Source organism: Sphingomonas sp. CFBP 13720, from assembly GCF_014842075.1.
In the GTDB taxonomy this organism is placed as follows: domain Bacteria; phylum Pseudomonadota; class Alphaproteobacteria; order Sphingomonadales; family Sphingomonadaceae; genus Sphingomonas.
Genome location: NZ_JACYVA010000008.1, coordinates 57,672 through 115,342 on the forward strand (window position 1 = coordinate 57,672; position 57,671 = coordinate 115,342).

Sequence of the window (57,671 nt, forward strand, 5' to 3'; positions counted from 1 at the left end):
CCGCCGTCCGCGATGGCGGTGCCGGCGGCGGTACGTGATCGAAGAACCCGTCATTTTCGTCGAACATGACGAGCAGGACCGTCTTTGCCCAGACGCGGGGATCGGCGGTCAGGGCATCGAGCACGTCGGCGGTATAGGCCGCCCCCTGTGCCGGGCTGGATGGGCCGGGATGTTCGGAGCCTTTCGCGGTGGCGATGACGTACGAAACCTGCGGGAGCGTTCCTGCGCGGACATCGGCCCGCAGCGCATCCAGCCCGCGTGTGGTCAGCGCACGGTCGCGCAACGCTACGCCATCGCCCGCTTCCCCGCCGCCGCGTCTGCCATGCGCCGAGCGGAAGACGTCGAAACCGACCAATGGATTGTCGGTAAAATTGTCCGCCATGTCCTGATAGATGCGCCAGTCGATCCCGACCGCCTGCAAACGCTCGACCACCGTCGTCCACCGATACGGTTCGGGGTCGCCGCCGTCGTCGGGAAAGCTGTCGTGCGAATTGCCGATCGCCGGGCCGCCATGCGTGCCGGCAGGATCGTTGGTCCCCGTCCACAGGAACAGGCGATTGGTGTTGGTGCCGGTCTGCACCGAACAATGATAGGCGTCGCAGATGGTGAAGGCTTCCGCCAGCGCGAACTGGAACGGAAGATCCTCGCGTCGGTAATGCCCCATGGCACGCTGGCTTTTCGCCTCCGGCCAATGTGCCATTCGACCGTCGTCCCAGCCGCGTTGCGCATCGGGCCAGCTATGCGGTGTGCCCTCCATCCGCATCAGATCGAAATTGGCGCGGGTGGAAAGGTGGAACGGAAGCACCGTGCGTGCGCCGCCTGGCGCGGTGCGGTCCTGCTGACACCAGACGGGCGCGATCCCGGTCCCGTCCGCCGCCGGCACTGGAATGGGCAGCCGGTCCGCGAAGCCGCGAACGCCACGCAGCGAGCCGAAATAATGATCGAACCCGCGATTTTCCTGCATCAGGATGACGACATGCTCGACATCCATGATCGATCCCGTCTTCACATCGGGTGCGATCAATGCCGCCCGCGCGATCGACGCGGGCAGCGCGGACAAGGTCGCCGCCGTCAGGCCGGAAGCCAGCAGTGTACGACGCGAGACGTCGGTCATCCGGATGTTCCCACAGACGATCGGGCACGATCGGACGCTACGCCCGGATCGTGCCCCGTGTCAGCCAATCGATATCGTCAGAAGTCGAGCGACAGCGAAGCCGTCACCGTGCGCGGCGTCCCGAGAAACGCCGATCCGCCATCCGATCCGGCAAGATAGCGCTGATCGGTAAGGTTGGTCGCCTGTACGGTCAGCGATACTCCGCGCAACTGCTCGCTCACCGCGTCGAGGTCGACCCCGACATATCCGCTGACGAGCGTAAAGCTCGCGGCCTTCGCCGTCCCCTCGGTATCGATGTTGCGATCGCCGACGAATTTGGTGGCGACGCCGGCCTTGAACATCGACGTCCTATAGTCTGCGGATGCGACCCACATCGTGCGCGGCGAGTTGATGACCTGCTGGCCCGGCGTCACGCCGACGTCGGCATCCTGCGCCGCGTTACCCGTGCCGATATAGGTCGAGTGGTTGTAGGTGTAGCTGCCCGACAAGGTCAGCGGCGGCAGGATGCGATAGGCCAGGGCCGCTTCGATCCCGCGACTCTTGACGCCGCCCACGTTCAGATAAACGCTGTCCTGCTGTTCCAGATAGTCGATCCCGGTGACGAGGTTCGACGAGATGGACACGATCTGGTTCTTGAACTTGATGTCATAGCCGGTCAGCGACGCCTGGATGCGACCGGTGCTGTAGCGCGCGCCGATCTCGATATTGTTGGCGGTTTCGGGGCGCAGGTTGCGGATCGTCTCGGCGGGCTGGCCCAGCGGGCCGTTGCCGATCGCCGCGAAGTTCTGCGAATAGCCGGCGAACAGCTCCATGCCTTCGATCGGTGCCTGATAGGTCAAACCGGCATTGATCAACGGATCGGAATGCGACTGGATCGACGTCGCGCTGCGGTCGCCGAGCAATTCGGTGCGGCTCTGGTCGAGGAAGAACTGCTTGATGCCGAACCGCGCGGTCAATGGCCCATAGGTCAACGCGTCTTCGGCGTAATACATGACCTCGTCCAGCCCGTAGTCGGTGCTGAACTGCACGTAATAGGGCGTGCCATCGAATGCCGGACCAACCCGTGCGTTCGTGATCTTGTGCCAGTCGCGCAGCTGGTTGGCGCGGCTGTGTTCGAACCAGAAGCCGACGCGGAACTGGTTCTGTACGACGCCGAAATCATGCTGCCAGTCCAGATCGCTCGTAAAACCGAAGCGGTCATTCTCGTAATGCGTATGCCGGTAGGACATGATCGGCGTGGCGTCGGACGCGTAGCAGGCGGGCGAAGATTCGGCCGGCACGCCACCCGCCCCGGCACAGCCGGCGACCAGCGTCGCCGCCGCACCGGTGGGCGTGACGAAATAGATCCGGCCGAGCGCAGCGCTCCCCCGCACCGTGGCACCGCCGACATATTCGCTTTCGGGATTGCCGGCACCGTCGTTTCGGGCGTCGACCAGATAGGGCGGCGCAAAGTCGCCACGGCCGCGCATCCGGTGATAATATGCCGCCGCCTGAAGCTTGACCTCGCCAAGCCCGGTCCGCGCCTTCAGATAGCCGAACAGGTTCCTGCGCAGCGCGCGGGAGGTCGAGCGATAGCCCTGATCGACATAGGGCAAACCGGTCCATGTGTCGGTATAGGCGTCGTGGTTCGGATCGTTCGCGAACTGTGCGGGGGACACGGACCCGAATTCGGCTTCGTTGGCGTCGTCATAGGATGCGAAGGCCGTCAGATCGACGGCACCCGCGCGTCCGATCAGTTTGGCATCGATGTGATCGCGTCGGGTCTCGCCCGATCCGCCGATCCAGTCGCGTACCCGCGACGTGGAGGCGCTGACATAGGCGCGCATGTCAGGCGCGAATTGACCGGTATCGCCGCGCACGTAGAATTTGCGGGCGCTGAAATCGCCGGCCGCTCCCGTGAAGCGGAGCCGGCTGGTCGACGCGGGATCGGACGTCACATAGTCCAGCGTGGCGCCGAGCGCTTCGTTGGACCGCGACGAAATATCGGCAGTTCCCTGCGACACGTTCACCGTCTTGAGATCGAGCACGTCCAGATAGCGATTGGCGCGCGATCCCCCGCCATAGCCCGACCCGCCGTTGGGCAAGCCGTCGATCGTCGAGCCGATCTGCTGCCCACCGCCCCCGCCGCTGTTGAACCCACGGATACTGATCGAGGTCGCCCAATCGGACGAGCCGAAGGCGTCGCCTTCCGCGACGAAGACGCCCGGCAATTCGTTGATGACGTCGTTTACGCTGGCGAGCGCGGACTGGCGTTCGATCATCGCCGCGGTGACGCGGGTGTTGGCAAACGCGGTCGACTGACCCGTCACGACGATATCGTCGGCCTGCACGTCGCCCGTCTGCGGCGCTGACGATTCCGCCGTCACCGGCGCTGCTACGTTCGTCGGTCCGGTTTGTGCGTGCGCGTGCGTTGCTGCCACGATCGCCAGGATCGCAGCCCCCATCAATTCGGTCTTCATGTGATCTCCCTGGAGCCGTAATCCCTTTCGGGGCCGGCCTCTTTGCCGCAACGCCTCTGGCGATGCCGTGTGACGTGGATGTGACGTTATGGCCGGTTCTTTTGGGACTTCTTTGGCCTGTCCGACGATCGTGCGCAGTCGTCACGGGGCGTACCGAAGTGCAGTCGGATCGTACCGCCCGTCCCATCGCGCTGCTGGAGGCGCGGGGATCGTGCAGCATTGCGATTCATGCGGGAGGTAACACCCGTTCAGCGCTGTTTCCAGGCACGACGACTTCGACGGTATCCCCGACCAACAATCCTCTGCTAGTGGATCAAGGCTTATATTTCAATCGTTTCGCCCCACGACAAGGCATCGTCAGTGGGGTCATTGCGGTGCGTACTTGAGCGGTGACGTCGAGATACGGTCGGTGCGATCCGACGACGCCTTCGCCTGGTTCCGCGCTGCCAGCAGTTCGTTCTGCGCGTCGATCAGGTCTTCGCGAAACCCGGCAGAGGCATGCGCGGCCGAGACGACCGCAGCCGCCGCCAGCAGCCCGCCCTGCACGGCGCTGGCCGAATGCGATCCGCAGATGCGCCGGCTGTCGGCATAGTCGCGACCCCGCGCGAGGATGGCGGTGGCGCGGTCGGGCAGCAATTCGGCCATCAGCAGCGCGAAGGCCATGCCGCTGGCGGTGTGGCCCGAGGGATAGTCGCCATTGGCCGCCAATGCTTCGGTGCGCGGTTCGCAGATGGGCAAGGTGTTGCCGACGAACGGCCGTCGCGATTGCCAGTGCCGTTTCGCCGCCGACACCGCCGCCGACCGATCTGCCCCGAAGCGCGCGAGCAGCCGCGCGAGTCCCGGCAGGCGGTCGAGGTCGATGGCGAAGCCGATCGCTTCGCGGAACCGCGCCGGCAGGTCGTCGGACACGTCCGCCTGCGCCTGTCGCCACCGTGCGGTGCCCGCCAGCGTGCGCGTGGTCGCGAAGTCCCCGGCATCGGCCTGCGCCGCAGATGTGCCGGGCGCGGGCGGTCCCGGCAGGATTCGGGTCAGGTCGGGCCGGCTCGCGGCGTCCAGATAGCCGCCGACGCGCTCCTGCGGCACGGACCCGCACCGCCACGCCGACCGCACTGGGTTGCACGACGCGGCGGCCCCGCCCGGCAGCAGGACGCGATACGGACCGAAGCGGCGATCGGGCCATGGATAGTCGGTCGAGACATACTGGGCACCGCTGGCCAGCGCCGCATCGCGACGGCTGGTGTCGTTCGCCCGTGCCTCCCGCGTGCCGTCGTCGGCGCGGGTGCGTACGAGGAACCCGGCGCGCACCGCTGCCGCGATCCGCGTACGCTGCGCGACCGGATCGTTGAGCGTCAGATAGGCCGCAGCTGGCGACGCCTCGTCGGTGTTGACGAACATCGCGCGGCCTTCGAGCGAGTGGCGCGTTCCACGATAGAGCGCGACCTTCGCCGGTCCCTCGTCCAGCGCGAAGATCACCCGTCCGCGCGCGCGATCGAGCGTCGGCCAGCCGCCGGCCAGCACGGCCTCGCGCAACGTCGGGGCGCGGCCCTGCACGCTGTCGGGCGTGACGATCCGGTCGGTCGGGAACACGCTGCGGATTTCCGCATCGATCCCGTCGAAACCGGCCGCGTCGAAGCGGCGCGGCGCTGGCGCGAGCGGGGTCGCATCGTCCTTGGCGTTGACGAGGATCAGGATCGGCACATGATCCGGGTGCGCGTCCGACCACGCCCGCACCGTGCGCAGGCACGCCACGAACGTCACGCAGGATGATCGCCGGTCGATCCCGGGCATGTGCATCACCTTCAACCCCGGCGCGGTCATCGCGGGGTCGTCGCCCGCCTGCGCGTACAGGCTGCCCGCGTCGTCGCGATATACGTCCAGCTCGATCTGGCGCATCCCCGCATCAAGCTGTTCCGCGATCGGGCGATGCGCATAGTCGAGCGCGACGGCGCGCGGATCGGCAGCGATCAGCCGAGCCATGTCGTCGGGCGGGACCGCCTGTTTATAGCTGTTGTGCGTTCCCACCGCGACGATATCGTTCAGTCGTACGCGCTCCTGCGCCGGCGCGGCGGCCGAAGCCGCCAGCGCCGTTGCCGTCAGCGCTATTCGTGCGCCGATATTCACATCCGCCACCGCACGCCCGCCAGCAGCTGGCGGCCACTTTGTGCATAGCTGCTCACCCGGTCCGAGCTGTCGACGAACTGGTCTTCCGCCTGGTTGGTGAGGTTCACGCCCTCCAGCGTCACGGTCAAGCGCGGCGTGACGTTCCAGAACAGCGAGGCGTCGACATAGGTCGCGGCGTTGACCCCGGCAATGTCGTTGCCGTTCGCACCCGGCACGGCGGTCAGATAGCGCGACCGGTAATTGCCCGACACGCGCCCGCCATAGACCGGCGTCTCATAGTACAGCGTGGCGTTGGCCGAATGGCGCGACAGGCCGATCAGCGGCTTGCGGACGCTGGTCGTCGCGTTCAGCGCGTAATCGGTGTCGGAGCTGGTCAGGGTATAGTTCGCCATCCCGCCAAAATGACGCAGCGCGCCGGGCAGGAAGGTGAACGCCTGTTGCGCGATCACTTCCAGTCCCTTCAGGCTGGTGCCCTTGCCGTTGACCGGCTGGGTGAACAGGAAAAGACTGTCGGGCTGGGCGACGCTCTGGTTACCCAGGAACGCGATCGGATAGCCCGATGCGGCATAGGTCTGTTCGGTAGTCTGGTTGGTGATGAAGCTGCCGATCTGTTTGTAGAACGGTCCGATCGCGAAGAACCCGTCGCGCGACGGATAGAATTCCAGCGCGAGGTCGAGCGAGTCCGCCCGGAACGGCTCAAGGTCCGGGTTGCCGACCGACACGGTGCGGGTGTTGACCTGTACCTGTCCGCCCGGCGTCAGCGACGTCAGCGTCGGCCGGGTGATGTTGCGGTTGGCGCTGGCGCGCACCTGTACCTTTGGCGACAGTTCGACGACCATGTTCGCGGAGGGCAGCCAGTCGGTATATTCCCGCTCGAACGTCACCGCCTGCGCGACGCCGCCGACGATCACCGCGCCGGTCGCGGTCGTTCGCGTCCGGGCTACACGCACGCCAGCATCGGCGCGCACCGTCAGCCCGGCGATCTGCCCGGTCAGGTCGAGCTGGGCATAGCCGGCCAGCACCTCTTCCTTCACGCGCCGGTCGTTTTCGCGGTTGCGGGTGAGGGCGGTGTTGGTGGGATCGATCAGCGGCAATGCCTTGTCGAAGTCGATGTACAGCCATTCGCTGGGGCTTCCTTCGGGCAGGTCGAGCGCCTTGCCGAAGGTGTAGGGCGAGGTCGTGTGGACCAGATCGGCGACCCCGCGCCCGCGCACGCTGGTCACGTCCTGTCCGTAATCGGCGGTGTCGAAGACGTAGCGGGTGAAGCTGCCGCCGCCCTTCATCGTGACGGCGTCGTTTGCCCGCCAGGTGAGGTTCAGCTTGCCGATGCGATAGTCGTTGTCGACGACGTTGACGCGGGGGCGGTACAGGTCGAGCTGCATCGCCGACGGGTCGGTCAGCGAGAAGCCGTAGCCCATCACCGGCACGCGGTCGTTCGCGCGATAGTCGTAGCTGAAATCGCGGTTGTTGGTCAGCAATTGCAGGGTGCGCGTGTCGACCCGGTAATCCGAACCCTCCATGCCGGCGAGCATGTCGATCGTCAGCCGGTCGGTCGGCTTCCACGTCGTCGTCAGCGCGATCTGGTGGAACTTGGTGTCGTTCAGGTCGCGGCGATTGTCGGCACGGTTGTCGACATTCCCGAACTCGCCCGCGACGATGTCGTTACCCTCGACCACGATGTTTTTGATCGTCGTCTGGGGCAGGCCGTTCGCGTCGGTCCGGCTGAACGACTGGGAATCGAGGAAATATTCCAGCCGGCTCGATTTGAGGTGCGCGTACAGCAGGTCGAGGTCGACGTGCAGCGCGTCGCTGGGCCGGAACTGGAACGCGCCGGTCAAGCCAAGCCGCTTCTGGTCGTGGTCGAAGATGAAATAGCGCGGCGTGCGTGGGTAGAACAGGCGATCGGGACCGGTGCCGTTCAGCCGGGCGCGGGTGGCCGGGTCGACCGTGCTCGCGACGTTGGCGAGGTTCCAGCCGCCGCTGGCCCAGCGCAGCGTCTGGTGGCCGTCCTCGATCACCTGCCGGCGCGAATAGGCAGCCGAGATCAGCCCGCCCCATACGCCGTCATCGGTCGTCTTGGACACCACCAGCGCGGCGCGCGGGCCGACATCGTCGGTGCGCGTCGCCCAGAATGCCTGCCCCGATGCGACGACGTGGAAGCCGGGATTGTCGAACGGGCGCAACGTGTGCAGATCGACCGTCGCGGCGATGCCGCCTTCGTCCAGCGAGGGCGAGCGGGCCTTGACCACGTCGATGCGGCTGAACAGCTCGGATGCGAAGATGTTGAAGTCGAACGACCGCGACCGGTTCACCGCGCCGCGCTGGTCGGTGGTGCCGGTCGTCGCCAGCGCCTCCATGCCGTTCAGGCGGACGCGGGTGAAGTCGGCGTTCAGGCCGCGCACCGCGATCTGCCGTCCTTCGCCCGCGTCGCGGGTGATCTGCACGCCGGGAATGCGCTGGATGCTTTCCGCAACGTTGGTGTCGGGAAAGGCGGCGATGTCCTTGGCGAAGATGCTGTCGGTCAGGCCGATCGCGTCGCGACGTGCGACAGCGGCGCTTTCAAGGCTTTTGCGCAGACCGGTAACGACGATCTCGCCGGGCGCTTCCTCGACAGGCAGATCCTGCGCGACGACCGCCGGAGCAACGGCAGCGACCGGCGTGGGGCGCGTCGGCGCCTCGGGCGTTGCGACGCCGGGTTTCAGAACGATCAGCCCGCCGTGCAGCCGCGCGGTCAGACCGGTGCCGCGCAGCATCGTCGCCAATGCGGTGCGCGCCGCGATCCGTCCTGACACCGCTGTGGACCGTCGTCCCGCCACGTCCTTCGGTGCGACGATCACCTGAAGTCCGGTCGCACGCGAAAAGGCGGACAGGCCCTGTCGCAGGTCGCCCGCCGGGATAGCAAAGGCGGCCGGCGCGTGCCACGCCGCGACGGTCTGCGCCGTCGCCGCCGGTGCGGGTATCGCTACGGTTGCAAGCAACGCTGCAACTGCGGTCTTCGTGATGTTCGAACTACGCATGTCTGTTTCCCCTTCGGAGCCTTCTGCGGCTTCCCCAAGGAACAAGACGGATAATATCCATGGACCGGACAAATAAATTATAAGAAATATAGGAGACAGATATGTTTCAGATTGGTGACAAGCGTAGCGTGTCATCGTGAATTATCACGGAGAATCCGTAGGACATACCTAGTGACCCCAACAATGATCGTGGATCGTCGGTGCGGAACCGGCCGCTGATCGACATCTCAGAGAGAGCAGGGGGCGGCGGCAGGATCCGCCGCCCCGGTCCGCGGTTCAGGATAGCGACCAGATCGCCCAGTCGCAGTCCGTCGGTGTCGATCCATTCGCCCGAGCGCCCTGCCATGTCGAACCGTGCGGGCCTGCCGACATGTCCCGCGACGACCTGGGCTGCCCAGCCGGCCGGGATGCGTTCGCTGCGAGCGTCGCGCTGCGCCGACAATCGTACTGCGCCGCGATGGACCTCGATCGCCATCCGTCCCGGGGTCCGGTCGACGCGAAACGCGGTGCCCAGCACCCGCACGTCACCGTCGCCCGCACGGACGGTGAAGGGACGCGCCGGGTCGTGCGTCACGTCGAACATTGCCGCGCCGTCCGCCAGCATCACCGCCCGCGCGCCGGCGCCATATCGCACCGACAGACGGGTAGCACCCTCCAGCCGTACTTTCGTGCCATCCGGCAGTCGGATGGTGCGCGTCTCACCCCGCCCGGTCTGTAGATTTGCGACCCTGTCCGGGGACGCTGGCGGCGATGCGCTGAACATTCCGATCGTCAGCAGTATCGCCGCAGCGCTTCCCGCGCCGCTTGTGACGACCCGGCGGCGGCGTGATCGCAAATTACGCACCGCTTCGTCGGACAGCCGTCCCTGCGTCCGCCAGCCCGCCAGTGCTTCCGCCAGTGCGGGATCGGTATCCAGCGGTGTATCGCGCCGATGGGTCATGCCGGATCGCCGATCCATAATCCGCGTCGTTCGAGCGCGCGGCGCAGGTCCGCGATCGCACGTGATACATGCTTTTCAATCGCCGCCGTCGAGAGTTCGAGATCGCGCGAGATCGTCGCGGCGGCATCGCCATCGAGCCGCCGACGCAGGAACACCTCGCGCCGCAGAGGCGGCATCGCCTCGATCGCGGCGGCGAGCACGGCGACGCGCTGGCGGTAGATCATCGTTTCCAGCGCGCAGGGCTGCAGGCACATCAGGTCTTCGGACGCATCGGTCAGGTCGGGCGCGGATCGATGTCGCCGGAACCGGCCCCGGATGAGATTGCGCGCGATCGCGAAGCAGAACGCGGAGACGTCTTCGACGGTCTTCTGGCCTCGATAGGCATAGAGCCGGACGAAGGTTTCCTGGACCAGGTCGTCGCTGTCGGCATGATCGCGGATCGACCCCAGGACGAAGCGATGCAACGCGCCGTGCAGCGCGGATTCGCTCCGTCGGGCGCGATCCGCCAACATTTCGCCCCTACCTGCACCCGTCGACGCCACGATCATGATTCCGCCCATCCCGGCCGGTGCGTTAGGGAGGCTTCGTGAAGCTGGCGTGACATCCGGGGGGACGAGGACGGCGCGTAGACGCATCGTACCGGACGCCAATGCGATGACGCGAACTGGATCGTTCCATGGCACGCGGTCCAGATGTACAATGATTTCAATGCCGTCTTTGGCCTTTGAGGTACGATCTTAACGACGTTCAGATGTTGAAGCCGAATTCCACGGTCTTTCGAAACGGGGCAGTTACCATTGTGATCGAGCCGCTTTCTTCCGGTTGCAAGGTCGCGACTGCAATGTTTCGTGCGAATCCAATGCAGAGGTCCGGTCTGGTCCCCCGTACGTGGTGGGTAAGGCTCAACTCACCCGATGCTTTGCCCGCCAAGTAAAACGACCCAACAGTCTCGTCCGTACAGTTGGGCTTTACTATTCGTTAATCAATATTTCGGTATTGGCCAAGTTACCGGGCGACGGGCGGTTTCCGCCTGTTGTCGTTACATATATTCGGCGAGGCGGGATGCGTATGCAGCATCAGCAATCAAGACACAGCGTTCGTCCGGACTGGTCCGATTCCAATATGCGTTCGATATCCGTGCGCGAGAGCGACGACGAACGGGATCTGGCCGTCCATCGGAGCGGTGTTCTGAAACGCATCCGCGATCCCGAACTGGCGTCGGTCGTCGCGTTCACCGCCGCGCAGTATCGAAGCTCGTTGGCCGGCCTGTCGATCATCATGGGTCGGCGACAGATACTGCTCGGCGCGGTGGGCACCGATATCCAGGAGACGTCGATCGAAGACTCCTTCTGTGCGGTTACCATTCAGCGCCCCGGCGAACCCCTGATCGTTCCCGACGCGACGGCGGACGGACGATTCGCCGATTTTCGTACGGTTACCGGCCAGCCCTATGTGCGGTTCTATGCCGGTGTTTCGATCGTCGATCGCAACGGCTACGCGCTGGGTGCGTTGTGCATCGCCGATCCCACGCCGCGCACGGACCCGTTCGATCCGACCGTGCTGCTGATCCGTGCCCGGGAGATCGAACGGCTGGTGCGGTCCTGAAATGATCGGGTGATCCGCTCCCGCCGGCGGGCAGCGGATATCGACGCCGAACCCGGCTACCCCACCCGGTACAGGCCCGCGCCATGAGCAGGTATGCGCCGGGCGAGGCGGCCGGACGCCGGCTCGACCGGTTTTCCCGCCCATAGGTCGCGAACCGACTGCGCGCCGCTCAATCCCAGTTCGCGCAACGGGATCGCGATCTCCGCCTCGGCCTTGGCGGTATTGAACAGCGCGACGTAGCGGCCTGATCCCTGCTCCGGGCGCGCCGACCAGATGCGGGTGTCGTCCGCGATGAAATGGGGGCGGTTGTCGCTGCTCGACTGATTGACCGCCAGCACGTCCCGATTGGTCAGCAACGCCAGCGTCGGCGCGTCCAGATAACGGAGGTCGCCGCCCATGATGAGCGGCGACCGCGCGATCGACCACAATGTCATCAACGTCCGCTGTTCGTCCGGCGTGAACAGCGTGTCGCGCTTTCCCAGCGCGAGGCGGCCGAGCGGCAGCATGTCGGCATCCGGCCACGCGCCGGGGCGACGCCACCGGTTCCAGTTTTCCAGCCGGGTGAACTGTGCCTCCAGCATCGGCCATTCGTCCCAGAAATCGTCGCTGATCCGCCACATCTGCGCGAAACGAGCGACATGTTCCGCGCGTGAAACCGGGGTTTCGCCGGGCGAGAGGCTGAGCAGCATCGGCCGCCCGGTTGCGCCGATCGCGCCGTGTGCGGCCTCGATTTCGGGCGCATGGGCATCATAGGGGCGGCTCATGTCGTCCATCTTGACGAAATCGACGCCCCATCCGGCGTACAGCCGGAACACGCTGTCATAATAGGCCTGCGCGCCGGGCCGGGTCATGTCGACGCCGTACATGTCCGGGTTCCACGGACAGATGCTGCGCGTGTCCGCGATATCGGCGGCGCGATGGGACGTGCCGAATATGGGCAGGTTGCGCCGGACCGCCAGTCGCGGAATCCCGCGCATCAGGTGGATACCGAACTTCAGACCCAGTTGGTGGACGCTGGCGGCGAGCGGCGCGAAGCCGCGTCCGCCCGCGCTCGACGGGAAACGGTTCGGCGCGGGGAGCAGCCGACCATAGCCGTCCATCGTCGGCACCGGATCGCTGCTGTAGGTGTAGCTGGACGCGCCCGGCTCATACCACTGGATATCAACCGTGAAGATGTCGTAGCCGAACGGCAGCAGCTTTTCGGCCATGATAGCGGCGGTTTCACGCGCCTGCGGCTCGGTGATGGTGGTGGCGAAGCTGTTCCAGCTGTTCCACCCCATCGGCGGCGTCGGCGCGAGCGGCGCGCGCGACTGTGCGGCGGCGATCCGTGGGCCGGAGAGAAGCGCGGTTCCCGCAGCGGTGCCGGCAATCATCAGATCGCGTCGGTTCAACGACATTGCTTGTCTCCATCGGCCCGGTCGTGCACCGGCGGTGCGTCGCCAGCATGCACCACCGGCGACCCAACGTCGATCACGACTTCAGTCGGACCATGACCACGCCGTGCGGCGCGACCGTCGCCTCGTACCGGCCCGCGCGCTTGCCCAGATCCTTGTGCGCCCACAGATCGCGCACCTGCATGCGCACCGATCGCGGCAGTCCAAGCATGGTCCAGTCGGCACCGATCGTCGCGGGGGCATCGCCGCGATTGAACAGCAGCACCGCGCGGCCGCCGTCGGACAGCGGCTTCGACCACACTTCGCGGTCGCCATCCTTCCACACGCGATGGCCCTGCATGCCCGCCGGGTCCTGATCGACCGCGATCACATCGGTGTTGAGCAGGATCGCGCGGGTCGCCGCATCCATGTTGGCGACGTCGTTGCCCGCGATCAGCGGCGCGGCCATCATCGCCCACAGCGAAAAGTGCGATCGGTATTCGGTATCGGTCAGCCCGCCATTGCCGACTTCCAGCATGTCCGGGTCGTTCCAGTGGCCGGGTCCGGCATAGGGCCACAACGGCTCGTTCATGTCGGCGATCGACACCACGCCCCAACTATAGTTGTATTTGCCCTGCCACTTGTCGGTGATGTCGCCGGTCGTGCGCCACATGTTGCCGATCTTCGATGCCCACAGCCACGGCTTCGAATTGCCCCATTCGCACATCGAGAACAGGATATCGCGGCCCGACGCCCGCAGCGCGTCCGACATCAGCGCATAGGCTTCCTCTGCATTGCGGACGCCGGTCGAGCACCAGTCATATTTGAGATAGTCGACGCCCCAGCGCGCATATTGCAGCGCGTCCTGATATTCGTATCCCTGACTTCCCGGACGGCCGCCGCACGTCTTGGTGCCGGCATCGGAATAGATGCCGAACTTCAGCCCCTTGGCATGAACGTAATCCGACAGCGCTTTCAGGCCGCCGGGAAACCGCGTCTTGTCCTCTGTGATGAAGCCGTTGGCGTCGCGGCTGCCATGCCAGCAATCGTCGACGACGACATAGCGATAGCCCGCGTCCTTCATCCCGTTCGTCGCGATGGCGTCGGCGGTCGCGCGGACGGTGGCTTCGTCCACCTTGCAGGCGAACTTGTTCCAGCTGTTCCAGCCCATCGGCGGCGTCTGCGCCAGTCCGTTGGCGGTACGTCGCGGGTCCTTCGATGGTGCCAGCGTATTCGGATCGGGATCGAGGACTTCCTGCGCCGACACGGGAAGCGCCGCGTGCAGCAGTACGATGGCGGGCAGCATCCGAAGCAACGATTTTTTCGACACGTCTGAACCTCTCCGTTCCGGTGTACATCGCGTCTGCATCATTCCGGTACGTTGCACCAGCAGCCAACTGTCGAATTGTCCGATGATTGCGACGGTGTGCGGCAGCCATGCAAACGGGGTCGTTAAGCGACGCACGCGGCACCCTCCGATCTGACATTTTCACGTTCCCGGGCGTCGACGATGTTCGGCATGCTGCTGACCGGCCACGCTTTCCCGTAAAATTGATCGTGCAACCGCATTGCAGCATCGGCCGCGATCTTCCATCTTCCGTCCATGACGAGTGACCCGGAGCCGACGAACGACGCATCCCGGCAGGCGAGACAGCCGCGGCAGAGCGTGTTCCTGAACGCGACTCTCGAACGGTTCGGCGGTGGCGCCGCGACCAAGCATCGCGTGCGCGACCTGTCCGTCGGGGGAATGCGGATCGATCAGGCGGTCGGCTTGCAGGCGGGAGCGACCGTGGTGGTGACCGTCGGAAACCTGCAGGCCGTCGGCGCGACGGTCGCGTGGGTGCGGGACGGATGGGCCGGCCTCAAGTTCGCCGTGCCGATCGACCCGGATCAGGCACGCAGCAAGGCCGCGGTTGCGCCGAAGGTCGCCGATCCCATCCCGAAACCGGCGTCCGGCATCGTCCCGACCGCCGGATGGATCAGGGATCTCAACAGCCCGTATCGCGGCAAGCCCTGACGATCACCTACGATCGAACGGGATCGCCAGCCTGCCGTCCGATCGGCGCGGCGCGGTGCGTTCGCTGCATCCGATCGACATTCACGGATATCGGCCCTGCCGTGCCGCTGCCCCGAACCTGTCCCGAAGACCAGCGAAGCGATCGGCATTCGGACGATGCCCGGAAGCCAGCGATTGCGGGCACAGGTTCTGGCTATCATTATGCAACCGGAAGGCCGGTGCCGCCGAGCGTTGATGGACCGTCAGTTTCTTGGCCCCTGCGAAGCGGGCTTGCCGTCCTGTTCCAGCGCGGTCTGGGCGAGGGTCTGCAATTCGGCCGTCAGTTCCTTCCACCGGCTGGCCGCGATAAAATCCCCGGCGCTGCGGACCTTCAGATCGGCGATGCGGCGCAATGCGTCGTGTTGGGTAGTGGCACCTTTGCGCAGGCTGACCACTTCGTCCTTCAGATGATCGATGACGAGCCGCAGCGCCTGAAGGCTCCCGACCGTGGTCTCCGTCAGCAACGCCGCTTCCTTGCCATCGGTCGCCTGCTCAAGGGCCGCAAGGGCGTTCGACGCCGACTTCATCAGCAGGTCGGGTCCGGCGTTCACGGCTGTCACGGTGGCATCTCCAAAGCTTGTCTTCGCCATGCGTAGCGGGAAGCGGTTAAGGCCGGGTTCCCGGGGTCACGTCACGACGATTGTGGGCGGACGACGCGCCGGGTGGGGCAAGACGGTGGGGTGAGCCTTGGCGGTACGGGGCGCCTCGTACGGTTCGCTGTCACTCTTACCTTCGCGCCGTGGAGGCCGCCTCACCGTGCGAATGTCCGCAAGTGTTAGAGCGCGGTCCGACCGCTTTCGGAACCTCACCATCGTAAAGCGGACGCTGGGTATGCGCGCGAGACGCATCAGAGTGTTGCATCGCCGATGGCCCGATTCTCCGCCATTTTTTGACCAATGCAAAAACTGTGAATTTTGTATCATGCTTGGGTCGAGCAGCTAGCTGACATTCAGAACTTCGCAATTAGCATCTGTCAAAACTGGCGCGATGGTTGAATCAAAGGCGCTCCCTCTGGGTCTACTATTGGGTCTAGCAGGCCCAATATGCCTCATCTCAGCCGGCTTGGTCATGACGGGATGCGACAGCGGCGCTGGGGGCGCAGCTCCTTCCGAAGGCGTGCAGCGCTTCCTGGTGGGGCCACAGCCGCAGGACATGAAGGGTCAAGACCTGCGCTTCCGGCTGCTGGTCCCGCGCGCTTACCTGCCGCCGAAATACTGGCCCGACGCGAGGTCCGAAGCGGCCACGTCGATGGTGCCGTTCATCGCCCATCTGGCTGATTTCTCGGCAGCTGGAGATCTATCTCCGGCTTCGCCGGGCATGGTAGTTGGTACTGTCGGCTGGGCCCCGGAAGGGTATGTCCGGAGCCGGGTTGATGGTAGTTCGCTGAACACGTGGTCTCGCTATTCCAAGGCGGGCGGCACGCGCTTTGGTCTCGAGATGAGGACGCCGCCGGAGCACCGCTATGTGCCCACCGAGCTCTACGTATCGCTGGAGCCGGGTCAGCAGGTAGCGATCGAATGTGCGTATCTACCTGCCGATCGACCACAATATTGCCAAGCGTCCAGCCAACGGCCCGGCAAGCCGCTCGTCAAATTATGGTTTCGCGAGGACGATCTTCCCGGCTGGCGGGCAATGACTAAGCGCGCGCACCAACTTGTCGCGATATGGGCCGCTGTCGAGCCTTGATTTGCGACCTCGGATATGAGTGTCGCGGCAATGGCCATAACGACGGTTTGTCACTGCATGCCAAGTCCGCAATCGGAGGTTCGGGCCGGTCTGGCGGACGCACCGTTTGACGCAAAATTTTTGATTCTTGCACCAAGAACGGCAGGTTTCAGGATATGCGGGACCCTTCTGGAATGATCGGCTTTGGCCGATCTACGACGTTTGTCGCGCTTACCCCGGCTAGGGTACGATGATATCCCCCGACGACAGGGTAAACCGTCACGCGGGGGAAAAGTGAATGGCCGGTTTCGTACGGCGCGCGGCGCGGAGGCTGTTGTATACGGGATCGACCGTTGCGTTGTTCGCCGCGGCGTCGGCGAACGCGCAGACGGCTCCGTCTGCCGATGCCCCCAGTGCACGCGAGGCGGAACTGGAAGCGCGGCTGAAGCTGCTGGAACAGGCTGTCGGCGATCTGCGCGCCGAACTGGCCGAACGTCGCGCCGCCGCGACCGGTCCGGCACCTGCGATCGCTACACAGCCGCCGGTTTCGAGCGCCACAGGTCCCGTTGCGACCGCTGCCCCATCGACGCAGGCGGTCAATCCGCAGGCAGCGAGCGGCGGCGTGGCGGGGCGGGCGACCGCGAACAGCGTGGCGACCGGCACCGCATCGGCCGCACCGTCGGATGGGTTCCGCATGGGCAATACGACGGTGAAGCTTGGCGGCTTCGTCCGGCTGAACGTCATCGGCAGCCGCTACAGCGACGGCGAGGTCGCGGTCGGTGGGCTGGGCAAGGAGTTCTTCCTTTCGCAACAGATCCCGGTCGGCGGCGGTTTTTCCAGCGAGGATCTGTTGTTCTCCGCGCGGCAGACGCGGCTGGTGTTCAGCACCGCTACGCCGGTCAACGGCATCGAGGCGAAGACGCTGATCGAGTTCGATTTCGCGCTGGCTGCCGCCCCGGTCGGCGCACAACGGGCCACCAACCCCTATGTCCCGACGTTCCGTCGCGGGTTCATCGAATATGGTAATCTGCTGGTCGGGCAGGAATGGTCGACGTTCCAGAACCTTGCGGTGCTGCCCGAAACGACCGATTTCGCCGGTCCGCTGGACGGGACGGTGTTCAACCGTCAGGCGCTGATCCGCTATACGGTTCCGCTGCGCCCCGGGCTGACGCTGCAGGTCGCCGCGGAAAACCCCGAGACGCAGACCGCGCTGCCGACCAATGCCGCGCTGGTCGATACCGACGACGACCGGTTGCCGGACGTCGTCGCGCGGATCAACTGGAAGTCGGGGCTGGGCGATTTCGTGCTGGCGAGTATCGCGCGCGAACTGCGCACGGATACGCTGGGCACCGGCGACACCGCGTTCGGGTGGGGCGTGTCGGGTTCGGGCAAGATCCCGTTCGGCAAGCGCCACGATCTGCGGTTCATGGCGACCTACGGGCAGGGGATCGGACGGTATCTGGGGCTAGGCTATGTCCCCGACGCGATTTTCGGCGGACCTGGCGGCCAGCTCGAACGGATCGATAATTTCGCCGGCTTCGCCGCGCTGAAGATCGGCTGGACCGACCGCGTACGCTCGACCTTCATGGGCAGCTATCAGTCGGCCGACTATCCGGAAAACGTCCTGGTCACCGGGCTGGCCAATGCCAAATCCTATGGCGGTGCAGCCAACCTGTTCTGGTCGCCAGCCAAGAGCTTCGACATCGGCATGGAATATCGTCACGCGGTTCGCGAACTGCTGTCCGGCGACAGCGGCGCGCTCGACCGCTTCGAACTCGCATTCAAATATGGTTTCTGATTTCTAGGGGAGAGCGGCGCGATGGCGACGACACATGGCAAGACGTCCGATCAGGACGCGACATTTCAAAGCGACAAGAAGGTCATCATCGCCTCGTCGCTCGGCACCGTGTTCGAATGGTATGATTTCTATCTCTACGGACTGCTGGCGACCTATATATCGGCGCAATTCTTTTCAGGCGTGAACGAGACGACCGGGTTCATCCTTGCGCTCGGCGCGTTCGCGGCGGGCTTTGCAGTGCGGCCGTTCGGCGCGCTGGTGTTCGGCCGGATCGGCGATCTGGTCGGGCGGAAGAACACCTTCCTCGTCACGATGGGGATCATGGGTCTGTCGACCTTCGCGGTCGGGTTGTTGCCGTCCTATACCTCGATCGGCGTCGCCGCGCCGCTGATGCTGGTGTTCCTCCGCCTGCTCCAGGGGCTGGCGCTGGGCGGCGAATATGGCGGTGCCGCGACCTATGTCGCCGAACACGCGCCGCAGAACCGACGCGGCCTGTATACCAGCTTCATTCAGACCACGGCGACGCTCGGCCTGTTCGCCGCGCTGCTGGTCGTGATCGGCCTGCGCTATCTGTTGGGTGAGGAAGCGTTCGCGGCATGGGGATGGCGTCTGCCGTTCATCATTTCGATCGTGCTGCTGGGCGTGTCGCTCTGGATCCGCCTGCAACTCGCCGAAAGCCCCGCGTTCCAGCGGATGAAGGACGAGGGCAAGACGTCGAAGGCGCCGTTGACCGAGGCGTTCGCGCGTTGGGGCAATCTAAAGATCGTGCTGATCGCGCTGTTCGGCGCGGCTATGGGTCAGGCGGTGGTGTGGTACACCGGCCAGTTCTATGCGCTGTTCTTCCTCGAAAAAATGCTCAAGGTCGATGGCGCGACGACCAACGTGCTGATGGCGGTTGCGCTGGCGCTGGGTACGCCGTTCTTCGTGATCTTCGGCTGGCTGTCGGACAAGATCGGCCGCAAGCCGATCATCATGACCGGCTGCGCATTGGCGGCACTGACCTATTTCCCCCTGTTCGGTGCGCTGACCCAGGCGGCGAACCCGGCGCTGGCAGCGGCACAGGCGGCGTCGCCGATCACCGTGGTCAGCCACGACGCCGACTGTTCGGTCCAGTTCGATCCTGTCGGCCGCAACAAGTTCGACAGCAAGAGCTGCGATATCGCGAAGTCGTTCCTTGCCAAGAACGGCGTCAACTACACCAATGTCGAGGCACCGGCGAATACGATCGCGCAGGTTCGCATCGGGAACCAAACGTTCACCGCACCCGATCCCGCGAAGGTGACGGGCGAGGCGCGCAAGGCGGCGATCGCAGCGTATCAGGGAGAGTTGAAGACCGCGATCGCGGCGGCGGGCTATGCCCCGAAATATGATCCGGCGGGGATGAACACGCCGCTGGTCATCGCAATCCTGTTCTTCATGGTGCTGTTGGTGACGGCGGTCTACGGCCCGATCGCCGCGCTGCTGGTCGAACTGTTTCCGACCAACATCCGCTACACGTCGATGTCGCTGCCCTATCATATCGGCAACGGCTGGTTCGGCGGGTTCCTGCCCACCACGGCGTTCGCGATGGTCGCGGCGACGGGCGATATCTATTACGGCCTGTGGTACCCGGTCGTGCTGGCGATCGTCACGCTGGTGCTGGGGCTGCTGTTCCTGCCCGAGACGTTCAAGCGGGACATCAACGCGTGAACTGCGCGTCCTCCCTGGCGCGAGTGCATCGGGGAGGACGCGACGGGGCAGGGTGACTTCGTGGTCCTGCCCCCCTAACGTGCATCGACCGGTCCGACCGGCAGATGGAGACGCGAGATCGAGCGGCTGAGCGGCGGAGTCCTGTTTGCGGTCGCGTTGGCCTATGCGGTCCTGCTGTTCCTCGTCGCGCACCGCGTCGACGGCGTCGGATCGGACGGGGTCCGCCGCCGCTGGCGCCAGGCCGCCTATGCGCTGTCGCTGACCGTCTATTGCACCAGCTGGACCTTTTACGGCGCCGTCGGCAGCGCCAGCATCGGCGGCTGGTCGTACCTGCCGATCTATGTCGGCCCGATCCTGCTCTATGCGTTGGGGATACGATGGCTCGAACGGCTGATCGTCGTCGCCAAGCATGTCGGCGCGACGTCGGTGTCGGACCTGATCGGTGCGCGATTCGGGAAGAGCCGGGGGGTCGCGGCGTTGGTGACCCTGCTCGCGCTGGCGGGGACGGTGCCGTATCTGGCGCTGCAATTACGTTCCGTCGGGGCGACCTATGCCCTGTTGTCGGGTCATGCATCGCTGCCGGCAATGGCGGCGACCGCCGTCGTGTTGGCGCTGTTCGCGATGTTGTTCGGCACGCGCCGGTACGAAGCGACGGGGCACAGCCCCGGCGTGCTGTTCGCGGTCGCACTGGAATCGGTGGTAAAGATGGTCGCCTTCGTTGCGATCGGGCTGTTCGCAGTGCTGACGATCGTCGATGCGCCACCGGTGGCGCGTGGGGAAGCGCTCGACCGGCTGGGCGGGTTGTTCACGCCGACGTCGTTGACCGCAGATTTCGTGGTGACGACGCTGCTCGCGGGGGCAGCCGCCATCTGTCTTCCCCGGCAATTCTATGTGGCGGTGACGCAGGCCGAGGATGCGGGCGATATTCGCCGCGCGCGCTGGCCGTTCGCGGGTTATCTCGCGATCTTCAGCCTGCTGGTCGTGCCGATCACGTTGGCCGGACTGACGCTGGCGCCGGGGGGCGCTGCCGATGTTCTCGTCATCACGCTGCCGTTGCAGGCGGGTAACCGGGCATTGGCGCTGCTGGTCTTCATCGGCGGATTTTCCGCCGCGACCGGCATGGTGATCGTGGAGATGATCGCGCTGTCGACGATGGTGTCGAACGACCTCGTGGCACCCCTGCTGATCCGTCGCCTTGCGAGCGTCAGCGAAGCGGACGTCGGCACCGTGTTGCTACGCGTGCGCCGCACGGTCATCGTCGTCCTGATGGCGGTGGCGCTGGGCTATGCCGCCGCGATGCCGGTCGGGGTCACGCTGGCGGGGACGGGGCTGGTGGCGTTCGCGGCGATGGCGCAGTTCGCGCCAGCATTGATCATGGCGGTCGGCAGCGATCAGCGCGACGCGCCAGCGGCGAAGGCCGGGCTGGCGACCGGTTTCGCGATGTGGACATTTCTGGTCCTTGTCCCCGCACTGGGTGGGGGTACGCCGTTGCACGGCGTTGCCGACAGGATCGGCATGGGGACGATCGCCGTCGGAGCGGTGGCCAGCCTCGCCGCGAACCTGTTCGTCCACGCGCTGATGGCGGCGCGGCAGGTGCGGGTCGGACGGATCGGGTTTCTGCCGCATCCTGCCCGGTCCGCCCGCCCGTCGATGACGCAGGGCGAGCTGGTCGATTTCGTCGCCCGTTTCGTGGGCGCGGAGAAAGCACGCGCGGCGCTGGCGACTGACGATGCCGATGGCGCCGATGGCGCCGATGGCGTGCCGCGTGCGCGGGCGCGTACCGCCGAGCGGCTGGTCGCCAGCGTCGTCGGCGCGCCGTCCGCACGAGTGCTGGTGGCGTCCGCATTGTCGGGCGCATCGCTGTCTGCCCGCGACGTCGCGCAGATGCTGGACGAGAGCGGCCAGAGCCTGCAATTCTCGCAGGGACTGCTGGCCGCCACGCTGGAGAATATCGATCCGGCAGTCAGTGTCGTCGATCGCGACCTGACGCTGGTCGCGTGGAACACCCGGTATCTGGAGATGTTCGATTTTCCGCCGGGCATGATCCGTGTCGGCGCACCGGTCGCCGACGCGATCGCGTTCAATGCGTTGCGCGGCGAATGCGGCCCGGGCGAGATCGACGGCCACGTCGCGCGCCGGCTGGCGAACATCCGGCGCGGCCAGCCGCACAGTTTCGAACGGACGCGCAGCGACGGCCGTATTCTGAAGACGATCGGTGGGCCGATGCCGCGTGGCGGCTATGTGATGTGCTTTTCCGACGTTACCGCCGAGGCGCAGGCACGCAAGCTGCTGGAAACCGCCCGGATCGACCTTGAAGCGCGGGTGGCGCAGCGGACCGCTGAATTGTCGGCGGTCAACGCCGATCTGGCGCGCGCGACCGCCGACAAGACGCGGTTCCTCGCCGCCGCGAGCCATGACCTGATCCAGCCGCTGCACGCCGCGCGGCTGTTCACCGCCGCGCTCGACCGCGAACTGGGCGGGCATCCGCTGGCGGCCAAGGTCGACCAGTCGATCGTCGCCGCCGAACGGTTGCTGCGCGCGCTGCTCGACATATCGCGCCTTGACGCGGGCGGGATCACGCCGGTGGTGAAGCCGTTCGCGCTTCGGCCGATGCTGCGCGACCTGATCGACGGGTTCGACGAACAGGCGTCCGATCGCGGCCTGCGGCTTGGTCTTGCCCCCGGCGACGCGATCGTGGCGAGCGATGCGACGATGGTCCGATCGATCGTCCAGAACCTTGTGTCGAACGCCATCCGCTATACCGCGCGCGGCGGCGTGCTGGTCGGGATACGACGGCGCGGTGCAGCGGTCGTGATCGAGGTGTGGGATACGGGGGTCGGCATTCCCCCCGAGGACCGGCAGCGGATCTTCGGCGAGTTCGAACGGCTGGACAGCGGCAATGACGTGGGGATCGGCCTTGGCCTTGCGATCGTCGAGCGGACCGCGCGGCTGCTGGACGCCGAGCTGACGCTCACCAGCACGGTCGGACGCGGCAGCCGGTTCGCGCTCACCCTGCCGTCCGCCGAAATGGCCCCGCCGGTGGTCGCGCGACCGACGGCACGACCGGTATCTCCGGCGGCGGGGGTCAGGATATTGATCGTCGACGACGATGCCCGCGTGCGCGATGCGATGGCGACGATGCTGCGCGCGCGCGGACACGGCGTAATCGTCGCGAAAGACCCCGCCGGGGCGATGGCGGCGGAACCGTATGACGTGGCTCTAGTCGATTTCCATTTGGGGGACGCCGACGGTCTGGCGCTGATCGCCGCGCTGCCGCCGTGTCCGGCGGCGTTGGTCACCGCCGATCCCGATCCCGCGCTGGCACGGCGCGCGGCAGCGCAGGGGGTCGCGCTGCTTGCCAAGCCGCTCGATCCCTCCGCGCTGGACGCATGGCTCGGCGTAGTGGTCGGGGGTTAAGCGCGGGCGCTAGCGGGCGACCCCGTTTCGCCTATCGCGAACCGCCTACCGTGATGCTGCGTCCCGCGCGGCGGCCATCGGGCGTGCGGGTGCGGACCTGTACCGCACCGGATACCGCGACCGGCCCGACATAGCGCCGCCATGCGCCATCACCGATGCGATATTCGATCGGCGTGCCGGGAAATTCGCTGTTCGCTTCCAGCCGTCCGCCGGTGATGCGTGCCCCCGGCGGCGCCAACCGATAGGCGACATCCCCGGCGTCCAGCGCGCGCAGCGCGACGCCAACCCGTCCGGCGAACCCGCGCCAGTCGGCGGCGATGGCGGCGCGATCGACCCGCGCGTCGCCCGGTGGATAGGTTGCACCGGGAACATAGGCCGGTTCCCATGCGGGGGTGGTCCATGCCCGTTCCGCCAGCGACAGCAACCGGGGAAAGAGCATATAGTCGACCTGCGCATCGCTGCGCACGGTTTCGCTCCACAATTGTGCCTGAATGCCGGTCAGACCGCGCCCCCGGTCGAGCGGGACGGTATCCGCGACGGCGGTCGGACGCCCCAGAAGGTCGGGAATGATTGCGGCGTTGGCGGGCAGGTTGCCCGGCATGAACGCGAACACCTGAAACGGATCGACGCTCCGCGACGCCCAGTCATAGCCGCGTTCGTCGGGATCGATCGCATAGGGCATGTCGAAATAGCCCAGACCCGGCATCGACAGCACGATGTCCCAGCCGCGATTGGCCTGAACATGCGTTTCCGCGACGCCGCCGGTGTGCAGACCGCCCCAGATGTTCGACTGGACCCGCGCCGGCATCCGCTTGGTCGCGGTGTGGCCCATGCCGTCGCTCCATCCCGCGACCTTGATGCCCCGCTTGGCCAGATTGCCCGCGACGCGTTCGATGAAATAGGCGCCAAGCTGCGTCGGCTGCATGCCGGTGCGCGCCATCATCGCCTTGCACGCGGGCGATTGCGACCATGCGCCGGCGGTTTCGTCCGCACCGATATGATAGGTTTTGAGCGGGGTCCCGGCCTGACGATGCAGCGCCGCGACCTCGTCCAGCACGGTGTCTAGGAAGCGATAGGTCTGGTCGATGCAGACGTTCAGCGTGTTGTCATCATAATTCTGGATACTGCGATACTTGGTGGTGTCGCCCGGTTCGACAAGGCGATAGCGTTCGGCGGCGGCGGTATCGCCCGCCGCCTGCAACCGGCGATATCGTGCCTCCATCGACCGGATCGCCGCCCGCGAATGGCCGGGCATGTCGAACGACGGAATGACCTCGATCCCGCGCGCCTTCGCGGCGTGCAGGATATCCAGATAATCGGATTGGGTCAGGAACCCGTTGGTCGCCGCGCCGCGATCGGGGTCGCCGCCCAGTTGCGGCTGAAGACAGGTCGTCTCGCTCGCGTCGAAACAGCGATATGTGCCGACCTCGGTCAGTTCGGGCAGCGCCTTGACCTCCATCCGCCAGCCTTCATCCTCGCCCAGATGAAGGTGCAGGCGGTTGAGCTTGTAGGTTGCCATCTGCTCGACCAGCTTCAGCACCTGATCGCGGCCGTGGAAGTTGCGCGCCAGATCGACATGCAGCCCACGGAACGGATAGCGCGGGGCATCCTCGATCGTCAGCGGACGCAGCATGCCGCGTTCGAACGCCGCCTGTTGCGTGAGCGACCGCAGCGCGTGGCGTGCGCCGGCCACGTCGGCGGCATCGATCCGCACCGCATTGCCGCCGACCGTCAGGCGATATCCCTCCGCCGGCAGACCGCGCGCGATCGCGAACGTCACCGGTATCCCGCCGGTCGCTACCTGCGGATAGGGCAGCGCGTCGAGCGCGGAACGCAGGTCATTGATGTTGATACGGCCGGGCACAATGCGCACGCCGGCGGTAAGGTCGGTCGCCGCCCCGACCGCACGGTTTGCCCGCGCCGGAAGCGGCAGGATGGCGATATCCGGCGTGGTGGCCGCACCGCGTTCGGCATATCGGGCGTAGGCGCGTTCGGGCGTCAGCCACTGGTTGCGATCTGCCGCCGATCCGGTGGCCAGCTTCGCCTCATCGGTCATCGGCGCGACGAACGGCAGCGTTTCCAGACCGGTATCGGCCTCGATCCGCGTCCGCGTCGCCGAGATGACGCGCGGTTCGAGACCGGGTACGACCAAATGTGCGTTGGGCATGGCATGCGCGCGCGAATAATACTGGCCCGCGCCGATGATGCCGATGCGATAGGTCCGCCCGGCTTCGAGCCGACGGCCGGGCTTTGGCACCAGCGCGTTCAGATCGCCGTTGATCAGCCGCCAGTCGAACACGTCGCTGTCGATCGCGACGATCCGGCTGACGAACCCGAACCGTATTTCCGGCGCGGCGACCGTCGCGGGAAGCGCGTCGGGCATCGTGATCGTGATTTCCGACCGGAAGCACGCCGTCGTTCCCGGACAGTCCGCCGGACGGTTGTCGAGCACCGCGAACCGATATCCCAGATCGGCGGCCAGCCGGTCGAGCGGCGCCTGCGCGGGCATCTGGGCCATCGCCGGCCATGCCGTGCCAAGCGCGAGGGGAAGAAGCAGTCGCCGCATGCCGGTAATCCTCTTGATATCGCATGGATGTGTCAGGCGGCGGTGTGATGGTCAATCATGCGCCACGTGCGGATATGGCGTTTGCCGTCCTGCGCTGTACGATGCCCGCCGACAGGGCGGGGGATGATGGAATGGCGACGGGGCAGGCGGATGCGCGGACGGCGTCGGGGCGGCTGGTGTCGCTGGACGTGCTGCGCGGGCTGGCCGTGATGGGAATGATCCTCGTCAATTCGGCGGCGGGGATGTTCTATGGCGAGAAGGCGGTGGTGTTCCCGACCCTGTTGCATGCGTCGTGGGACGGGCTGACCCTCGCCGATACGGTGTTTCCGGCATTCCTGATGATGGTCGGCGTCGCGATCCCGATGGCCTCGCGCACGCCGGGCGGGGCGGGGGTGGACAGCGTGGCAGCGCGGCGGATCGGCGTGCGGACCGTCCGGCTGTTCGCGATCGGATTCATACTGTCGAACCTGTACTGGTTCGCCGAGTTCGATTCGGGGCAATGGCGGCTGTGGGGCGTGCTGCAGCGGATCGCGCTGGCCTATGGGGCGTGCGCGCTGCTGTTCCTTGCGGTCGGGGCGCGGGTACGGCTGGGCATCGCCGCCGCCATATTGGTCCTCTACTGGCCGCTGACGCTATTGCCCGCGCTCGATGGATTGCCCAACGATCTTTGGGAACGCGGACACAATTTCGTCGCGTCGGTCGATCGCGTCCTGCTGGGCGGCGGGGGGCATAATTACGTGCAGGGGCCGGCGGGATATGATCCCGAAGGATTGCTCGGCACGCTGCCGGCGATCGCGCACGGGCTGATCGGCGTCGCGATCGGCGAGTTCCTGCTCGCCCGGCGTGGTGGTAGGACGGCGCTGCCGCTGGCCGGGGCGGGGGGCGCGATGCTGGTGGCGGGGCTCGCGTGGAGCTTCGCCTTTCCGGTCATCAAGGATATCTGGTCGAGCAGCTTCGTTCTCGTCACCTGCGGCGCGACCACGCTGGCGCTCGCCGCGTTGCACGCGCTGCTCGACCGACGCGCTGGTGCGGCGGAACGCTGGCCGTGGCGGATCGCGCTGGCGTTCGGGTCGAACGCGATCGCCGCCTATGTCCTCCACAGCGTGACCGGCAGCCTGCTAGGCTGGGACCTGCTGCTCGCGCCGTATCGCTACGCACTAGGCGTTGTTCCGCCAGCGGTCGCGTCGCTGGTGCCCGTGTTGCTCTATATGGCGCTGATCGGGCTGGCGATGACGTGGCTTCGCCGGCGCGGCTGGTATGTGAAGGTGTGATGCCGCCGACGGCGTTTCACACCCGCACGTAGCGGAAATACCAGACCTCGTGCCCCTGCCGCCGTGCCTTGCGTTCGTAGCGGGTTTCGGGCCAGTCGGCCGGGCGGGTCAGGAAATCGGCGGCGGTTTGCGCCTGCCATACGAAATCGCGACGCTGGTTCATCACCATCATCGCCCACCGGCAATAGGTGGGATCGTCGGTGCCCAGCCGGAACTCGGCTCCCGGTCGCAGCTTCGCCGCGATCAGGTCCAGCGGGCCGTGATTGACCATCCGCCGCTTGGCATGCCGCGCCTTGCGCCACGGATCGGGGTGCAACAGGTACACGCGCTCCAGCGACGCGTCGGCGAACCGCTCGATCACTTCCAGCGCGTCACCCATGTGCAGGCGGATATTGTCCAGTTGGCCATCGCGGATATGGTTCAGCGCGCCGACGACGCCGTTCAGGAACGGTTCGCATCCAACGAAGCCGTGACCGGGCCGCATCGCCGCCTGTCCGGCCAGATGCTCGCCCGCGCCGAAACCGATCTCGACCTCCAGCGGGCGGTCGTCGCCGAACAGCGTGCGTGCGTCGAGCGGGCCGGTATCGGGGACGGTCACGCGGGGCAGCAGGTCCTCGAACAGCGCGGCTTGGCCCACGCGCAGCTTGTGGCCCTGTCGACGGCCGTACAGGCGGCGGATGGAAGCGGGATCGTTCATGCCGGGCTCCTACCCAGCGACGCGCCGGAACGAAAGCCGCTTCCGCAGCCTTGATACGTTCGAACCGAGAGAGGAACGGCATTGGGCACGACGCAGCAGACGAAAGACCATGCGAAGGCGGTGATCGATGCCGACATCGAATGCGGCCATGCGCTGGCGGCGGGGCTGGCCGATCATCCGGTCGTGTGGTCCGCAGGGAAACTGAGCGAGATCGCCGATCAGCCGCCGCTGATCGCGATCAACGTGGCGACCATCGCCATCGGGCTGGCGCGGAGCGACCGGCGGATGGTGCGGACGGGCGTGCGGATGCTGGCGGCGCATGCGCTGGCGACGCTCGCCAAGGGGGTGATCAAGCATCGCGTCGATCGCGCCCGCCCGCATCTGTTCGCGGACCGGGACGAACATGTCCCGACGCCGGGCAACCACGACGAAGGGCCGCAAAACTCGTTTCCCTCCGGCCATACCGCCGGAGCGGTGTCGGTCGCTTGCGCGGTCGCCCGCGAATATCCGGGTGCCGCCAATTCTGCGCATGCCGCGTCGGCGGCCATTGCGCTGATCCAGATCCCGCGTGGCACGCATTTCCCGATCGATGTCGTCGCGGGCGCGATCATCGGCTGGGCGGCGGAGGCGCTGGTGGCGCAGGTGATGCCCGATGCTGAGCCGATCCGGCGCGCCCGGGCGATCGACCGGGCGGCGATCGTCGCGCTGACGCCGGGATAGGCGTTATTTGATCGCGCTGACGTTCACGTTCACGGTGTTCTGGCTACCGGCAGGCCAGGTCTGGACCCGTGTTACCGCCGGTCCGTTCAGCGCCTCGATCAACTGATCGGGTCGGGGCAGCGCGGTCATCGCCGGATAGCCCGACTCCGACGTCATGTCGTACAGGGTGACGGCCCAGCGCGGTGCGTCCTTGCCCTTCGCCATGATTGCCCCCAGCCGGTCGGGCTGCACGCCGATCGCCCGACCGGCGTCACTGAACGCCAGCAGATAGCCTTCGGTGTCCCCGTCCGCGCGATAGACCGCGCCGATCCGCGCGCGTGCCGGGTCAAGACACCACGACGCGGTAGAAGGCGTCGCCGACGTTTTGGTGCTGGTACGCAATGCCGAGATGATCCCGCCGAACAGCGACGACGACAAGGCGTCCCCTCCGGTACGCGCCACCTTCGCCCGTTTGGGAAAAGCCAGCGGCGTGGTGCAGCCGGCAACTGGCGCTGCGGCCGCTTCCTTCGCAATCTCGTTCGGCCATGACAGCGCCGCCAGCACCGCTGGAATCCGTGCCGCCACCGCCGGTCCGTCCAGCGTGGTCGAGCTATAGCGGACCTTCACCAGCCAGCCGTTCATGGGCAGCAGCGCGAGCGCCGTTCCGCGATATGGCGGTTTGGTGATCGTCCATGCGCCGACAAGGCCGCTGGCGACGTCCTGTCCGGGCGGCGTGAACGCGACCGGCGGTCCTGCAGCAGCAACCTTGCCATAGAGGTCGACCCGTTCCTCTACCGCCGCGCGCGCCCGGTCGAACCACACCGGAACGCTGCCGACGACGTTGCGATACGTATAGACGGTGATCGCGTCGGCCGCATTCCCGTAGACGGCATAAACGTCCACTTCGCCGTCCCCGAGCTGGCGGATGGACGTGCGACGCATGCCGTCCAGCACCGTTGGCACCGTCAGCTTGCTATGGCGCATTTCATAGGGCTGGTCGGCCGGTGCGGCGATGGTGGCATGGGGGGATTGCGCCGCGGCCGGCGCCACCGCAGCCCCCGCCATCGATATCGCGATCAAGGCCGTCCGCATGGCTAGAGTCTCCCCGGCTCTCCCCAAATCAAAACGGGAGGCTCATTCGCATGAGCCTCCCGCAAATTCATGACCGTGTCGAGACGGTTCAGGCCAGCGCGGCCTTCAGGTCGTCGACCAGATCGGTCTTTTCCCACGGGAAAAGATCGCCGTCGGGCTTGCGGCCGAAATGCCCATAGGCTGCGGTGGCGCGATAGATCGGCTTGTTCAGGCCCAGATGCGTACGGATGCCGCGCGGGGTCAGCCCGCCCAGCTTCTCGATCCCCTCGATCGCGCGTTCGATCGCTGCGTCGTCGGCGGTGCCGGTGCCGTGGGTGTTGACATACAGCGACAGCGGCTTCGACACGCCGATCGCATAGGCCAGCTGGATCGTGCAGCGCGTGGCGAGGCCGGCGGCGACGATGTTCTTCGCCAGATACCGGGTGATGTACGCCGCCGACCGGTCGACCTTGGTCGGGTCCTTGCCGCTGAACGCGCCGCCGCCGTGGGGGGCCGCGCCGCCGTACGTGTCGACGATGATCTTGCGCCCGGTCAGGCCCGCGTCACCGTCGGGGCCGCCGATCTCGAAGCTGCCGGTCGGGTTGATGTGATATTCGGTCGCATCGGACAGCAGCTCGGCGGGCAGCACGTCGGCGATCACCGCCTTGACGTATGCGTGCAGTTCCGCCTCGTTCTCACCCTGATCATAGCCCGGCGCGTGCTGCGTCGACACGACGATCGCCGTGGCGGCGACCGGCTTCCCCTGATCGAAGCGCAGCGTCACCTGGCTCTTGGCGTCGGGTTCGAGGAACGGCGCGGCCCCCGAATGGCGATCCGCCGCCATCTTCGCGAGAATCTTGTGGCTGTAATCCAGCGTCGCCGGCATCAGGTCGGGCGTCTCGTCGCAGGCGAAGCCGAACATGATGCCCTGATCGCCGGCACCTTCGTCCTTGTTGCCGCTGGCATCGACGCCCTGCGCGATATGCGCCGACTGCGCATGCAAATTGTTTTCGAAGCGGAAGGTTTCCCAATGGAAGCCCGACTGTTCATAGCCGATGTCGCGCACGGTGTTGCGGACCGTCGCCTCGATCTCCGCCTGTGCGCCATCGGCCCATGCGCCGTTCTCGAACACGCCCTTGCAGCGGATCTCGCCCGCCAGCACGACCAGTTGCGTCGTGGTCAGCGTTTCGCACGCGATTCGTGCTTCGGGGTCCTTCGACAGGAACAGGTCGACGATCGAATCGGAAATCTGGTCGGCGACCTTGTCGGGATGACCCTCGGACACGGACTCGGACGTGAAGAGATAATTGGAACGCATGGTTTTCCTTTGCTCAAACGCCGGGAAGCGCGCGGCCGTTGCCATGCCGCATATAAAGCTTTCCTTATGTCACCGCCCTAGCGGGTGCGGCGGCGCATGGCAATCGCGGCGGCAAGCAGCAAAACTATCATGCCCAGTGCCAGCCAGTTGCCCGCCCGCGCGAACAGGGTCGGGGCATGGGCGGCGGGCAGTGCGACCTCGATCGCGCCTTCGCGATGACGAGGTATCGCTGCCACAATCGCGCCCGATGTGTCGATGACGGCGGAGATACCGGTCGTCGTCGCCCGCAGGATCGGCAGCCCTTCCTCCGCCGCGCGCAATCGGGCCTGCGCCAGATGCTGCGGCGGTCCCCACGCACCGAACCACGCGTCGTTCGACGGGTTGAACAGCATGGCAGGCCGATGCGTCGCGTCGACCACCTGTCCCGAAAAGATGATCTCGTAACAGATCTGGACGCCGACCGGCCCGAAGCCCGGCACCGCGATCGTCGCCGGGCCGGGGCCGGGGCGGAAATCGACATCGCCCATCACCAGCCGCGTCAGGCCCAGCGGCTGAAGGATCGAACGCATCGGCAGATATTCGCCGCCGGGGACCAGATGCGCCTTGTCGTACCGGCCGGCGATGCGGGTATCGGGAGTCAGCGAGAACACCGAATTGCCTGCCGCCGCGACCTGCCCGTCACCGTCGAAGAACAGCGCGGTGCCGCCGACCAGCGCCGCGTCGCGTGGACCCAGCACGCTGGCGATCCGTGCGCGCGTCAACAGCGGCGAACGTTCGTACCACGGCGGCGGATAGCCGTCCTCGATATAGAAATTGACGGTGCCTTCGGGCCAGACGACCAGCCGGGGGGCGGGGCCGGGACGGCCCGACAACGCGATCTGCCGGTCGAGCAGCCGATCGTCATACCCGGCGCTGCGCACCGCTTCCTGTTCGAAATTGGGCTGGACGACGCGCACGCGCGGCGTGTCGCGGCCGAGCGGTGCAGGCGTCGCCATGTTGTCGCCGGGGATCAGCATCGCCAACGCCAGCGCTACCAGCACGCCGGCCCGCATACGCGCACGCGGCAACAGGATCGCCGCGCTCGCCACGATGGTCAGCCCCGACAAGGCATAGGTGCCGATCCATGGCGACAGCGCGCGCAGCGGTGTCGGGACCCAAATGACGGCGATCGGGTTCCACGCATAGCCGGTGAAGACGACGGCGCGCAGATACTCGGTCGCGATCCATGCTGCGCCTGCGACCAGCGCGAACGCCATGTCGGGCCGGGGGCCGCGCCGCCCCAGCCGCCATGCCAGTCCACCCGCCAGCATCGGATAGATCGCCAGAAACATCGCCAGCCCGACCACCGCGACATAACCGAGCGACGGCGGCATCCGGTCCTGAAAGTCGAAGGCGTGTTGAATCCAGTTGTTGCCGATCGTGAAATGTCCGACGCCGAACAGCCACGACCGCCACATGGCGGTCCGCAGCGTCGGCGCGGCATGGACCAGCCACAGCCACAATGCGATGGCGGCAGGCGTCACCGGCCACCATTCGAGCGGCGCGAAACCGGTGGCCGATATCAGGCCGGCGAGCAGGGCGTACAAAGCAGGCACCGCGCGCATATCCGGTGTGCCGGACGCGGGCGCAAGACCCCGGCGTGCGGTTCCCTTTGGCACGGTGCGAACGCGGGCGTGCGAACGGCGCGCGATTGCCCTATGCTGCGGCCATGTCGCTACGCCCGTTCCATCTCGCCTTCCCCGTCGACGATCTTGCCGCCGCGCGTGGCTTCTACGGCGATGTGCTGGGATGCCGCGAGGGACGATCGTCCGATCGCTGGATCGATTTCGATTTCCATGGCCATCAGATCGTGGCGCACCTCGTGGACCGGACGGCGGATGCCGCCGCCAATCCGGTCGACGGACATGACGTGCCGGTTCCGCATTTCGGGATCGTGCTGACCATAGCTGACTGGCAAATGCTGGCGGAGCGGGTTCGCGCCGCCGGAATTGCGTTCGGCATCGAACCGCAGATCCGCTTTGCCGGACAGCCGGGCGAACAGGCGACGATGTTCTTTCGCGATCCCAGCGGCAATGCGCTGGAGTTCAAGGCGTTTGCCGACGACGCGATGCTGTTCGCGCAATGACCGCCTATGGCTGGCTGGGCATCGCGATCGTGGCGGAAGTGATCGCGACCTCTGCGATGCGGTCGACGCACGGTTTTACCCGTATCGTGCCCTCGCTGGTTACCGTCACCGGCTATGCCATCGCCTTCTACTGCCTGTCGATCGCGCTTCGGACCATACCGACCGGCATCGCCTATGCGATCTGGTCGGGAGTCGGGATCGTGCTGGTCGCCGCGATCGCATGGGGGGTGCAGCGGCAGCGGCTCGACCTGCCCGCCGTCGCGGGGATGGCGCTCATCATCGCGGGCGTATTGGTGATGAACCTGTTTTCGCGCAGCGTGGCACACTAACTGTTGCGCTGTATCGCTTTTCAGGAGTTCCCATGACGCAACCGGTCGAAGTCGACATTCCCCACAAGCTGGGTCGTGCGGGCGTACGGCAGCGGATCGACGGTGGCATCGACAAGCTGGCCGGGATGATTCCCGGCGGCACGATGCACGACAAACGCTGGGACGGCGACACGCTGCACTTCACGATCAGCGCGATGGGGCAGAGCGTCGGCGCGCGGTGCGAAATGCACGATGCCCATGTCCATGCGGTGCTCGACCTGCCGCCGATGCTGGCGCTGTTCGCGGAGAAGATCCGGTCGAAACTGGGCAAGGAAGGGCCGGCGCTCCTGAAATAGCAACCGGGCCGCCCCTCCGCCGAAAACTTCGACGGAGGGGGCTGGCCCTATCGCGCCGCCAGCGGCTGGCTGACGCGCCAGATGACGTTGCCGACATCGTCCGCCACGAGCATTGCGCCGGTGCGGTCGGCGATCACGCCGACCGGCCGTCCGCGTGCTTCCTTGCCGTCGGGCGACAGGAAACCGCTGAGCAGATCGACCGGCTTTGCGTTCGGCGCGGGGAATCCGTTGGCGGCGAAGGGCACGTACACGACCTTGTAACCCGATGGCGGCACCCGGTTCCACGATCCGTGCAGGCCGATCACCGCGCCGTTGCCGAAACGCTCACCCAGCCGCATGTCGGACGTGAACGCCAGCCCCAGCGGCGCGACATGGGCACCCAGCGCGTAATCGGGACGCGCGACATATTCGCGCAGGTCGGGCCGCTGCGGCTGGACGCGATCGTCGATATAGCCGCCCCAATAATGCCACGGCCAGCCATAGATGCCGCCGAACTCGACCTTCGTCATGTAATCGGGCGGCATGTCCGATCCGATCATGTCGCGTTCGTTGACGACCGCCCACAAATCGCGCGTCCGTGGTTCGAACGCCATCCCGTTGGCGTTGCGCACGCCGGTGGCGTACAGGCGGAACGTCTTCCTGACCGGATCGACCTGCCAGATCGCGGCGCGGTTGCGTTCGATCTCCAGCCCGTTTTCTGCGATGTTCGATGCCGACCCGACGCTGACGTACAGCGACTTGCCGTCGGGATCGGCGACGACGTTGCGCGCCCAGTGATTGCCGCCGCCGGGCAGCGCGACGACCGTTTCGGCCGGCGCGGTGATACGGGTCTGGCCGACGCGGAACGGATAGCGCACCAGCGCGTCGGTATTCGCGACGTACAGCCGGTCGCCCAGCACCGCCATGCCGAACGGCGAATTGAGGCCGCTGAGCAACACGCTGCGTCCTTCGGCCACGCCGTCGCCATCGGCATCGCGCAATAGCGTGATGCGATTCGCCGATGGACCGCCTGCGCCCGCCTTGCCCATGAACAGCTTCATGAACCAGCCGGTGATGCCGCCGCCTTCGCGCGGCGGGCTGTTGGTTTCCGCGACCAGTACATCGCCGTTGGCCAGCCGGTACAGCCATCGCGGATGGTCCAGCCCCTTCGCGAACGCCTGAACCTGAAGCCCGGCGGGCGCGGTCGGCGTCTGTCCGGTGGCCCAGCCGGTCGGTTCGGCGATGCGGACGGTCGGGATGCTCTGCTTGCGTGCCTGCGACAGTTGCGGCGTGCGGCCGGTGACGGCCTGCTCGCTCAATTGCGCCCGGTCGGGGCGGGTAAGCCAGAAGACCAGCACCGCCAGCAGGATCACGGCGATGACGATCAGACGAATGACATGTTTGCGCATCGCGGCAGGATAGAAGGGCCGGGCGGCGGGGGGAAGGGGCGACGTCGCTTCCAGTCCCGAACATGCACCGGTTCCTGCCCGCCGAAGCCGGTCGGGAACGAACCGCCGCCGCCGACGGCTATTCCTCCTCGACCACCACCGGCGGATGCAGCCGCAACCGCGTCACGCGCCTCGTGTCGGCGGCGACGATCTCGATCGTCCAGCCGGACGAATGCTCCAGCCGGTCGCCCTGTTTCGGCACCTCGCCCGCCAGCACGAACGCCAGACCGCCCAGCGTTTCGACGTCCTCGTCCACCTCGCCCAGACGCGGGTCGATCAACTCGGCCGCGTCCTCCAGTTCGGCACGCGCATCGGCTTCCCATGCGCCGCCTTCCAGCGGCACCAGCATTTCGGTCGGTGCCTCGTCATGCTCGTCCTCGATCTCGCCGACGATCTCTTCGACCAAATCCTCGATCGTGATGAGGCCGTCGGTGCCCGAATATTCGTCGAGCACGATCGCGAGATGGGTACGGCTGGACTGCATCTGCGCCAGCAGGTCCAGCGTCCCCATGGACTGCGGCACATACAGCGGCTGCCGCAACAGGCTGATGACGGTGGGCGGCGGTTCCTCCGCCCGCGCGAGGATCGCGAACACGTCCTTCAGATGGACCATGCCGACGATGGTATCCAGCTTTTCGCGATACACCGGCAGGCGGCTGTGCCCGGCTTCGGCGAACAGCGCGACGACGTCAGCGAACGGCGTATTTTCCTCCAGCGCGACGATGTCGGCACGCGGCACGCCCATGTCGCCCGCATCGCGTTCACCGAAATGCAGGATGTTGCGCAGCATCTTGCGCTCGATCGGCGACAGGTCGCCCTTTACCTGGGTGTCGTTCTCGTCCTCATGCGCGGCGATCACTTCCTCGATCCGCTCGCGCAGCGTCTCGCTCGCCTCCGTGCCGAAGATCAGCGAGCGAAGCCCGCGCCATATGCCCCCTTCGGAGCCGCTACTGTCTCCGGGCGTGGTGCTGGTCGAAACGTCGGCCATGATGGTCGTATCAATCCTCGATGGGGTAGGGGTCGTGCAGGCCCAGTTCGGCGAGCGTCGAACGCTCGATCGACTCCATGGCTTCCGCCTCGGCGTCGTTCTGGTGATCGTGGCCTAGCAAATGCAGGCAGCCATGGACAATCAGATGCGTGGCATGATCCTCGATCGATATACCGCGCTCGGCCGCCTCGGCCGCACAGACGCCGTGCGCCAGCACGATGTCGCCCAGCAGCACCTCGCCATCGTCGCTGTTCTGCGTGACGGTATCCAGCAGGTCGCTCTGGATCATGGGGAACGACAGCACGTTGGTCGGCTTGTCCTTCTGCCGATATTGCCGGTTCAGCGTCTGCACCTCGTCGTCCGACGTCAGCCGGACCGCGACCTCAATCAGCGCGGGATCGGTCAGCCATCCGCCCTGCGGCGTGCGCCCGATCGCCGCCGTCGCGGCACGGGTGGCAAGTGCTTCCCAGTCGATGTCCTGCGGCCATTGCGATTCGGCCTGAACGGCGATGTCGATCATGACAGGTCGGTCCTTGCGCTAACGTCGCACCCGGAACAGGCACGGTCGCCGTCCGTAGGGGCGCAGGCCGTGTCGTGGCAATCGCCCGCGTCCGTCCCGCCCGGCGCCATCACCCCGATCAAGCGTCCTTCCCCTCATACGCTTCGACGATCCGTCCGACGATCGGGTGGCGCACCACGTCGCCCGCGCCGAACCTGGCGAAGGCGATGCCCTCTATCCCTTCCAGCCGGCGGGTGGCGTCGGCAAGCCCCGATGCCTGGACGCCGCCGGGCAGATCGGTCTGGTTCGGATCGCCGCATACCACCATCCGGCTGTTCTGACCGAACCGGGTCAGGAACATCTTCATCTGCGCGGGCGTGGTATTCTGCGCTTCGTCGAGGATCACGAACGCGTCGGCCAGCGTCCGGCCGCGCATGAACGCGATCGGCGCGATTTCGATCTCGCCCGACAGGATGCGGCGTTCGACCTGTTCGGCGGGCAGGCAGTCGTTCAGCGCATCGTACAGCGGACGAAGATACGGATCGACCTTCTCCTTCATGTCGCCGGGCAGGAAGCCGAGTTTCTCGCCCGCCTCCACCGCCGGGCGCGACAGGATCAGCCGCTGCACGCTGCCGGTAATCAGCTGCGCCACCGCCTGCGCCACTGCGATATAGGTCTTGCCGGTGCCTGCCGGCCCGAGCGCGAAGATGATGTCGTTGCCGAGCAACTGTTTCATATATCCGGCCTGCGCGAGCGTGCGCGGCACGATCGTCTTCTTGCGCGTACGGATCATGATCGACGGCGCGCCCTCGCCATTCTCCGCGCGGAAGATCCCGTCGAGGCTGGGCTGCGCCGACATGGCGATGACCGCGTCGATCAGACCGGGGTCGACTTCCTCACCACGCAGCAGACGGCGATGGAGTTCATGGATCACCTCCCGCGCATGCGCCACCGCTTCCGCCGACCCCTCGATCCCGACCCGGTCGCCCCGCGCCGTGATATAGACGCCCAGACGTTCTTCCAGCGCCAGCAGATTGGCATCGAACTCCCCGAACAGCCGGGGGAGGAGTTGCGGCTTGTCGAAGCTCAGCTCGACGCGCGCGCGCTGACCGGACTGGGCGGGAATGGGCTTGCGGCTCATGCGATCCTTTCACGGACGCCGCCGCGCGAACGGCGCGGGGCGGCAGGCGAGGTGGGGGAAGTCGAGACGTTGGCAGCACCCGTACGGCACCGGCACGGTGGCATCGAACGGGCAGGGACGGCGGGGCGCGGCTGCATCATCCGCAATGTGGCAGAGCGTCGGCGGATAGGACAGTGGGTTTCTGTCCATACCGTGCGAAAGCGCGGGAACGTCGCGCTTCCCCCGCCTCCGGCGTCATGGACCGACGCTCCCCGATCATGCAGGTTTCAGCGACTCCATGTCGATGACGAAGCGGTACTTCACGTCGCTCTTCGCCATCCGGTCGTACCCGGTTTCGATCTCGTCCATGCGGATCGTCTCGATATCGGCGGTCAGGCCATGGGTATGGCAGAAATCGAGCATCTCCTGCGTCTCCGCAATTCCGCCGATCAGCGATCCGGCCAGCGACCGGCGACCGAAGACGAGGTTCCCGACCGAAGGCGAGGGATGCGGCGTTTCGGGGACGCCGACCAGCGTCATCGTCCCGTCGCGCTTGAGCAGCCCGAGAAACTGGTCGAGATCGTGCGACGCCGCGACGGTGTTCAGGATGAAGTCGAAGCTGGCGGCATGTTCCGCCATCGCATCGGCATCCTTCGACACGATCAAGTCCTTCGCGCCCAGCCGGAGCGCGTCGTCGCGCTTGTTGGGGGAAGTGGAGAAGACATAGACCTCTGCACCCATCGCCGCCGCGATCTTGACGCCCATATGGCCAAGGCCGCCCAGACCGACGATGCCGACCTTCTGCCCCGGTCCGACGTCCCAGTGCTTGAGCGGCGAATAAGTCGTGATCCCGGCGCACAGCAGCGGCGCTACCGCAGCCAGATCGCCTTCGTCGTGGCGGATGGCCAGCACGAAGTCCTGATCGACGACGATATGGTCCGAATATCCGCCGAACGTGTGGCCGCCCAGTACAGGGTCCGGCCCGTTATACGTGCCGACGAAGCCGCCGCCGGTGCAATATTGCTCTTCGCCCTCATGACAGGACGGGCATTCGCCGCAGCTGTCGACCATGCATCCGACACCGACCGTGTCGCCGACGGCGAATTTGGTCACGTCGCTGCCGACCGCCGTGACGGTGCCGACGATCTCATGCCCCGGAACGCAGGGATAGAGCGTGCCCGGCCATTCGCCGCGCGCGGTGTGCAGATCGCTGTGGCACACGCCGCAAAAGCGAATGTCGATCGCGACGTCGGTCGGTTGCGGATCGCGACGCTCGAACGAGAAGGGGGCGAGCTTGGCGTCGGCACTCTGCGCGGCATAGCCGTTGGCGGGGGTGGTCATGTCTGGATTCCATGCAAGAAAGAGTCTGCGGTGGAATGTCGGACGGCGCTATTGGTTGCTGATACAGTGTATCGTCGTAACGGCTTCGGTACGGCGTGGGCTACCCGACCGCGCGCTCGCCATGTTCCAGCATGGCGGGGATGACCAGCTCCTCCTCGTCCGCCAGATGCTGGCGCAACATCGCGATCAGCCGCCCCGAGGCATCGGCGTAGTTGTCCGCCGCCTGTTCGATCCCGGTCCCGGCGAGCGACGCCAGCAGCGTCCGGGCGCGCTCGACGGTGGTCAGCAACGCGTCGTGGATCGCATGATGATCACGTTCCAGCAGGTCGAACCCCACCCCCATGCGCGGGTCCAACACCCGGAATCTGGGGAAGTAGGCGGTGTCTTCGATCCGGTGATGCGCGTCGAGATGTTGAAGGAAGCCGTTGAGTTCGGGCACGAACCGCCGCTGGAACGCTGCCGGATCGATCTGTCGCCCGCGCAACAGGTCGGTCGTCGTCGTCAGCGCCGCCGCCTCCGACCGCAAGGTGGCGTGAATGTGCAGCCAGAACGCCGCGAGTTGCCCGTACCGCGGATGCGCCTGCCATCCGGCCTGCGGATAGCGGTCGCGGAGATAGGCGATTTCCGCCGGCAATCCGCTGCGCCCGGTCAGCGGCAGCGGATCGGTCACGCGGCGATCCGTACCCGTTCGACCGCCGACAGCGACAGGGGGCCGGCGGCGACGATATCGACCTCGACCAGATCGCTGATCGCCGCATCGGTGACGAAATGCACCGACTGTAGCCATGGCGACTTACCGAGCATCTGACCCGGCAACCGGCCCTTGCGTTCGACTAGCACGCGGCAGGTGCGACCGACCGCCGTCGCGTTGAACGCCTGTTGATCGCGCGCCAACGCCGCCTGCAACCGTTGCAGCCGCTCGTCCATTACCGCCATCGGAACCTCGCCGGCCATCTCGGCGGCGGGGGTGCCGGGGCGCGGGCTGTATTTGAAACTGAATGCCTGTGCATAGCCGACCGCGTCGATCAGCTGCATCGTTTCCTCGAACTCGGCATCGGTTTCGCCGGGGAAACCGACGATGAAGTCGCCCGACAGTGCGATGTCGGGCCGGGCCGCCCGGACGCGGTCGAGGATGCGCAGATAGCTGTCGCGGGTGTGGCTGCGGTTCATCGCCTTGAGCACGCGGTCGCTGCCCGCTTGGACCGGCAGGTGCAGGAACGGCATCAGCTTTTCGACATCGGCATGCGCGTCGATCAACTCCTGCGTCATGTCGTTGGGATGGCTGGTGGTATAGCGGATGCGCTCTAGCGACGGCACGCGGTCCAGCGCGCGGATCAGTACGTCCAAGCCGCGCCCGTCGGCGTCGGTCCAAGCGTTGACGTTCTGTCCCAGCAACGTGATCTCGCGCGCGCCGGCATCGACCAGTGCTTTCGCCTCATCGACGATCGCCGCGAACGGCCGGCTGATCTCCGCGCCGCGCGTATAGGGCACGACGCAATAGGTGCAGAATTTGTCGCACCCTTCCTGCACCGTCAGGAACGCCGACGGGCCGACGCGGCGGCGGGCGGGCAGGTGGCCGAACTTCGATTCGGGCGGCATGTCGGTATCGAGCGCGGGCAGGCCCGCCGCCGCATCGGCGACCAGTCGGGGCAGGTTGTGATACGCCTGCGGCCCGACGACCACGTCGACCTTCGCCCGGCGCACGATCTCCGCGCCTTCGGCCTGTGCGACGCAACCGGCGATCGCGATCATCGGATCGGCACCGTGTTTGCGCAGGCGGCCGATGTCCGAATAGACTTTTTCGGTCGCCTTTTCGCGGATGTGACAGGTGTTCAGCACGACCAGATCGGCCGCGTTCGGATCGTCGGTCGCGGTCATGCCCTGCGCCGCCATCAATTCGGCCATGCGTTCGCCGTCATAGACGTTCATCTGGCAGCCGAACGATTTGACGTGGAAGGTTTTGGGGGTGGTCATGCGGTCGGGCTGTACCGGATTTGCGGCGTTTTCGGAAGGGCGGGACTATGAGCGTAGAACAGGAAGGCTGGGTTCACCCGAAGGAGCGAAGACGCGAAGGAAGAAGTAAGTGATGGTTCGCGCGGAGGCGCGGAGGCGCGGAGAAGGAAAGAGCGAGAAGCGCGATCGATCGCGTAGCGGTCCCCGATGCTGTCGTGCCTACATCATGGTCCCGCCGGGGCGGGACGGAAGGAACGTGGCTCTCTCTTTTTCTCTCTGCGCCTCCGCGCCTCCGCGTGAACCCACTTCTTGGCTGCACTTCGCGCCTTCGCGTGACTCAGCCCACACCCTCGACCATCAACTCGGCGATCAGATCCTTGCGGCTGAGCTTCCCGATCATCGTCTTGGGCAGCGTCAGCCGGACGACGACCTCGTCCACCCGTTCGTGCTTGCCCAGTTGCGGGTTCAGCCACGCCTTCAACGCTTCGCCGGTCACGTCGGCATCGGCGGAAAGGGTTACATAGGCGTGCGGGCTTTCGCCGCGATAGTCGCTGGGCAGCCCGATCACCAGCGCCTCGCGTACGGCGGGATGATGATACAGGACGCGTTCGATCTCGCTGGGGAACACCTTGAACCCGCCGACCGCGATCATGTCCTTCAGCCGGTCGACGATGCGGATGAAGCCGTCCGCGTCGATCGTCCCCACATCCCCGGTGCGCAGCCAGCGGACGCCGTCGGCATCGTGGCAAAACGTCGTCTCGTCCGCGTCGGGCCGGTGCCAGTATCCCTGCATGATCTGCGGTCCCGCCACCACGATCTCGCCCGGTTCGTCGGCCGGGGCGGGGCGGGTCGCGTCTTCCTTGTCGACCAGCCGCACGCGCGTGCCGGGGATCGGCTGGCCGATGGTGCCGGGCCTCTGCGACCCGGCATAGGGATTGCACGACACCACGCCCGAGCTTTCGGACAGGCCATAGCCTTCGATCAGCGTCGCGCCGGTCGCGCGTTCGAAGCGGTCCTTGAGTTCGGGCGGCAGCGGCGCACCGCCCGAGATACAGTGGCGCAGCGACGAGAAGTCGGTGCGTGCCATTCGCGGGTGGTCGATCAGCGCCCGGTACATCGTCGGCACGCCGGGCAGCGCGGTCGCGCGCGTCCGTTCGATCGCCGCCAGCACCTGTCCGGCGTCGAACCGCGGCAGCATCACGATCTCCCCGCCGGTCGCCACCGTGCGGTTGAGCACGCAGGTGTTGGCAAAGACGTGGAACATCGGCAACGCGCCCAGCACCCGGTCCATCACCTTGCCGTTTTCGGGGTCGAGCCACGACACCTGCCGCGCATTCGCCGACAGGTTGGCGTGGGTCAGCATCGCGCCCTTCGGACTGCCGGTGGTGCCGCCGGTATACTGGATCAGCGCGAGGTCGCGGGTCGGGTCGATCGTCGGCATCGGGCACGCGCCGTCATTGGCGATCAGCGCGGAAAAGGCGGTAACACGGTCGTCGTCGTGCGGGCGCGGCGTCACTTCGGCCGACCGGAACCAGCGATAGAACAGCGACTTCGCGGCGGGCAACGCCCCCGCGATCGATCCGACGACCAGCCGTTCGAGCGAGCTTGCGCGAAGGACCGACAGCGCGGTGGGCAACAGCGCCGACGCCGACAGCGTGAACAACAGCCGCGTCTGCGAATCCGCGACCTGCGCCGCCAGTTCCTCGACGCTATAGAGCGGGGAGAAATTGACCACCGTCGCGCCCAGCTTCAGGATGCCGTAATATGCCGCGACGTAATGCGGCACGTTGGGCAGGAACAGGCCGATCCGGTCACCCGGGCCATATCCCAGTTTCCGCAGACCACATGCCACCCGGTCCGCGCCGTCCTTCGTTTCGGCATAGCTGTATTGCCGGCCCAGAAAGTCGATCAGCGGGGCCGCGCCCAGCCGCTGCGCCGATGCTTCGAACAGGTCGGTCATCGACATGGGCGGCAGGGGCCGATCCCATGCGACAGGATGGGCGTAGCGGGCGGACGGCGGGGGAGCAGCGCTCATCATCGCAGGGTAGCATGCCGTGCGTGCCGTGCAAGTCGGGTTGCAGAACGCGTAACCGTATCGGGTCAGGCCGCGATTGCCAGCGTCCCCGCATGCCGGATGCGGTCGCGTCCGGACGCCTTGGCTTCGAACAGTGCCTGATCCGCCCTGCGATACAGTCGCTTCCATGCCGCTTCGTCGTCCAGCGGCCCCTGACAGATGCCGATGCTGGTCGTGACGCGCAGGTCGAACGGCATCGGGTGGGTACGAACCGCCGTCAGGATCGTTTCCGGGTCGGGCAGCAGGCGGGGATCGCCCAGCAGCGCAAATTCCTCGCCGCCCATCCGCGCGACCAGTGCTCCGTTGGCATGGGTGCGCAGGATCTGCGCGACCACGCGCAGCACCTCGTCCCCGCCGTCATGGCCGATCGTGTCGTTGACCTGTTTGAAATGGTCGATGTCGAACAGCATCAGCATGCACGGCCGATCGATCGCCGCCACTTCCGCCATGAACGCACGCCGGTTCAGCAATCCGGTCAGCGGATCGGTGTCCGCCAGTTCGCGCGTGATCGCTTCCCGGCGGATCGCGGCGTCGCGTTCGCGGCTTAGCAGGCTGAAGCGATAGGCGATCGCGAGGCTCGTCAGCAGCGCTTCCGCCGCCATCGCCAGCAAAGTCGAATTGTCGAGCAGGAAACTCCATCCGATCAGGTTCAGGTTCGCCATGCCGCGCGCGACCACCATCACCATCGGCGACGCCCACGTCAGCGAAAACAGCCACAGGTGATTGCTCCGCCGCCGCCATGCCCGCCACAACACTGGCAGGACGATGAACGGCAGGCTGGCGAAGGCGACCGAATAGGCGCGATCCACGATCCGGATATCGACCGGCGTCGCAACCAGAAAAGCTGCGCCCAGGATCATAAGTGCGATCGCCGAGGTTTCGACGGCGCGCCCCAGCCATCCTTCGAACACCCGGTCTTCGAAGAAATGGCGACTGAACGCCAGCGCCGCCGCCGCCGCCCAGCAGAGCGACACGTAATTCAGGGTGATACGGCTGGTATTGGGCATGTCCGGTGCGATCCATGCCAGCGCGCCCGAGGACGACAGTGCATAGATCAACAGGAACAACAGCATGGCACAGTAATCGAGCTGGAACCGGTGGCGAAGCGCCTTCCACAGCGCCAGATTATAGATCAGCAGCGCGAAACACAGGCCGACGAATCCGCCGTACAGCGCCACGAGCAGCAGGTCCGACCGGATGCTGGCAGCGTCGTCGGCAATGCGCACGCCGACGACGATGCCGCGCATATTGGCCGATCCGCCGATCCGCCACAGCAGGCGGTCGAGCGGGACGCCGCGCGTCGCCAACCGGTGTTCGATGATTGCGCCCATCCGGATGTGCCGGCTGATCCCGACCCCGTCGTTCGACGTGCCGACGATCCGCCCATCCGCATAGCGCGCGTACAATGCCAGTTCGTCCTGCCACAGGCTGCTCTGACGGATGCGCAGGCTGCGCCCCGCCGTCGCCACATCGGCGGGCGGCACCGACATCGCCCAGTAATCGCCCGGACCCAGCCGGTGCTGCGGCGTCCGGCAATCGAACCGTCCGGGCGACGCCAGCATGGCGCGCGGGGTATCGCCAGCAACGACCCGCGCGACGCAGACGTGCAGTTCGGACCCGACGATCCCGGCCTGCGCCCATGCCGGCGATGCGACCAGCGTCGCCAGCGCAATTAACAGCGCCTTCCAAATATATCGCCAGCCCGGAGCCATGGGCGGACATCCCATGAAATCGGAAAGGATTGGTAAACGCTTATAGAAGGTTACTTCGTTGTAACGATTGCAGCGGCCAGTCCGGCGTTCGTGGCTTCCCGCGCCAATGCCTGCATCGCTGCGGCGCCAGTCCCGGCGGGCATCAGCACGCGGGCCGTCGCCTGTCCCTCGCCCGCCGGTCGGGGGAAGGTCGTGGCACGGGTCGGGCGATGCGCGCCCTGTTGCCGGACGAAAATGCCCACCGCTTCGCTCGGTCCCGTCACCATCAGTTCGGGGCTGCCCGCCGCAGGTGCCATCCCGCACCCTGCCAGCATTGCCGCCGCCATCACGATCGTCGCCACACCGTTCCGCATCCTCGTCCCCCAATCGTGCGCCGCCTGTGCGGTCGTCATCGGTCGCGAAGCTGGCATGCGAACGGGTATGAAGCAATGGCGTTCAGCCGAGCGCCTCGTCCAGCAGCCGGGCGAGCCGCAATCCGCCCTTACGCACCTGTTCGCGCGCCACTGGGACCAATGCGGCGACGGTGGCGTCATCCAGCCGGATGCGTCCATCGCCCACCGGTGCACACGGATCGCCGCCCAACGCCGTTGCATAGGCATAGTCGCGGCTGATCGCCCAGCTGTCGCGGCTCCAGTCAGCCACCGATCCACCCTGAACCGCCATGCGTTCGGCTGGACTATAGGTGCGCAGGATCGTCGGCGGTGTCGATATCGCCCGTTCGGCCAGTGGGCCGTCCCAGATCGAATGCAGGTTGAACCGCGCCGGACCATAGATGCCGTAGTCGCCACGCACGCGATTGCCGCCCAGATCGCCGCGATCGCCGGCATGCAGCGGCATGTGCAAGTCGCCGACAAAATGGATCAGGAACGCCAGCGCCATCACCCGTTCGCGCATCGGCACGCTACGGTCCTTCAACAGCTTCACGTCGCGTTCGATCTGCGCCGACACGCAATTGCCGTCCCGGCATGCGGATTTCAGCTCGAACGGACGACATACGTCGACATTCTGATAATGCCACGCATCGGCATAGCTGAACCGTTCGCCCAGCGGCTTGACGCAATCCGCCCACACGCTCGCCTGCTCGATCGTCCGGGCGGGACATGCCGGGGTTTCCAGCAACGCCTGATGCCGAAGGATCGCCGCGATCGCCGCACGCGTGGCGGGCGTGACGTTCAGTTGCGCGATCTTCGCCACGCTTTCATGTCCATATTCCCAATAGGCATGCGCCGGTGACGCGGCAAACAACAGGCTGACGGCTAGGATAAGGCGGCGAATCATGGGCTTGGCCTTATCGACTGGCCCGGCTCGTGCAAACCGTGGACATGACGCCTACCCTTCATCGCCATAGATCGCGACGCGGCGGGGGCCGCCGGCCTGTACCTTTCCGCGGTACATGCCGGGTGTCGTGAAGTTCCACGCAAGGTCGCCATCGGGGCCGACGACGATCACGCCGCCGCTGCCGCCCAGCGCGAGGGTTTCGGACAGCACCGTGTCGGCGGCGGCCGCAAGCGTTTCGCCGAGGAAGCGGATGCGCGCTGCGATCTCGTGCGCGACGCCAATGCGGATGAAGAATTCGCCCGCGCCAGTCGCGGATACGGCGCAGGCGCGGTCGTCGGCGATCGTACCCGCGCCGATTAGCGGGGAATCGCCGATCCGTCCCCATCGTTTGCCGGTGACGCCGCCGGTCGATGTCGCGGCGGCGACATGCCCTGCCGCGTCGCACGCCACCGCGCCGACCGTGCCGTATTTCATGTCGACGTCGAACCATCCGTCGGGATTGGCTTTCATCGCGTCGAGTTGTGCGCGGCGTTCGTCGATCGCAAACCATTCGGGTCCGACCTGTTCGACGCCGTGTTCGGCGGCGAAGACGTCCGCGCCCTTGCCGGCCAGCAGGACGTGCGGGCTGTGCTCCATCACCGCGCGCGCCAGCGTCACCGGATTGCGCGAACGCGTCACGCCGGCGACGGCGCCTGCCTTGCGCGTCGCGCCGTCCATGATCGCGGCGTCGAGTTCGTTGTCGCCATCGAAGGTGAACACCGCGCCGCGCCCCGAATTGAACGTGGGATCGTCTTCCAGCACGCGCACGGCGGCCTCGACCGCGTCCAGTGCGGTGCCGCCCGTCGCGAGCACCGCTTCCCCCGCCTGCAACGCGGCGTCCAGCCCGGCGCGCGCGGCGGCATCGGTAGCGTCATTCACGGTGTCGCGGGTCAGGATGCCGGCGCCGCCATGCACCATCAGGGTCCAGCGGGCGGGGGTCGGATCGGTCATGCAAGTTCCTTCGCGGCGGCTGCGTCTTTCGCGTGAAGCAATGCCGGGCTATATCGGTTCGCGATACCCCCTGTGTTGTAGCGAGAATTCCGCATGTCGATCCGCCCGTGGCGCGATATCCACCGTCGCCAGAGCCGCCAGATCATGGTCGGCAACGTCCCCGTGGGCGGCGACGCGCCGGTCACGGTGCAGACGATGACGAACACCGATACGTCCGACGCGGTGGCGACGATCGACCAGATCCGCCGGTGCGAGGACGCCGGTGCGGACATCATCCGCGTATCGTGTCCCGACGTGCCAAGCACCGCCGCGCTCCGCCAGATCGTCCGGGCATCACGCGTGCCGATCGTCGCTGACATCCATTTCCACTACAAACGCGCGCTGGAAGCGGCCGATGCTGGTGCCGCATGCCTGCGCATCAATCCCGGCAATATCGGATCGAACGATCGCGTGGCGGAGGTCGTCCGCGCCGCAAAGGCGAATGGCTGCGCGATCCGCATCGGGGTCAATGGCGGCAGCCTCGAAAAGCATCTGCTCGAAAAATATGGCGAGCCGTGCCCCGACGCGCTGGTCGAAAGCGCGATGGATCATATCAAGCTGTTGCAGGACCACGACTTCCACGAATTCAAGGTTGCGGTGAAGGCGTCCGATCTGTTCCTCGCGGTCGCCGCCTATCAGCAACTGGCCGACATGGTCGACTGCCCGTTGCATCTCGGCATTACCGAGGCGGGCGGCTTCGTCGGCGGTACGGTCAAGTCGTCGATCGGGATGGGATCGCTGCTGTGGTACGGTATCGGCGACACGATCCGCGTTTCGCTGTCGGCTGAGCCGGAAGAGGAAGTGCGCGTCGGGTTCGAGATTCTCAAGGCGCTGGGCATCCGCAATCGCGGGGTCCGCGTGGTGTCGTGCCCGTCCTGCGCGCGGCAGGGGTTCGACGTGATCCGCACGGTACAGGCGCTGGAAGAGCGGTTGCAGCATATCCGTACGCCGATGTCGCTCAGCGTGCTGGGCTGCGTCGTTAACGGCCCGGGCGAAGCGCGTGAAACCGATATCGGTATTACCGGCGGCGGCAACGGGCGGCACATGGTCTATCTGTCGGGCGTGACCGACCATCATGTGCAGGACGCCGACATGATCGAGCATATCGTCAAACTGGTCGAGGCCAAGGCGGCGGAGATCGACGCAGCGAACGCGGCGCTGCCGCAGGCGGCGGAGTAGGCGAAAGAGTTTTTCGACGCCCCGAACTTTGCGTTCCGACCCGACGCCGATCCGTTCGCTTCGGGTAGCGTCGGGCATGTCGTTACGAGGTATCGGGAACGAATTGTTCCGGGTACCGCGTTCTCGACAGGATGGAATCGAACGGGGAGGGGGTAACGTCCGACCTCGACGCCGGGTCAGGAAAATGCCGGTAAGCCGGGCCGTCATCCATTCGCTTCCGGTCGCTATCTGCCTGTGGCGTCGACTACATGTTTCTTGCAGACGCCCTGTCGTCGGGATCGCCCGACCGGCGCGGCGAACGATCAGCCGCCGAGCACGTTCACGCTGAATGCCACGATTCCCAGATTGAAGACGAACGCCACCAGGCAATGTCCGGTGGCGACGCGGCGCATCGGTCGCGACACGATCGTGACGTCCGACGTCTGGAACGTCATGCCCAGCGTGAAGGCGAAATAGCAGAAGTCCCAGTAATCGGGTTCGTCGACGCCCGGCACCTGCAACCCGCCAGCATCGCCGCCACCGTCCGCGACGCGGTAGAACATATGCGCATAGTGCAGCACATAGACGGTGTTGGCGAAGGTCCATGCGAGCAGCAGCGTCGCCACAACCAGTGCGACGACACCGCCATTCGGACTGCCGCGATCCCCCAGTTCGGCGGCGATCGCCGTCAGCACCACGGCGCCCAGCACGGCAGACACGACCAGTAGCGCGGTGCGATTGGCGTCGTTGCGGATCGCCGCCTGCCGGATCGTGTCGACCGTCGCGCCGAACAACCGCACGCAGGACAGGAGGAACACCGCCGCAGCGGCATCGAACGCTATCGGTACGCCGATCCGCCAGCCGAACGACGGAATGCTCCACGTCGCTGCCACCGCGAACACCAGCGCGAAGGCGACGAAACGGGGCGGGGCGACCCGCTGGCCCAGACGGGAGATCATGCCCGCGCTGTAGCGGGCCGCGCGGTGACGGCAAGGCGCATGCGGCGCCGGAGGGTGCGGGCGGACGGCGATCGTCCGCCCGGCACGCGCGTTACTTGAGCGTGGTGATCGAAACCGGCTTGTCCTTCGTCGAAGGATTCGCCGCGATGGTCTTGATCTTTTCCGCTTTCGGTTTGCGGACTTCCTTGTTCGACTTTTGCTGGCTCTTGGCCATGTCGGTGTCCTTCAGGGGCACGATGCCCGCGAGGACCCTACACCAGCCCGCGACGGGCCTTGCATCAATTCGTGCCTGGCGTGACAGGGGATGACCGTTCCTTCGCGAAAGTCCCGCCGATGCCCGCCATTCCCGTATCGACGCGCGCGTTCCTCGTCGCGGGGCTGGGCATCGCGGTCTATACCGTGATGGACACGCTGATGAAGCAGATCTCGATCGAAAGCGGTGCGTACAATGCCGTGCTGTGGCGGTCGGTCGCGGGCACGATCCTGTGCACCGTCCTGTTCGTCGCGCGCGGCAAGCGCTGGCCGGGCGGCCCCGCGCTGCGGCTGCATGTCGCGCGTGGAAGCGCGGCGGGGGCATCGGTGTTGCTGTTCTTCTGGGGGCTGGCGCGCGTGCCGATGGCGCAGGGGGTGGCGTTGACCTTCCTTGCTCCGCTGATCGCACTGTTCCTTGCCGCGCTGACGCTGGGCGAGCGCATCCGGCGCAGCGCCATCCTCGGTTCTCTGGTGGCGTCCGCCGGCGTGCTGGCGATCGCGGCGGGCGAGGTCCAGGCCGACGCGTCGACGCAGGCGGTGCTGGGCAGCCTCGCCTGCGTCGCCGCGTCGGTGCTCTATGCCGGCAGCCTGATCCTGCTGCGGCGACAGGCGCAGGTCGCGGACCCGATCGAGGTCGCGCTGTTCGCCAGCCTCGTCATCGGTGGCCTGATGCTGCCCGCCGCGCCATGGGCCGCATCCTTGCCCGCCGCGCATCAATGGGTACCGGTGATCGCGGCGGCGACACTGGGCACGATCTCCGCGATGTCGCTCGCATGGGCCTATGCGCGGGCAGAGGCTCAGATCCTTGCGCCGGTCGAATATAGCGCGTTCGTGTGGGCGGCGGCGATGGGGTGGCTGGCGTTCGGCGAAACGGTGTCGTCCTACACGCTGACCGGCGCAGCGCTGATCGTCGCGGGATGCGTGGTCGCCGTGCGACGGCGGGTGCCGGCGGTGCAGAGCGAGGCGGGGGTATGAGCGCGGACGAGGGTCTGATCGCTTGGGTCGCGGACGGGCTGTCGCCGGTCGGCATCGTGACGTGGCGGGGGATGATGGGCGGCGCGACGCTGTATCTCGACGGGACGGTGTTCGCGATCGTCGGTGACGACGGGTTATGGTTCAAATCGGATGCGCAGGCCGATCGGGCATGGGATGCCGCCGGATGCGAACGCTTCACCTATGCCCGCCGGGACGGGCGGGTAGCTTCGATGAACTACCGCCGCGCGCCCGACGATACGCTCGACGATGTCGACGCCTTGCGGCACTGGGCAAGCATCGCGATCGCCGCCGGGCGGCGGGCACCGGTGAAACGCCGCCGTCCGGCAGGTTGAACGGCGGGGGCCGGACAGCCCCCGCGGGATGCGATCAGCGGCCCGGTACGTCGTATTCGTGCGGCTCTTCGCCCTTCGCCTTCGCGTCGTTGTAACGGTCGATCGCTTCGGCCGTGATGCGCTTGGCTTCCTCGGCACCGCCCCACGTACCGACGCGCACCCACTTCTTCTTTTCGAGGTCTTTGTAGTGGGTGAAGAAATGCTCGATCTGTTCGAACACGATTTCGGGCAGATCGGCGCGTTCGCCGACGTTGCTGTAGTAGGGGAAAGTCGCGTCGACCGGCACGCAGACCAGCTTTTCGTCGCCGCCGGCTTCGTCCTCGAGGTTCAGCACCGCGATCGGGCGGGCGCGGACGACGCAGCCGGGAATGAACGGCGTGCGCGACACGACCAGCGCGTCGAGCGGATCGCCATCGGGCGACAGCGTGTGCGGCACGAAGCCGTAATTCGCCGGATAACGCATCGGCGTGTGCAGGATGCGATCGACGAACAGCGCGCCCGATGCCTTGTCGAACTCATACTTGACCGGCTCGCCGCCGGTCGGAACCTCGATGATGACGTTCAGGCTGTGCGGCGGATTGTCGCCCACCGGTATCATGTCGATCCGCATCTCGTAATCTCCCCTTTGGTACGGTTTCCCGTACGAACAGACGCGCCCTTTAGCGTGAAACCACGCCGACAGAAGCAACAATTGCTAGTAACGGCCCGCGCCGACGACTGCCGGACGGCTCCGATTCCCGCTACGGGACAGGCGCCGGCCGGTCATTCACTTTGCGGTGAGCAGCCGGTCCAGTCCGGTATCCGCCTTGCCGGTCTTTTCCAAACGCGGATAGCGCAGCCCGCCCTGATACGGGACGGCGATCTCGCGTACCGTATCCTGCATCCGCACGGTCAGACGGACGGAATCCTTCGTCCCCTTCGCGGCGGTGACGGCGGCCTTCAGCCGGTCCGGGGTATAGGCTTCGCCATTGACCGCGATCAGCGTCGTGCCGGTTTCGAACCCAGCCTTGAACGCCGGGCTGTCCCACATCACCGTGCCGATCCTGCCGTCCTTGCCGACGGTCAGGCCCAGCGAATAGGCGAGGCTGACTCCGCCGCCGCTCTTTTCGCGGCCTTTCAGATACGGCGTCTGCTCGTCGGTATAGACCAGCCGGTAGCCATTGGCTGCAAACCCTTCGATCGGCGCACGATCGGTCCGGCCGTTCAGCCGCTTGTCGAGGAAGCCGGCCCAGTCATAGGGCTGGATCGTGTTCAGCGTCCGCACGACATCGGCCAGCGTATAGGGCAGCACGCCCCAATCGCCGTCGCGCACACCGAAGAAGGCGCGGGCGAAATCGTCCATCGACTTCGTCCCGCCGGAGCGCGAGCGCAGGATCGAATCGACCTCCATCCACACCAGCAGGCCTTCGTTGTAATAGTCCTCGGACCGCTGCCAGCTCACCCAGCCCTTGGGGCGGCGTGCCGAGATGATCGGATCGTTGGTGGTATCGACCAGCGGCCGCCACTGCCGCCCGGCCCGCGCGTCGAGCGCGGCTGCGATATCGGCATAGGCATCGAGCGTATCCTGCTTCGACACCATTCCCGAACGCGCCTGCAGCACATAGCCCCAGAACTGGGTCTGCCCTTCATACACCCACAGCAGCGAATTGCGCATCGGCATGCGGAAATCGGGCGTGAACAGGTCTGCGCCGCGCCGGTATTTACCGTCCCAGCTGTGGGTGAATTCGTGCGGCAACAGGTTGCGCTCGCCCGGTCCGGCATTCCAGTCGGTGAAATAGCCCGGATCGACGCCGTTTTCCGACGATCGATGATGTTCGAGGCCGATCGACCCCATCTTGTCGGTGATCGACAGCAGGAATTCGTATTTGTCGTAATGCTGCGCACCGAACAGCTTCACCGCCTGTTCGACCAGCCGCGTGTGCGCCGCGATCTGTTCGGGCGTCGCCGCCAGTTCGGACGGCTTGTCGGCGACGACGTTCAGCCCGACGCGATCAGTCAGCGGGAAACGCTTGAAATACTTGCCGGCAAACACCGGCGAATCGATCAGCGTTTCATAGCTGGTCCGCTGATAGCGATAGGTCGATCCCTGCGCCGTCGACGGCAGGCCCGATGCGGCGGTCCAGCCGGCGGGATATTTCACCGTCGCCTCGATCGGGATGCGGCGGGTGTAATATCCCGCCGGATACAGGCTGACCGATTCGAACTGCAGGTTCATCATTTCGGGCGTCACGACGATGCGACCCTGATCGCCCTGCTGCGCGGTCAGGAACTGGAACTGCACGTCCAGCGACTTCGCACCCGCGGGCACATCGATGTGGAACGCGAAAACGTCCACCGTGTCGCGCGTCCACGGCAATTCGCGCCCGTTGCTCTTGACGACCAGCCCGGCCAACTTCTCGATCTCGCCGCGCGGGCCGTGCTTGCCCGGCAGCCATTTCGGCATCAGCAGTACCATATGCCCGGTCCGGGCGACCGGGATCGTCTCGCGCACGCGATAGATGCCCTGCACGGTATCGGTCGCGTCGACGTCCAGCTTGATGACGCCGGGATAATCGACATCGCGGGCGGCGGGGATCGTGTCGACGATCGGCACCGGCTGGGGCAGGGTGTTGCCCGGCGGGTTGATCTGCGCGATGGCAGTGGCGGGCAGGGCGGCGGTGGTCAGCAGGACGACGGTCAACGCGCTACGCAGGAACATGGACTTCCTTCGGGGATGGGGATGGTTCACCGGTTGCTTACCACCGGGGGGATACGGACGGACCATGTATCACGACAAGTCGCCGCCTGTGCAAGCCGAAGTCGATGCCCGTCCGGCATCGGCGGTGTCGCATGGCGTCGGGCTGGCGGGGCTGGCCGGGCTGGTCGCGTGGATCGTGGTCGCGTGGCATTTCGGCATGGACGGACCCTATGCGGCGCTGGTCGGGATCGCGGCCTGCGCGGTGCCGATGGTGGCGTGGTCGCTGTTCGTCGACCGGGTGCACCGTCGTCCGTCGACCGGCATCGACTGGAATTGGGTACGGCCATGGCGCGACACGATCGATATCAGCCTGACGAAGCTGGCCGGGCTATGGCTGACATGGGCAGGAATCGCGGCGGTCTATGCCACCGCGCGCTTCTATTGGCAGGGTAATTTCGCCTTCGCGATGTGGGTGCTGGGATGGGTGGCGGTGCCGTTGTTCGTCATGTCCATCCCCTATGTGCTGTGGATCGACCGGCGGTTGGTCGATCCCAAGGACGGATGCTGGGCGCTGGGGGCGTGGGCGATGCATCTTCCCGAACCGGTCGATCGCGACGCGATCCGCGACCATCTGCGCGGCTGGGCGGTGAAGGCGTTCTTCCTCGCGTTCATGCTGGCGATCGTGCCGGCGGGGTTCGGCGAGTTCGTGCGTGCCGATCCGGCGGCGATACTGGCCGGGCCGGTGCCGCTGGCCAATTGGCTCATCACGCTGATGTTCGTGGTCGACGTGGCGTTCGCGACGGCCGGATACATCCTCGCGATGCGGCCGCTCGACACGCATATCCGGTCGGCCAATCCCTATGCCGCCGGATGGATGGCGGCGCTGATCTGCTATCCGCCGTTCATCCTGATGGGCGATGGCGGGCCGCTCGACTATCATCCCGGCACCGCCGACTGGACCTACTGGTTCGCGGGATATCCGGCGATGCTGTGGGTAATTGGCAGCGTGCTGGTGGCGCTGACCGCGGTCTATGCCTGGGCGACGATGGCGTTCGGATTACGCTTTTCCAACCTGACGCATCGCGGCATCCTGACGCATGGACCCTATGCGTGGACGCGCCACCCGGCCTATCTGTCGAAGAACCTGTTCTGGTGGATCTCGACCGTCCCGCTGCTGACCACCGCCGCCGACTGGACCGAAGCGCTGCGCAATACCGCGATCATGGCGGGCGTCAGCGGCGTCTATTACTGGCGCGCGAAGACGGAGGAACGGCATCTGGGCGCGGATGCCGCTTATCGGGATTACAGTGCGTGGATGGACCGACGCGGGCTGGTCCCGCGACTGTTCGCGCGGGCCCTACGCGTCAGAAGCTGAAATCGTCATAGACCTTGCCCAGATCGCCGCCCCATTCGCCCGCGAACCGGTCGAGCAGTATCTGCGCCGGGACCTTGCCCGAACGCACGACTTCGCGCAGCGGTTCGAGATAGCCGGTTTCGTCGTCACCCGACGCGCTCATCCGTCCGCGCGCGCGCAGGCCCGCAGTGGCGATATCCAGCACCTGTCCTGCTACGTCGCGCAGCATGCCGCCACCGGGCAGCGGCGCGTCCAGCCCCTGCGCCGGCACCGCGTCGCGCAGCAACTGGCGATCCTCGATCGACCAGCCCTTCACCAGATCCCATGCGGCATCCAGCGCGCCCTGATCGTACAGCAATCCGACCCACAAAGCGGGCAGCGCACAGATGCGGCCCCACGGCCCGCCATCGGCACCGCGCATTTCAAGGAAGGTCTTGAGCCGCACTTCGGGAAACGCGGTCGACAGATGGTCGGCCCAGTCGTCCATCGTCGGCTTCTGCCCCGGCAGGATCGACAGTTCCCCCTTCAGGAAGTCGCGGAACGACAGGCCGGCGGCGTCGATATACTGGCCATCGCGGTAGACGAAGTACATCGGGACATCGAGCGCATAGTCGGCATAGCGTTCGTACCCGAACCCGTCCTCGAACACGAACGGCAGCATGCCGGTGCGCGCCGGATCGGTGTCCGACCAGATATGCGACCGGTACGACAACTTGCCGTTGGGCAGCCCTTCGGTGAACGACGAATTGGCGAACAGCGCGGTCGCCAGCGGTTGCAGCGCAAGGCCGACGCGGAACTTCTTCACCATGTCTGCCTCGCTCGCATAGTCGAGATTGACCTGGATGGTGCAGGTGCGCAGCATCATGTCGAGACCCATCGTGCCGACGCGCGGCATGTGGTTCAGCATGATGCCGTACCGCCCCTTGGGCATGATCGGCAATTCGGCGCGGGTCTTGTCCGGCCACATGCCCAGACCGAGGAAGCCGAGGCCCAACTCGTCGCCGACCGCCTTGACCTGTTCGAGATGACGTCCGGTTTCGGCGCAGGTCTGGTGCAGCGTTTCCAGCGGCGCGCCCGACAACTCGAACTGTCCGGCGGGTTCTAGGCTGACCGAACCGTCGGCGCCATTCAGCGCGATGACCTTGCCATTCTCCTCGACCGGCTGCCACCCGAAGCGCGTCAGCCCCATCAGCAGGTCGCGAATGCCGCCCGGTTCGTCATAGGACGGGGCGCGGTGATCGGCAGTGCGATAGACGAATTTCTCGTGTTCGGTCCCGATGCGCCAGCGGGTCGCCGGCTTCTCGCCGCCCGCGAAATAGTCGATCAGTTGCGAACGGTCCTCGATGACCGATGCGTGGGTGTCCGAAACGGTCTTCGTGCTCATGATCGCGCCCATACGCCCGGCCAAACCGGCGCGCTAGGGGGTTGATGTCGATGCCGGTTAAAGTGCGGCTACCAGTCGCCCGCGGCGGCCATCCACAGCGCGACCGCCGCCGCCGCCGCCGTCTCCGCCCGCAGGATGCGCGGGCCGAGCGACATGCCGCGCGCGGCGGGCATGGCGCGGATCGCGTCGCGTTCGGCCGGATCGAACCCACCTTCCGGCCCGATCAGGATTGCGCCCGGTCCCGGCGCCGCGCGCATCGCGTCGGCGGCGGGCACGCCCCCGGTTTCGTCGGCGAAGAACAGCGCCCGCCCGGTCGGCCAGCTACCCAGCAGCGCCGGAAGCTTCACCGGCTCGACGATCGTCGGCAACGCGGTGCGTCCGCACTGTTCCGCCGCCTCGACCAGATGCGCGCGCAACCGGTCGAGGTTCAGCCGGTCGACCACGGACCGCCGGGTCAGCACCGGCACGATCCGGTCGACGCCCAGTTCGCACGCCTTTTCGATCGTCCAGTCGATCCGGCCCTTCTTGATCGGCGCAACGCACAGCCACAGGTCGGGCACCGGTTCGCGCGGGCGCAGATGCTCGCCGACCTCCAGCACCAGATCGCGCTTGCGGATGTCGGCGGCGCGCGCGACCCATTCGCCGGTGCGATCGTCGAACAGCTTGACCGGGTCGCCGTCCTTCATCCGCATCACGGCGATCAGATAATGCGCCTGTGGACCGTCCAGCGGGACGCGCACGCCGGCTGCAAGCGGGACGTCGACATACAGGCGCGGCGTCGATTCGGGCGGCCAGGCGGGGGTAGCGGGCATGGGATGCGCCTAGCGCGGTTTGCCGCCGGCGGGGAGGGGGTCCGAAGCGCTCACGACGCCAGCTTCATCAGCACCAGCCCGCCCAGCAACATCGCCGCCGCGACCAGCCGCAACGGCGTGACCGCTTCACCCAGCAACACGATCCCGACCACGAACGCGCCCAGCGCGCCGATGCCGGTCCACACCATGTAGCTGGTCCCCAGCGGCAACTGCTTCATCGCCAGCGCGAGCAGCCCGAAACTGGCGAACATCGTCACGAACGTCGCCACGGTCGGCCATGGCCGCGAAAAGCCGTCCGACAGCTTCATGCAATAGGCCCACACGATCTCCAGCAGCCCGGCGATGGTGAGGAACACCCACGGCATCAGGAGTCGTCCGCACGTTCGATGCGGTAGGCGGCGTCCAGATATCGCTCCGCCGCCGCGCGCAATGCCGGCTGTTTTTCGAACGCCTCCGCCGGCACCGGCGCGAAGCCCAGCGCGTCCATCACCGTCCACAACGCGAATTTACGGCTGGGGTCGCGTTCGACGCCGAAGTCGATCGCTATCCGCTCGCGCGCCGCCTCCAGACGATCGGCGGGGACCGCGTCGGGATCGGCGGTGCCGAGATAGTGGTGCAGCATCTGGTCGAGTTCCATGGGCGGCGATGTAGGAGCGGGGCT

49 protein-coding genes (1 of these 49 only partly in view) are annotated in these 57,671 nt (G+C 66.3%); 15 read left to right on the top strand and 34 right to left on the bottom strand.

The window, feature by feature from the left end; translation table 11 throughout:
• The 6 genes from IFT55_RS14660 to IFT55_RS14685 all read right to left on the bottom strand — a co-directional run.
• Window positions 1-1,114: the 5' portion of a phosphocholine-specific phospholipase C gene (locus IFT55_RS14660; protein WP_192093095.1), read on the bottom strand. It extends 1,034 nt beyond the left edge of the window; the window shows 1,114 of its 2,148 coding nt (coding positions 1-1,114); it begins with the start codon at window positions 1,112-1,114; the stop codon falls past the left edge of the window.
• Between the two features lie 77 nt (window positions 1,115-1,191).
• Window positions 1,192-3,573, bottom strand: coding sequence for a TonB-dependent receptor domain-containing protein (locus IFT55_RS14665; RefSeq protein WP_192093096.1), 2,382 nt, complete (start codon window positions 3,571-3,573; stop codon window positions 1,192-1,194).
• Window positions 3,574-3,939: 366 nt separating this feature from the next.
• Window positions 3,940-5,703 carry a Ca2+-dependent phosphoinositide-specific phospholipase C gene (locus IFT55_RS14670; protein ID WP_197976481.1) on the bottom strand — a complete coding sequence of 588 codons (1,764 nt, stop codon included), beginning with the start codon at window positions 5,701-5,703 and terminating at the stop codon, window positions 3,940-3,942.
• Window positions 5,691-8,711, bottom strand: coding sequence for a TonB-dependent receptor (locus tag IFT55_RS14675; protein ID WP_192093097.1), 3,021 nt, complete (start codon window positions 8,709-8,711; stop codon window positions 5,691-5,693). Before IFT55_RS14675 ends, IFT55_RS14670 begins: the two co-directional genes overlap by 13 nt.
• 106 nt (window positions 8,712-8,817) lie before the next feature.
• Window positions 8,818-9,651: a FecR family protein gene (locus tag IFT55_RS14680; protein ID WP_192093098.1), complete on the bottom strand. Its 834-nt coding sequence runs from the start codon at window positions 9,649-9,651 to the stop codon at window positions 8,818-8,820.
• Window positions 9,648-10,115: an RNA polymerase sigma factor gene (locus tag IFT55_RS14685; RefSeq protein WP_192093099.1), complete on the bottom strand. Its 468-nt coding sequence runs from the start codon at window positions 10,113-10,115 to the stop codon at window positions 9,648-9,650. The genes IFT55_RS14680 and IFT55_RS14685 overlap by 4 nt, the downstream gene beginning before the upstream one ends.
• A 658-nt stretch (window positions 10,116-10,773) precedes the next feature.
• Here IFT55_RS14685 and IFT55_RS14690 point away from each other — a divergent pair.
• A complete protein-coding gene (locus IFT55_RS14690; RefSeq protein WP_192093100.1) occupies window positions 10,774-11,256 on the top strand; it encodes a GAF domain-containing protein in 483 nt (160 codons plus the stop codon).
• Window positions 11,257-11,312: 56 nt separating this feature from the next.
• Here the strand turns inward: IFT55_RS14690 and IFT55_RS14695 are convergent, their stop codons facing one another.
• Together IFT55_RS14695 and IFT55_RS14700 are read right to left on the bottom strand one after the other, a co-directional pair.
• Entirely contained in the window at window positions 11,313-12,653 is a 1,341-nt protein-coding gene (locus tag IFT55_RS14695) for a glycoside hydrolase family 27 protein (RefSeq protein ID WP_192093101.1), read from the bottom strand.
• A gap of 73 nt (window positions 12,654-12,726) precedes the next feature.
• The gene (locus IFT55_RS14700; protein ID WP_342029325.1) at window positions 12,727-13,959 is read right to left on the bottom strand and encodes a glycoside hydrolase family 27 protein; all 1,233 of its coding nucleotides are present in this window, start codon (window positions 13,957-13,959) and stop codon (window positions 12,727-12,729) included.
• A 273-nt stretch (window positions 13,960-14,232) separates the two neighbouring features.
• On the opposite strand from IFT55_RS14700, the gene IFT55_RS14705 reads away from it, so the two are divergent.
• Entirely contained in the window at window positions 14,233-14,646 is a 414-nt protein-coding gene (locus IFT55_RS14705; protein WP_192093102.1) for a PilZ domain-containing protein, read from the top strand.
• A 242-nt stretch (window positions 14,647-14,888) separates the two neighbouring features.
• On the opposite strand, the gene IFT55_RS14710 is transcribed toward IFT55_RS14705, so the two are convergent.
• On the bottom strand, window positions 14,889-15,275 hold the full coding sequence (locus IFT55_RS14710) for a hypothetical protein (RefSeq protein ID WP_192093103.1): 387 nt from the start codon (window positions 15,273-15,275) through the stop codon (window positions 14,889-14,891).
• 562 nt (window positions 15,276-15,837) lie between these two features.
• Between IFT55_RS14710 and IFT55_RS14715 the strand changes: the two genes are divergently transcribed.
• From IFT55_RS14715 to IFT55_RS14730, 4 genes are all read left to right on the top strand, one after another.
• Window positions 15,838-16,371 (top strand): hypothetical protein, encoded by a 534-nt coding sequence (locus IFT55_RS14715; RefSeq protein ID WP_192093104.1) that lies wholly within the window; start codon window positions 15,838-15,840, stop codon window positions 16,369-16,371.
• A 277-nt stretch (window positions 16,372-16,648) separates the two neighbouring features.
• Window positions 16,649-18,148 (top strand): DcaP family trimeric outer membrane transporter, encoded by a 1,500-nt coding sequence (locus IFT55_RS14720; RefSeq protein ID WP_249403848.1) that lies wholly within the window; start codon window positions 16,649-16,651, stop codon window positions 18,146-18,148.
• Between the two features lie 21 nt (window positions 18,149-18,169).
• Window positions 18,170-19,837: an MFS transporter gene (locus IFT55_RS14725; RefSeq protein ID WP_192093105.1), complete on the top strand. Its 1,668-nt coding sequence runs from the start codon at window positions 18,170-18,172 to the stop codon at window positions 19,835-19,837.
• Window positions 19,838-19,993: 156 nt separating this feature from the next.
• Window positions 19,994-23,254: a hybrid sensor histidine kinase/response regulator gene (locus tag IFT55_RS14730; protein WP_249403849.1), complete on the top strand. Its 3,261-nt coding sequence runs from the start codon at window positions 19,994-19,996 to the stop codon at window positions 23,252-23,254.
• Between the two features lie 31 nt (window positions 23,255-23,285).
• On the opposite strand, the gene IFT55_RS14735 is transcribed toward IFT55_RS14730, so the two are convergent.
• The gene (locus tag IFT55_RS14735; protein ID WP_192093106.1) at window positions 23,286-25,820 is read right to left on the bottom strand and encodes a family 20 glycosylhydrolase; all 2,535 of its coding nucleotides are present in this window, start codon (window positions 25,818-25,820) and stop codon (window positions 23,286-23,288) included.
• Between the two features lie 23 nt (window positions 25,821-25,843).
• Here IFT55_RS14735 and IFT55_RS14740 point away from each other — a divergent pair, with 23 nt between their 5' ends.
• Complete coding sequence (locus tag IFT55_RS14740) at window positions 25,844-27,091, top strand: acyltransferase family protein (RefSeq protein ID WP_197976482.1); 1,248 nt, start codon at window positions 25,844-25,846, stop codon at window positions 27,089-27,091.
• A 16-nt stretch (window positions 27,092-27,107) separates the two neighbouring features.
• Here IFT55_RS14740 and trmB read toward each other — a convergent pair whose 3' ends face one another.
• Complete coding sequence (gene trmB, locus IFT55_RS14745) at window positions 27,108-27,788, bottom strand: tRNA (guanine(46)-N(7))-methyltransferase TrmB (protein ID WP_192093107.1); 681 nt, start codon at window positions 27,786-27,788, stop codon at window positions 27,108-27,110.
• A gap of 81 nt (window positions 27,789-27,869) precedes the next feature.
• Here trmB and IFT55_RS14750 point away from each other — a divergent pair, with 81 nt between their 5' ends.
• Window positions 27,870-28,508: a phosphatase PAP2 family protein gene (locus tag IFT55_RS14750; RefSeq protein WP_192093108.1), complete on the top strand. Its 639-nt coding sequence runs from the start codon at window positions 27,870-27,872 to the stop codon at window positions 28,506-28,508.
• 3 nt (window positions 28,509-28,511) lie between these two features.
• On the opposite strand, the gene IFT55_RS14755 is transcribed toward IFT55_RS14750, so the two are convergent.
• The 3 genes from IFT55_RS14755 to lnt form a co-directional block, all read right to left on the bottom strand.
• Entirely contained in the window at window positions 28,512-29,579 is a 1,068-nt protein-coding gene (locus tag IFT55_RS14755) for a hypothetical protein (protein ID WP_192093109.1), read from the bottom strand.
• A gap of 88 nt (window positions 29,580-29,667) precedes the next feature.
• Entirely contained in the window at window positions 29,668-30,876 is a 1,209-nt protein-coding gene (gene metK, locus IFT55_RS14760; protein ID WP_192093110.1) for a methionine adenosyltransferase, read from the bottom strand.
• A 77-nt stretch (window positions 30,877-30,953) separates the two neighbouring features.
• Window positions 30,954-32,480, bottom strand: coding sequence for an apolipoprotein N-acyltransferase (gene lnt, locus IFT55_RS14765; protein WP_192093111.1), 1,527 nt, complete (start codon window positions 32,478-32,480; stop codon window positions 30,954-30,956).
• A gap of 104 nt (window positions 32,481-32,584) precedes the next feature.
• Between lnt and IFT55_RS14770 the strand changes: the two genes are divergently transcribed.
• Genes IFT55_RS14770 through IFT55_RS14780 form a run of 3 tightly spaced genes read left to right on the top strand, consistent with a single transcriptional unit; the run spans window position 32,585 to window position 33,665 of the window.
• Window positions 32,585-33,001, top strand: a complete 417-nt coding sequence (locus IFT55_RS14770) for a VOC family protein (RefSeq protein WP_192093164.1) — start codon at window positions 32,585-32,587, stop codon at window positions 32,999-33,001.
• Window positions 32,998-33,330, top strand: a complete 333-nt coding sequence (locus IFT55_RS14775) for an SMR family transporter (protein WP_192093112.1) — start codon at window positions 32,998-33,000, stop codon at window positions 33,328-33,330. The genes IFT55_RS14770 and IFT55_RS14775 overlap by 4 nt, the downstream gene beginning before the upstream one ends.
• A gap of 32 nt (window positions 33,331-33,362) precedes the next feature.
• Entirely contained in the window at window positions 33,363-33,665 is a 303-nt protein-coding gene (locus tag IFT55_RS14780) for a polyhydroxyalkanoic acid system family protein (protein ID WP_192093113.1), read from the top strand.
• A 47-nt stretch (window positions 33,666-33,712) separates the two neighbouring features.
• Here IFT55_RS14780 and IFT55_RS14785 read toward each other — a convergent pair whose 3' ends face one another.
• The 12 genes from IFT55_RS14785 to IFT55_RS14840 form a co-directional block, all read right to left on the bottom strand.
• Window positions 33,713-35,053: a PQQ-dependent sugar dehydrogenase gene (locus IFT55_RS14785; protein WP_192093114.1), complete on the bottom strand. Its 1,341-nt coding sequence runs from the start codon at window positions 35,051-35,053 to the stop codon at window positions 33,713-33,715.
• Window positions 35,054-35,171: 118 nt separating this feature from the next.
• Entirely contained in the window at window positions 35,172-36,080 is a 909-nt protein-coding gene (locus tag IFT55_RS14790) for a hemolysin family protein (RefSeq protein ID WP_192093115.1), read from the bottom strand.
• A 10-nt stretch (window positions 36,081-36,090) separates the two neighbouring features.
• Window positions 36,091-36,600 carry an rRNA maturation RNase YbeY gene (gene ybeY, locus IFT55_RS14795; RefSeq protein ID WP_192093116.1) on the bottom strand — a complete coding sequence of 170 codons (510 nt, stop codon included), beginning with the start codon at window positions 36,598-36,600 and terminating at the stop codon, window positions 36,091-36,093.
• A gap of 118 nt (window positions 36,601-36,718) precedes the next feature.
• The gene (locus IFT55_RS14800) at window positions 36,719-37,720 is read right to left on the bottom strand and encodes a PhoH family protein (protein ID WP_192093117.1); all 1,002 of its coding nucleotides are present in this window, start codon (window positions 37,718-37,720) and stop codon (window positions 36,719-36,721) included.
• Window positions 37,721-37,975: 255 nt separating this feature from the next.
• Window positions 37,976-39,040: an NAD(P)-dependent alcohol dehydrogenase gene (locus IFT55_RS14805; protein ID WP_192093118.1), complete on the bottom strand. Its 1,065-nt coding sequence runs from the start codon at window positions 39,038-39,040 to the stop codon at window positions 37,976-37,978.
• A 100-nt stretch (window positions 39,041-39,140) separates the two neighbouring features.
• Window positions 39,141-39,710 (bottom strand): hemerythrin domain-containing protein, encoded by a 570-nt coding sequence (locus IFT55_RS14810; protein WP_192093171.1) that lies wholly within the window; start codon window positions 39,708-39,710, stop codon window positions 39,141-39,143.
• On the bottom strand, window positions 39,707-41,014 hold the full coding sequence (gene miaB / locus IFT55_RS14815) for a tRNA (N6-isopentenyl adenosine(37)-C2)-methylthiotransferase MiaB (protein WP_192093119.1): 1,308 nt from the start codon (window positions 41,012-41,014) through the stop codon (window positions 39,707-39,709). The genes IFT55_RS14810 and miaB overlap by 4 nt, the downstream gene beginning before the upstream one ends.
• Window positions 41,015-41,330: 316 nt before the next feature.
• The gene (locus tag IFT55_RS14820) at window positions 41,331-42,953 is read right to left on the bottom strand and encodes a long-chain-fatty-acid--CoA ligase (protein ID WP_192093120.1); all 1,623 of its coding nucleotides are present in this window, start codon (window positions 42,951-42,953) and stop codon (window positions 41,331-41,333) included.
• Window positions 42,954-43,093: 140 nt separating this feature from the next.
• Window positions 43,094-44,779, bottom strand: coding sequence for a GGDEF domain-containing protein (locus tag IFT55_RS14825; protein WP_192093121.1), 1,686 nt, complete (start codon window positions 44,777-44,779; stop codon window positions 43,094-43,096).
• Window positions 44,780-44,829: 50 nt separating this feature from the next.
• Window positions 44,830-45,132 carry a hypothetical protein gene (locus tag IFT55_RS14830; protein WP_192093122.1) on the bottom strand — a complete coding sequence of 101 codons (303 nt, stop codon included), beginning with the start codon at window positions 45,130-45,132 and terminating at the stop codon, window positions 44,830-44,832.
• An 82-nt stretch (window positions 45,133-45,214) separates the two neighbouring features.
• Window positions 45,215-46,057: a S1/P1 nuclease gene (locus tag IFT55_RS14835; RefSeq protein WP_192093123.1), complete on the bottom strand. Its 843-nt coding sequence runs from the start codon at window positions 46,055-46,057 to the stop codon at window positions 45,215-45,217.
• 51 nt (window positions 46,058-46,108) lie between these two features.
• Window positions 46,109-47,047 carry an isoaspartyl peptidase/L-asparaginase family protein gene (locus IFT55_RS14840; RefSeq protein WP_192093124.1) on the bottom strand — a complete coding sequence of 313 codons (939 nt, stop codon included), beginning with the start codon at window positions 47,045-47,047 and terminating at the stop codon, window positions 46,109-46,111.
• A 93-nt stretch (window positions 47,048-47,140) separates the two neighbouring features.
• Between IFT55_RS14840 and ispG the strand changes: the two genes are divergently transcribed.
• On the top strand, window positions 47,141-48,265 hold the full coding sequence (ispG, locus tag IFT55_RS14845; protein ID WP_192093125.1) for a flavodoxin-dependent (E)-4-hydroxy-3-methylbut-2-enyl-diphosphate synthase: 1,125 nt from the start codon (window positions 47,141-47,143) through the stop codon (window positions 48,263-48,265).
• A 302-nt stretch (window positions 48,266-48,567) separates the two neighbouring features.
• Here the strand turns inward: ispG and IFT55_RS14850 are convergent, their stop codons facing one another.
• Together IFT55_RS14850 and IFT55_RS17635 are read right to left on the bottom strand one after the other, a co-directional pair.
• On the bottom strand, window positions 48,568-49,203 hold the full coding sequence (locus tag IFT55_RS14850) for a DUF1345 domain-containing protein (protein WP_192093126.1): 636 nt from the start codon (window positions 49,201-49,203) through the stop codon (window positions 48,568-48,570).
• A 91-nt stretch (window positions 49,204-49,294) separates the two neighbouring features.
• A complete protein-coding gene (locus tag IFT55_RS17635; protein WP_274604052.1) occupies window positions 49,295-49,417 on the bottom strand; it encodes a hypothetical protein in 123 nt (40 codons plus the stop codon).
• A gap of 119 nt (window positions 49,418-49,536) precedes the next feature.
• On the opposite strand from IFT55_RS17635, the gene IFT55_RS14855 reads away from it, so the two are divergent.
• Window positions 49,537-50,430, top strand: coding sequence for a DMT family transporter (locus IFT55_RS14855; RefSeq protein WP_192093127.1), 894 nt, complete (start codon window positions 49,537-49,539; stop codon window positions 50,428-50,430).
• A complete protein-coding gene (locus IFT55_RS14860; protein WP_192093128.1) occupies window positions 50,427-50,783 on the top strand; it encodes a TfoX/Sxy family protein in 357 nt (118 codons plus the stop codon). The genes IFT55_RS14855 and IFT55_RS14860 overlap by 4 nt, the downstream gene beginning before the upstream one ends.
• 34 nt (window positions 50,784-50,817) lie before the next feature.
• Here IFT55_RS14860 and ppa read toward each other — a convergent pair whose 3' ends face one another.
• Window positions 50,818-51,393 carry an inorganic diphosphatase gene (gene ppa, locus IFT55_RS14865; protein WP_192093129.1) on the bottom strand — a complete coding sequence of 192 codons (576 nt, stop codon included), beginning with the start codon at window positions 51,391-51,393 and terminating at the stop codon, window positions 50,818-50,820.
• Between the two features lie 156 nt (window positions 51,394-51,549).
• Entirely contained in the window at window positions 51,550-53,481 is a 1,932-nt protein-coding gene (locus IFT55_RS14870; RefSeq protein ID WP_192093130.1) for a M61 family metallopeptidase, read from the bottom strand.
• 64 nt (window positions 53,482-53,545) lie between these two features.
• On the opposite strand from IFT55_RS14870, the gene IFT55_RS14875 reads away from it, so the two are divergent.
• Window positions 53,546-54,835: a methyltransferase family protein gene (locus IFT55_RS14875; protein ID WP_192093131.1), complete on the top strand. Its 1,290-nt coding sequence runs from the start codon at window positions 53,546-53,548 to the stop codon at window positions 54,833-54,835.
• Here IFT55_RS14875 and IFT55_RS14880 read toward each other — a convergent pair.
• The 4 genes from IFT55_RS14880 to IFT55_RS14895 all read right to left on the bottom strand — a co-directional run bounded on the left by IFT55_RS14880 (window position 54,825) and on the right by IFT55_RS14895 (window position 57,647).
• Window positions 54,825-56,198 (bottom strand): glutamate--cysteine ligase, encoded by a 1,374-nt coding sequence (locus IFT55_RS14880; protein WP_192093132.1) that lies wholly within the window; start codon window positions 56,196-56,198, stop codon window positions 54,825-54,827. The genes IFT55_RS14875 and IFT55_RS14880 overlap by 11 nt on opposite strands.
• Window positions 56,199-56,266: 68 nt before the next feature.
• Complete coding sequence (locus tag IFT55_RS14885; RefSeq protein WP_192093133.1) at window positions 56,267-57,010, bottom strand: 16S rRNA (uracil(1498)-N(3))-methyltransferase; 744 nt, start codon at window positions 57,008-57,010, stop codon at window positions 56,267-56,269.
• Window positions 57,011-57,060: 50 nt separating this feature from the next.
• Window positions 57,061-57,375: a DMT family transporter gene (locus tag IFT55_RS14890; protein WP_192093134.1), complete on the bottom strand. Its 315-nt coding sequence runs from the start codon at window positions 57,373-57,375 to the stop codon at window positions 57,061-57,063.
• Entirely contained in the window at window positions 57,375-57,647 is a 273-nt protein-coding gene (locus IFT55_RS14895) for a hypothetical protein (protein ID WP_192093135.1), read from the bottom strand. Before IFT55_RS14895 ends, IFT55_RS14890 begins: the two co-directional genes overlap by 1 nt.
• Window positions 57,648-57,671: the final 24 nt, after the last annotated feature.

Bases quoted from the DNA above. Each gene is read 5' to 3' on its own strand.
- IFT55_RS14780 (WP_192093113.1), top strand. From the start codon at position 33,363: ATGACGCAACCGGTCGAAGTCGACATTCCCCACAAGCTGGGTCGTGCG.
- IFT55_RS14820 (WP_192093120.1), bottom strand. From the start codon at position 42,953: ATGACCGACCTGTTCGAAGCATCGGCGCAGCGGCTGGGCGCGGCCCCG.
- IFT55_RS14875 (WP_192093131.1), top strand. From the start codon at position 53,546: ATGTATCACGACAAGTCGCCGCCTGTGCAAGCCGAAGTCGATGCCCGT.
- IFT55_RS14770 (WP_192093164.1), top strand. From the start codon at position 32,585: ATGTCGCTACGCCCGTTCCATCTCGCCTTCCCCGTCGACGATCTTGCC.
- lnt (WP_192093111.1), bottom strand. From the start codon at position 32,480: ATGCGCGCGGTGCCTGCTTTGTACGCCCTGCTCGCCGGCCTGATATCG.
- IFT55_RS14665 (WP_192093096.1), bottom strand. From the start codon at position 3,573: ATGAAGACCGAATTGATGGGGGCTGCGATCCTGGCGATCGTGGCAGCA.
- trmB (WP_192093107.1), bottom strand. From the start codon at position 27,788: ATGAACGATCCCGCTTCCATCCGCCGCCTGTACGGCCGTCGACAGGGC.
- IFT55_RS14690 (WP_192093100.1), top strand. From the start codon at position 10,774: ATGCGTTCGATATCCGTGCGCGAGAGCGACGACGAACGGGATCTGGCC.
- IFT55_RS14885 (WP_192093133.1), bottom strand. From the start codon at position 57,010: ATGCCCGCTACCCCCGCCTGGCCGCCCGAATCGACGCCGCGCCTGTAT.
- ybeY (WP_192093116.1), bottom strand. From the start codon at position 36,600: ATGATCGACATCGCCGTTCAGGCCGAATCGCAATGGCCGCAGGACATC.
- IFT55_RS17635 (WP_274604052.1), bottom strand. From the start codon at position 49,417: ATGGCCAAGAGCCAGCAAAAGTCGAACAAGGAAGTCCGCAAACCGAAA.
- IFT55_RS14830 (WP_192093122.1), bottom strand. From the start codon at position 45,132: ATGCGGAACGGTGTGGCGACGATCGTGATGGCGGCGGCAATGCTGGCA.
- IFT55_RS14880 (WP_192093132.1), bottom strand. From the start codon at position 56,198: ATGAGCACGAAGACCGTTTCGGACACCCACGCATCGGTCATCGAGGAC.
- IFT55_RS14720 (WP_249403848.1), top strand. From the start codon at position 16,649: ATGGCCGGTTTCGTACGGCGCGCGGCGCGGAGGCTGTTGTATACGGGA.
- IFT55_RS14890 (WP_192093134.1), bottom strand. From the start codon at position 57,375: ATGCCGTGGGTGTTCCTCACCATCGCCGGGCTGCTGGAGATCGTGTGG.
- IFT55_RS14675 (WP_192093097.1), bottom strand. From the start codon at position 8,711: ATGCGTAGTTCGAACATCACGAAGACCGCAGTTGCAGCGTTGCTTGCA.
- IFT55_RS14710 (WP_192093103.1), bottom strand. From the start codon at position 15,275: ATGGCGAAGACAAGCTTTGGAGATGCCACCGTGACAGCCGTGAACGCC.
- IFT55_RS14800 (WP_192093117.1), bottom strand. From the start codon at position 37,720: ATGAGCCGCAAGCCCATTCCCGCCCAGTCCGGTCAGCGCGCGCGCGTC.
- IFT55_RS14725 (WP_192093105.1), top strand. From the start codon at position 18,170: ATGGCGACGACACATGGCAAGACGTCCGATCAGGACGCGACATTTCAA.
- miaB (WP_192093119.1), bottom strand. From the start codon at position 41,014: ATGACCACCCCCAAAACCTTCCACGTCAAATCGTTCGGCTGCCAGATG.
- IFT55_RS14855 (WP_192093127.1), top strand. From the start codon at position 49,537: ATGCCCGCCATTCCCGTATCGACGCGCGCGTTCCTCGTCGCGGGGCTG.
- IFT55_RS14755 (WP_192093109.1), bottom strand. From the start codon at position 29,579: ATGCGGACGGCCTTGATCGCGATATCGATGGCGGGGGCTGCGGTGGCG.
- IFT55_RS14825 (WP_192093121.1), bottom strand. From the start codon at position 44,779: ATGGCTCCGGGCTGGCGATATATTTGGAAGGCGCTGTTAATTGCGCTG.
- IFT55_RS14835 (WP_192093123.1), bottom strand. From the start codon at position 46,057: ATGATTCGCCGCCTTATCCTAGCCGTCAGCCTGTTGTTTGCCGCGTCA.
- IFT55_RS14895 (WP_192093135.1), bottom strand. From the start codon at position 57,647: ATGGAACTCGACCAGATGCTGCACCACTATCTCGGCACCGCCGATCCC.
- IFT55_RS14805 (WP_192093118.1), bottom strand. From the start codon at position 39,040: ATGACCACCCCCGCCAACGGCTATGCCGCGCAGAGTGCCGACGCCAAG.
- ppa (WP_192093129.1), bottom strand. From the start codon at position 51,393: ATGCGGATCGACATGATACCGGTGGGCGACAATCCGCCGCACAGCCTG.
- IFT55_RS14785 (WP_192093114.1), bottom strand. From the start codon at position 35,053: ATGCGCAAACATGTCATTCGTCTGATCGTCATCGCCGTGATCCTGCTG.
- IFT55_RS14735 (WP_192093106.1), bottom strand. From the start codon at position 25,820: ATGCGGCGACTGCTTCTTCCCCTCGCGCTTGGCACGGCATGGCCGGCG.
- IFT55_RS14775 (WP_192093112.1), top strand. From the start codon at position 32,998: ATGACCGCCTATGGCTGGCTGGGCATCGCGATCGTGGCGGAAGTGATC.
- IFT55_RS14850 (WP_192093126.1), bottom strand. From the start codon at position 49,203: ATGATCTCCCGTCTGGGCCAGCGGGTCGCCCCGCCCCGTTTCGTCGCC.
- IFT55_RS14695 (WP_192093101.1), bottom strand. From the start codon at position 12,653: ATGTCGTTGAACCGACGCGATCTGATGATTGCCGGCACCGCTGCGGGA.
- ispG (WP_192093125.1), top strand. From the start codon at position 47,141: ATGTCGATCCGCCCGTGGCGCGATATCCACCGTCGCCAGAGCCGCCAG.
- IFT55_RS14840 (WP_192093124.1), bottom strand. From the start codon at position 47,047: ATGACCGATCCGACCCCCGCCCGCTGGACCCTGATGGTGCATGGCGGC.
- IFT55_RS14740 (WP_197976482.1), top strand. From the start codon at position 25,844: ATGGATGTGTCAGGCGGCGGTGTGATGGTCAATCATGCGCCACGTGCG.
- metK (WP_192093110.1), bottom strand. From the start codon at position 30,876: ATGCGTTCCAATTATCTCTTCACGTCCGAGTCCGTGTCCGAGGGTCAT.
- IFT55_RS14860 (WP_192093128.1), top strand. From the start codon at position 50,427: ATGAGCGCGGACGAGGGTCTGATCGCTTGGGTCGCGGACGGGCTGTCG.
- IFT55_RS14680 (WP_192093098.1), bottom strand. From the start codon at position 9,651: ATGACCCATCGGCGCGATACACCGCTGGATACCGATCCCGCACTGGCG.
- IFT55_RS14870 (WP_192093130.1), bottom strand. From the start codon at position 53,481: ATGTTCCTGCGTAGCGCGTTGACCGTCGTCCTGCTGACCACCGCCGCC.
- IFT55_RS14715 (WP_192093104.1), top strand. From the start codon at position 15,838: ATGAAGGGTCAAGACCTGCGCTTCCGGCTGCTGGTCCCGCGCGCTTAC.
- IFT55_RS14705 (WP_192093102.1), top strand. From the start codon at position 14,233: ATGACGAGTGACCCGGAGCCGACGAACGACGCATCCCGGCAGGCGAGA.
- IFT55_RS14790 (WP_192093115.1), bottom strand. From the start codon at position 36,080: ATGGCCGACGTTTCGACCAGCACCACGCCCGGAGACAGTAGCGGCTCC.